The organism is Sphingobacterium tenebrionis (genome assembly GCF_037126265.1).
Taxonomy (GTDB): domain Bacteria; phylum Bacteroidota; class Bacteroidia; order Sphingobacteriales; family Sphingobacteriaceae; genus Sphingobacterium; species Sphingobacterium tenebrionis.
In genome coordinates this window covers 1-57,671 of sequence record NZ_JAYLLN010000023.1, presented here as the reverse complement: position 1 = coordinate 57,671, position 57,671 = coordinate 1, and the positions used below count along the sequence as shown (strand labels likewise).

47 protein-coding genes and 1 pseudogene (1 of these 48 running past the window's edge) are annotated in these 57,671 nt (G+C 40.8%); 18 read left to right on the top strand and 30 right to left on the bottom strand.

The window, feature by feature from the left end:
• Positions 1-442: the 5' portion of a HamA C-terminal domain-containing protein gene (locus VJ786_RS10390; protein WP_336557676.1), read on the bottom strand. The gene continues 383 nt to the left of window position 1, outside the view; only the first 442 of its 825 coding nucleotides appear in the window; its start codon is at positions 440-442; the stop codon falls past the left edge of the window.
• Between the two features lie 201 nt (positions 443-643).
• On the opposite strand from VJ786_RS10390, the gene VJ786_RS10385 reads away from it, so the two are divergent.
• From VJ786_RS10385 to VJ786_RS10370, 4 genes are all read left to right on the top strand, one after another.
• Complete coding sequence (locus VJ786_RS10385; RefSeq protein WP_336557675.1) at positions 644-1,081, top strand: DUF1896 domain-containing protein; 438 nt, start codon at positions 644-646, stop codon at positions 1,079-1,081.
• Complete coding sequence (locus VJ786_RS10380) at positions 1,068-6,506, top strand: helicase-like domain-containing protein (RefSeq protein WP_336557674.1); 5,439 nt, start codon at positions 1,068-1,070, stop codon at positions 6,504-6,506. The genes VJ786_RS10385 and VJ786_RS10380 overlap by 14 nt, the downstream gene beginning before the upstream one ends.
• Before the next feature lie 284 nt (positions 6,507-6,790).
• Positions 6,791-7,411, top strand: a complete 621-nt coding sequence (locus tag VJ786_RS10375; protein ID WP_227694333.1) for a DUF305 domain-containing protein — start codon at positions 6,791-6,793, stop codon at positions 7,409-7,411.
• A 28-nt stretch (positions 7,412-7,439) separates the two neighbouring features.
• The gene (locus VJ786_RS10370) at positions 7,440-7,775 is read left to right on the top strand and encodes a four-helix bundle copper-binding protein (RefSeq protein WP_002993225.1); all 336 of its coding nucleotides are present in this window, start codon (positions 7,440-7,442) and stop codon (positions 7,773-7,775) included.
• Between the two features lie 183 nt (positions 7,776-7,958).
• Here the strand turns inward: VJ786_RS10370 and VJ786_RS10365 are convergent, their stop codons facing one another.
• The 27 genes from VJ786_RS10365 to mobA form a co-directional block, all read right to left on the bottom strand.
• Entirely contained in the window at positions 7,959-9,185 is a 1,227-nt protein-coding gene (locus VJ786_RS10365; RefSeq protein WP_336557673.1) for an IS256 family transposase, read from the bottom strand.
• A 109-nt stretch (positions 9,186-9,294) separates the two neighbouring features.
• Positions 9,295-10,122: an RteC domain-containing protein gene (locus VJ786_RS10360; RefSeq protein WP_336557672.1), complete on the bottom strand. Its 828-nt coding sequence runs from the start codon at positions 10,120-10,122 to the stop codon at positions 9,295-9,297.
• A gap of 65 nt (positions 10,123-10,187) precedes the next feature.
• Complete coding sequence (locus tag VJ786_RS10355; protein ID WP_336557671.1) at positions 10,188-12,590, bottom strand: multicopper oxidase domain-containing protein; 2,403 nt, start codon at positions 12,588-12,590, stop codon at positions 10,188-10,190.
• Between the two features lie 129 nt (positions 12,591-12,719).
• Positions 12,720-14,873, bottom strand: coding sequence for a heavy metal translocating P-type ATPase (locus VJ786_RS10350; protein ID WP_336557670.1), 2,154 nt, complete (start codon positions 14,871-14,873; stop codon positions 12,720-12,722).
• A gap of 36 nt (positions 14,874-14,909) precedes the next feature.
• Complete coding sequence (locus tag VJ786_RS10345; RefSeq protein WP_091097024.1) at positions 14,910-15,764, bottom strand: restriction endonuclease; 855 nt, start codon at positions 15,762-15,764, stop codon at positions 14,910-14,912.
• 45 nt (positions 15,765-15,809) lie between these two features.
• Positions 15,810-16,865 carry a class I fructose-bisphosphate aldolase gene (locus VJ786_RS10340; protein ID WP_336557669.1) on the bottom strand — a complete coding sequence of 352 codons (1,056 nt, stop codon included), beginning with the start codon at positions 16,863-16,865 and terminating at the stop codon, positions 15,810-15,812.
• Between the two features lie 18 nt (positions 16,866-16,883).
• A complete protein-coding gene (locus VJ786_RS10335; RefSeq protein ID WP_091097028.1) occupies positions 16,884-17,897 on the bottom strand; it encodes a type II glyceraldehyde-3-phosphate dehydrogenase in 1,014 nt (337 codons plus the stop codon).
• A gap of 68 nt (positions 17,898-17,965) precedes the next feature.
• Positions 17,966-18,532, bottom strand: coding sequence for a DUF305 domain-containing protein (locus tag VJ786_RS10330; RefSeq protein ID WP_214649527.1), 567 nt, complete (start codon positions 18,530-18,532; stop codon positions 17,966-17,968).
• A gap of 2 nt (positions 18,533-18,534) precedes the next feature.
• On the bottom strand, positions 18,535-19,008 hold the full coding sequence (locus tag VJ786_RS10325) for a heme-binding domain-containing protein (RefSeq protein ID WP_185213540.1): 474 nt from the start codon (positions 19,006-19,008) through the stop codon (positions 18,535-18,537).
• A 23-nt stretch (positions 19,009-19,031) separates the two neighbouring features.
• Complete coding sequence (locus VJ786_RS10320; protein WP_336557668.1) at positions 19,032-20,615, bottom strand: efflux RND transporter periplasmic adaptor subunit; 1,584 nt, start codon at positions 20,613-20,615, stop codon at positions 19,032-19,034.
• A 25-nt stretch (positions 20,616-20,640) separates the two neighbouring features.
• The gene (locus VJ786_RS10315) at positions 20,641-22,107 is read right to left on the bottom strand and encodes a TolC family protein (protein ID WP_336557667.1); all 1,467 of its coding nucleotides are present in this window, start codon (positions 22,105-22,107) and stop codon (positions 20,641-20,643) included.
• The gene (locus VJ786_RS10310) at positions 22,094-25,945 is read right to left on the bottom strand and encodes an efflux RND transporter permease subunit (RefSeq protein ID WP_336557666.1); all 3,852 of its coding nucleotides are present in this window, start codon (positions 25,943-25,945) and stop codon (positions 22,094-22,096) included. The genes VJ786_RS10315 and VJ786_RS10310 overlap by 14 nt, the downstream gene beginning before the upstream one ends.
• Positions 25,946-26,038: 93 nt before the next feature.
• Positions 26,039-26,611, bottom strand: a complete 573-nt coding sequence (locus tag VJ786_RS10305) for a DUF3347 domain-containing protein (RefSeq protein WP_227694340.1) — start codon at positions 26,609-26,611, stop codon at positions 26,039-26,041.
• Between the two features lie 24 nt (positions 26,612-26,635).
• Positions 26,636-26,983: a hypothetical protein gene (locus VJ786_RS10300; RefSeq protein ID WP_227694341.1), complete on the bottom strand. Its 348-nt coding sequence runs from the start codon at positions 26,981-26,983 to the stop codon at positions 26,636-26,638.
• An 87-nt stretch (positions 26,984-27,070) separates the two neighbouring features.
• Entirely contained in the window at positions 27,071-27,637 is a 567-nt protein-coding gene (locus VJ786_RS10295) for a DUF3347 domain-containing protein (protein ID WP_227694342.1), read from the bottom strand.
• 876 nt (positions 27,638-28,513) lie between these two features.
• Positions 28,514-30,547 (bottom strand): heavy metal translocating P-type ATPase, encoded by a 2,034-nt coding sequence (locus VJ786_RS10290; RefSeq protein ID WP_227694343.1) that lies wholly within the window; start codon positions 30,545-30,547, stop codon positions 28,514-28,516.
• A gap of 5 nt (positions 30,548-30,552) precedes the next feature.
• On the bottom strand, positions 30,553-31,272 hold the full coding sequence (locus tag VJ786_RS10285) for a transglutaminase-like domain-containing protein (protein WP_227694344.1): 720 nt from the start codon (positions 31,270-31,272) through the stop codon (positions 30,553-30,555).
• 47 nt (positions 31,273-31,319) lie between these two features.
• On the bottom strand, positions 31,320-31,742 hold the full coding sequence (locus VJ786_RS10280) for a Fur family transcriptional regulator (protein ID WP_094258248.1): 423 nt from the start codon (positions 31,740-31,742) through the stop codon (positions 31,320-31,322).
• Positions 31,743-31,753: 11 nt separating this feature from the next.
• Positions 31,754-33,013: an efflux RND transporter periplasmic adaptor subunit gene (locus tag VJ786_RS10275; protein ID WP_227694345.1), complete on the bottom strand. Its 1,260-nt coding sequence runs from the start codon at positions 33,011-33,013 to the stop codon at positions 31,754-31,756.
• 8 nt (positions 33,014-33,021) lie between these two features.
• A complete protein-coding gene (locus VJ786_RS10270) occupies positions 33,022-37,326 on the bottom strand; it encodes a CusA/CzcA family heavy metal efflux RND transporter (RefSeq protein WP_237235625.1) in 4,305 nt (1,434 codons plus the stop codon).
• 183 nt (positions 37,327-37,509) lie between these two features.
• The gene (locus VJ786_RS10265) at positions 37,510-37,845 is read right to left on the bottom strand and encodes a DUF6660 family protein (RefSeq protein ID WP_336557665.1); all 336 of its coding nucleotides are present in this window, start codon (positions 37,843-37,845) and stop codon (positions 37,510-37,512) included.
• Between the two features lie 205 nt (positions 37,846-38,050).
• Positions 38,051-40,051, bottom strand: coding sequence for a conjugal transfer protein MobC (gene mobC / locus VJ786_RS10260; protein ID WP_262906051.1), 2,001 nt, complete (start codon positions 40,049-40,051; stop codon positions 38,051-38,053).
• A 201-nt stretch (positions 40,052-40,252) separates the two neighbouring features.
• On the bottom strand, positions 40,253-40,396 hold the full coding sequence (locus tag VJ786_RS10255) for a GDCCVxC domain-containing (seleno)protein (RefSeq protein WP_491630787.1): 144 nt from the start codon (positions 40,394-40,396) through the stop codon (positions 40,253-40,255).
• 64 nt (positions 40,397-40,460) lie between these two features.
• Positions 40,461-41,060 carry a mercuric transport protein MerTP gene (gene merTP, locus VJ786_RS10250; protein WP_055092307.1) on the bottom strand — a complete coding sequence of 200 codons (600 nt, stop codon included), beginning with the start codon at positions 41,058-41,060 and terminating at the stop codon, positions 40,461-40,463.
• Positions 41,057-41,431 carry an ArsR/SmtB family transcription factor gene (locus tag VJ786_RS10245; protein ID WP_227694346.1) on the bottom strand — a complete coding sequence of 125 codons (375 nt, stop codon included), beginning with the start codon at positions 41,429-41,431 and terminating at the stop codon, positions 41,057-41,059. The genes merTP and VJ786_RS10245 overlap by 4 nt, the downstream gene beginning before the upstream one ends.
• Before the next feature lie 96 nt (positions 41,432-41,527).
• On the bottom strand, positions 41,528-42,808 hold the full coding sequence (gene mobB, locus VJ786_RS10240) for a conjugal transfer protein MobB (RefSeq protein WP_336557664.1): 1,281 nt from the start codon (positions 42,806-42,808) through the stop codon (positions 41,528-41,530).
• Positions 42,809-42,816: 8 nt separating this feature from the next.
• Positions 42,817-43,248 carry a conjugal transfer protein MobA gene (gene mobA, locus VJ786_RS10235; protein ID WP_002993194.1) on the bottom strand — a complete coding sequence of 144 codons (432 nt, stop codon included), beginning with the start codon at positions 43,246-43,248 and terminating at the stop codon, positions 42,817-42,819.
• Between the two features lie 689 nt (positions 43,249-43,937).
• Here mobA and VJ786_RS10230 point away from each other — a divergent pair.
• The 3 genes from VJ786_RS10230 to VJ786_RS10220 are packed head-to-tail and all read left to right on the top strand — an operon-like array spanning position 43,938 to position 45,753.
• Positions 43,938-44,705, top strand: coding sequence for a ParA family protein (locus VJ786_RS10230; RefSeq protein WP_148917754.1), 768 nt, complete (start codon positions 43,938-43,940; stop codon positions 44,703-44,705).
• Between the two features lie 11 nt (positions 44,706-44,716).
• Positions 44,717-45,115, top strand: a complete 399-nt coding sequence (locus VJ786_RS10225; protein ID WP_002993187.1) for a DUF3408 domain-containing protein — start codon at positions 44,717-44,719, stop codon at positions 45,113-45,115.
• Positions 45,116-45,117: 2 nt separating this feature from the next.
• On the top strand, positions 45,118-45,753 hold the full coding sequence (locus VJ786_RS10220; RefSeq protein ID WP_002993186.1) for a hypothetical protein: 636 nt from the start codon (positions 45,118-45,120) through the stop codon (positions 45,751-45,753).
• A 60-nt stretch (positions 45,754-45,813) separates the two neighbouring features.
• On the opposite strand, the gene VJ786_RS10215 is transcribed toward VJ786_RS10220, so the two are convergent.
• Together VJ786_RS10215 and VJ786_RS10210 are read right to left on the bottom strand one after the other, a co-directional pair.
• Entirely contained in the window at positions 45,814-46,608 is a 795-nt protein-coding gene (locus VJ786_RS10215; protein ID WP_094280386.1) for a cation efflux transmembrane domain-containing protein, read from the bottom strand.
• A 5-nt stretch (positions 46,609-46,613) separates the two neighbouring features.
• Positions 46,614-48,755, bottom strand: coding sequence for a TonB-dependent receptor (locus tag VJ786_RS10210; protein WP_437129013.1), 2,142 nt, complete (start codon positions 48,753-48,755; stop codon positions 46,614-46,616).
• A 616-nt stretch (positions 48,756-49,371) separates the two neighbouring features.
• Here VJ786_RS10210 and VJ786_RS10205 point away from each other — a divergent pair.
• The 11 genes and pseudogenes from VJ786_RS10205 to traN all read left to right on the top strand — a co-directional run.
• Entirely contained in the window at positions 49,372-49,677 is a 306-nt protein-coding gene (locus VJ786_RS10205; RefSeq protein WP_115170698.1) for a DUF4134 domain-containing protein, read from the top strand.
• An 11-nt stretch (positions 49,678-49,688) separates the two neighbouring features.
• Positions 49,689-50,021, top strand: coding sequence for a DUF4133 domain-containing protein (locus VJ786_RS10200; protein WP_115170697.1), 333 nt, complete (start codon positions 49,689-49,691; stop codon positions 50,019-50,021).
• Entirely contained in the window at positions 50,018-52,522 is a 2,505-nt protein-coding gene (locus tag VJ786_RS10195; RefSeq protein ID WP_185213539.1) for a TraG family conjugative transposon ATPase, read from the top strand. Before VJ786_RS10200 ends, VJ786_RS10195 begins: the two co-directional genes overlap by 4 nt.
• 27 nt (positions 52,523-52,549) lie before the next feature.
• Positions 52,550-53,182 (top strand): DUF4141 domain-containing protein, encoded by a 633-nt coding sequence (locus tag VJ786_RS10190; RefSeq protein WP_336557663.1) that lies wholly within the window; start codon positions 52,550-52,552, stop codon positions 53,180-53,182.
• 3 nt (positions 53,183-53,185) lie between these two features.
• Positions 53,186-54,181 (top strand): conjugative transposon protein TraJ, encoded by a 996-nt coding sequence (gene traJ / locus VJ786_RS10185; protein WP_185213537.1) that lies wholly within the window; start codon positions 53,186-53,188, stop codon positions 54,179-54,181.
• Positions 54,182-54,207: 26 nt separating this feature from the next.
• Positions 54,208-54,831, top strand: coding sequence for a conjugative transposon protein TraK (gene traK / locus VJ786_RS10180; protein WP_091100950.1), 624 nt, complete (start codon positions 54,208-54,210; stop codon positions 54,829-54,831).
• Between the two features lie 10 nt (positions 54,832-54,841).
• On the top strand, positions 54,842-55,273 hold the full coding sequence (locus tag VJ786_RS10175; protein WP_185213536.1) for a hypothetical protein: 432 nt from the start codon (positions 54,842-54,844) through the stop codon (positions 55,271-55,273).
• Positions 55,274-55,293: 20 nt separating this feature from the next.
• On the top strand, positions 55,294-55,581 hold the full coding sequence (locus VJ786_RS10170; RefSeq protein WP_091100957.1) for a nitrogen regulatory IIA protein: 288 nt from the start codon (positions 55,294-55,296) through the stop codon (positions 55,579-55,581).
• Positions 55,568-55,909, top strand: a complete 342-nt coding sequence (locus VJ786_RS16645) for a hypothetical protein (RefSeq protein WP_437129012.1) — start codon at positions 55,568-55,570, stop codon at positions 55,907-55,909. Before VJ786_RS10170 ends, VJ786_RS16645 begins: the two co-directional genes overlap by 14 nt.
• Positions 55,910-55,933: 24 nt before the next feature.
• A complete protein-coding gene (traM, locus tag VJ786_RS10165) occupies positions 55,934-56,908 on the top strand; it encodes a conjugative transposon protein TraM (RefSeq protein WP_437129015.1) in 975 nt (324 codons plus the stop codon).
• A gap of 25 nt (positions 56,909-56,933) precedes the next feature.
• Positions 56,934-57,563: pseudogene (gene traN, locus VJ786_RS10160) on the top strand (conjugative transposon protein TraN); the annotation flags it as partial.
• Positions 57,564-57,671 lie beyond the last annotated feature (108 nt).

Sequence of the window (57,671 nt, the reverse complement as noted above, 5' to 3'; positions counted from 1 at the left end):
ACCATATAGAAAAATCATTACCATTTTCAATAATTATATGCACACTGTCAGCACCTTTAGCGTTGTCTTGGGCATTCTGTTTATAAAATATTTTAGGAACGACTGGCAATGCCTTGAAATGATGTTTCATTATAGCATAAAGAATAATTTCTGCAATCTCACTTCCTTTACTAATATCGCCTGATTTATCGGAAAGTCTCAAGTTTTTTGCAGCATAAGTCAATAAAGAATGGTGATTATTAACCAGACTTTCTCTCTCTTTATGAGATAAAGAAGTTTCGGCTATATTATCCCATATAAAATTCTGAAAATGATTGTATCTCCATTCTTTATCCTCAAAGTTATTTATCATACTAATCACACTCTTGTTCTCTACAGGAGTTAAACTCTTGTCGAAACAAAAGTCTGTAAAAGGGTTGTTTATTAATATTTCAAAATTCATCTTATCTGCCTATAGGTTAGGAATAATTATTACCCATTTCTATAGGTAAATTATGGTTACAAAAGTAAACAATAAATCCTTTACTATTAATTTAATACGCCAAATCCTGCCTCTCAACGCCAAACCGTGCCACATCTTCAAAGGAACTTATCTACCGCTATAATTTTAGGCTTTCAGTAAAATTCTAAACAAAATCATAGTATGAGTACACAGCAAAAAGATCTATCGTATTTCAGATTACGATTGCAGGAACACCTTAACGGTAGCTTTCCTGAAAAAGCTCACGACCAAAAATTTATCGACCAGCGTTCTTCGTGGGCTGCCAATGCTTACGAGGGTGCATTCCGTTCGGGAAACCCGATTGAGCAATGCAACGAGATAGCCAACTACATACTTTTTGAGGGCTTGCATTTCTCCAAGTTTGATACAGTTTTCCAAGTAGTATGCAATGAGTTTGATACCCTGATGGCAGACGAGGAACTACGACCGTTCGCCCTTAAAATGCTCCCTGTCTGTGAGCCTGTTTTTTCAAGATATACACTAACCGATGATTTCGCATATGGTTATGAGTTTGACCTGCTCTACACCGAACTAACCGGAGCAATCGCAATAAGGATAGAGGAAAATGGGCTTCAGTAAACGCCAACACCTCCAACAGAATATTGATGCCCTGCGGATTGCTTTTACATTGGAAAAGGAGAAACGACAAGCCACCGTAGGCGAAAGACTGTCATTGATGCGTTACAGCGGATTTGGCGGTCTTAAATTCGTTCTGAACCCCGTAGAAAACGAAACAGACATCAACCATTGGCGAAAAACCGAACACGATTTATTCCCCATTACGCAGGAACTCCACCGACTGCTCAAAGAAAACTCCGAAGACGATAAGCAATACCGCCGATACGTGGACAGTATGAAAAGCTCCGTACTGACGGCTTTTTATACACCACCACAGGTTATTGATGCGATTTCTGAAACTTTGCGTGAAAGCGGTGTAAATATTCAGAAATTTTTAGAGCCGTCCGCAGGGATTGGGTCTTTTATCCAATCCTTTTCGGAAAACCAACAAACCAAAGTTACCGCCTACGAAAAGGACTTGCTGACAGGCAAAATCCTAAAACACCTTTATCCCGAAAGCACTATCCGTGTAAGCGGTTTTGAGGAAATTCCCGAAAAGGAACAAAACAGCTATGATGTAGTTGCCAGCAATATTCCGTTTGGCGATACTTCCGTATTCGATTTATCCTTTTCCCGAAGCAAGGACAGTGCAAAAGTACAGGCAGCACGAAGCATTCATAATTATTTCTTCTTGAAAGGAAACGATATGCTCCGTGAGGGCGGTTTACAGGCTTTCATTACTTCGCAAGGCGTTTTAAACAGTCCGAAGAATGAACCGATACGCAGGGTGTTGATGGAAAACAATAATCTGGTTTCGGTTGTCCGGTTGCCCAACAACCTGTTTACGGAATATGCAGGTACGGAGGTCGGAAGCGATTTGATCATCCTACAAAAGAATACGGCAAAACAAAATCTGACCGAAACGGAAGAACTGTTTTGCCAAAGTAAACAGACCAAATACGGTACGCCAAGCAATGCTTTCTTTCAGAATGGTACGAGGGTCATACATACCGACTGTAAAATTGATACCGACCCCTACGGACAACCTGCAATCATTTATACACATAAGGACGGAGCTGAGGGCATTGCCAAAGATTTGAAGCAAATGCTTTCCGAAGATTTTGGAAACCGTTTGGACTTGAGCTTATACATAGGCGAACGGAACGATGAGCCATTGGTACAAATTCCTGTTACGCCAACACCAACGGTTACACCTCCGGTCGTAGATGTAACCCCTGTAAGCATTCCCCAAAAGCCACAACCCGAAATCCGTCTGGAAAGCCTACAGGAACCGAAGCAGCTGAGCATTTTTGACCTGTTTGAAAATGCGAACGAGCCTGTAATGGTGGTTGCTCCACCCAAAAGAACTACGCAAGCCAAAAGACAAACCGCTAAAAAAAGACGAGGTACAATAGGTCTTCAAACCGACCTGTTCGGCGGTGCGATGCAACAGCCTTATATACCGCCAAAACCTAACGGAACTACAAACGGCACAACTCAAATAAACGGCAAAAAACAGGAAGCTGTCGGCGATCTGTTTTCGGGTTTGGGTCGGAATGGCCACGTGGATAAGCAAATCGTTACCAATATTGCCATCAACACCATTCCAGAGCCTGCTCCGTACAGTGGCGAACTGCAACCGTTCCACCGAAACGACTGCCTTATCGTGGATAACGGTTGGGTCGGTCATCTGCAAGATGTGGATACGCAGGACGGTAAGGCTGTGTTCCACCCTTTACAACTGCCTTCCTTACAGAAAGCACGAGCCGAAGCGTATATCGGGGTACGTGATGTTTACCAACAGCTTTACATCAAAGAAGCGGAACTACAAACCGAGCATAAGGAAGAAAGGGAAACCCTTAACCGCTTATATGATGCCTTTGTCAAAAAGTACGGAAACCTCAACAGTGCGGACAATATCAAGCTCATCAAAACAGACAGTGTAGGCAAAGAAATGCCCTATTTGGAGCGTGTTGTCGGTGGCGTCGTACACAAGGCAGATATATTCAGTCGTCCTGTAAGTTTTTCTACCGTAACCATAGCAACGGACAATCCCGATGAAGCGTTAGCGGCTTCGCTGAACCAATACGGTAGCGTGGATTTGGACTATATGTCCAAAACCAGTGGTATGCCTGCCGATACCCTGAAAGAAGCCCTCCGAGGTCGTATTTATTACAATCCACTCCAAAGGGAATACGAAATAGCCGAACGCTGGATTGCGGGCAACGTGGTGGAGAAAGCCCAAGAGGTCAGAACCTACATCGAAAACAATTCCGCTGATACAGAAGCCAAAGAAAGCCTTGCCGTTTTGGAAGAAGCCCGACCAAGACGTATCGAATTTGAGGAACTCGATTTTAATCTGGGTGAACGCTGGATACCCGCAGGTATTTATGCCCGGTTTGCATCGCACCTGTTCGATGCAGATGTAAAAATCCACTATTCGGACAGTGCCGATGATTTTTCCGTTACCTGCAAACAGAAAAACGTCCATATATGGGATAAATATGCGGTCAAAGGCCAAAGCCGGACGTATGACGGGATTGCCCTGCTCAAACACGCCCTTGTCAATACCACGCCTGATGTTTCCAAAACGGTACAGGTTGACGGAAAGGATGTCAAGGTACGGGATATGGAAGCCATACAGATGGCGAATAGCAAGATTGACGAAATTCGAACCTCCTTTACCGATTGGCTCCACGCCCAAAGCGATGAGTTCAAGACAAGGCTGACTGACCAATACAACGACACGTTCAACTGTTTTGTCCGACCGAACTACGACGGCTCCCATCAGGAGTTTCCGGGATTGGACCGAAAAGCATTGGGTATTGAAGAACTGTATTCAAGCCAAAAGGATGCCGTTTGGATGATAAAGCTGAACAACGGTGCTATCTGCGACCACGAAGTAGGTGCAGGAAAGACGTTGATAATGTGTACAGGGGCACAGGAAATGAAGCGTTTGGGACTGGTCCACAAACCGATGATTATCGGGCTGAAAGCGAATATACCTGAAATTGCCGAAGCCTACCGCACCGCCTATCCTCACGCCAAAATACTTTATCCGGGCATTGATGATTTTACCCCCCAAAAGCGGTTACGGATTTTCGGTGATATTAAAAACAACGATTGGGATTGCGTAATACTCACACATGATCAATTCGGAATGATACCCCAATCGCCCGAAATACAAAAGGAAATTCTCCAAATCGAACTGGACAGTGTAGAACAAAACCTTGACTTCCTACGGAGCCAAGGCAATGAAATAACCAGGGGGATGCTTGCCGGAGCGGAAAAACAAAAAGAAAACCTCGAAGTAAAGCTTAAAACCCTCGCGCACGATATTGAAAACCGCAAAGATGACATAGTGGATTTCAAGATGATGGGTATTGACCACTTGTTTGTGGACGAAAGCCACCAATTCAAAAATCTGATGTTCAACACACGGCATTCGAGAGTTGCGGGATTGGGCAATCAACAGGGAAGCCAAAAGGCAATGAACCTGCTTTTTGCTATCCACACCATTCAAGAACGAACCAATGCGGATATGGGTGCAACTTTTCTTTCGGGTACCACCATTAGCAATTCATTGACGGAACTGTACCTGTTGTTCAAATACCTGCGACCTCGAGCATTGGAAAAACAAGGAATTAATTCCTTTGATGCGAGGGCGGCAATCTACGCAAAGAAAACAACCGATTATGAGTTTTCGGTCGCCAATAATATCGTGGCAAAAGAGCGTTTCCGCTACTTTATCAAAGTGCCGGAACTCGCTCAATTCTACTCCGAAATCACGGATTACCGTACCGCCGAAATGATTGGAATAGACCGTCCCGAAAAGAACAAGATATTTTACAACATACCTCCAACTCCAGACCAGGAGAAGTTTATTGAAAAGCTGATGGAGTTTGCCAAATCAGGCAAAGGGGAATTACTTGGCAGAGAACCGCTATCTAAAAAAGAAGAAAAAGCAAAAATGCTTATCGCTACGGACTACGCTCGAAAGATGTCTTTGGATATGCGAATGGTAAGCCCCCATTACCAAGACCACGCCGATAACAAAGCTTCCCATTGTGCAGATAATATTGCTAAATATTACAATAAATTCAATGCACAGAAAGGCACGCAGTTCATCTTCTCGGATTTGGGAACATACAAGCCAAATCAGTGGAATATCTACTCCGAAATCAAACGTAAGCTCGTGGAAGACCACGACATACCTGCACACGAAATCCGCTTTATACAGGAAGCGAAGAATGACAAGCAACGAAAAGAGCTAATCAAAGGAATGAACGAGGGCAAAATCCGTGTCCTTTTCGGTTCTACGAGTATGCTGGGTACAGGTGTTAACGCACAGAAAAGAGCCGTTGCCGTACATCATTTAGATACGCCGTGGCGACCGTCCGACCTTGCGCAAAGGGACGGTAGGGCTATCCGCAAAGGCAATGAGATTGCCAAGCATTTTAACGACAACAAAGTGGATGTAATCATCTATGCCGTTGAAAAATCGCTGGATAGTTATAAGTTCAACCTGCTGCACAACAAACAGCTGTTTATTGACCAATTAAAATCCAACAATCTTGGTAAACGGACGATTGACGAAGGTAGTATGGATGAAAAGTCGGGTATGAATTTCTCGGAATATGTAGCTATCCTTATGGGCAATGCCGACCTTTTGGACAAAGCTAAAATAGAGAAACAGATTGCCGGATTGGAAAGTGAAAGGCAATCGTTCAACCGTTCAAAATCAAGTGCCAAGTACAAACTGAAAGATTATGAGGCAGAACTTGAAAAAGCCCAATCCCGCTATGACCGTATGAGCCTTGATTGGAATAATTTGCAGGGATGTATCCAAAAAAACACTGACGGTTCCGTTACCAACCTTATTAAATTAGACGGTTTATCGCCCAATGCGGATATAAAACAAATCGGTGCAAAGCTCAATCAGCTTGCCGACAAATCCCGAACGGGCGGGGATTATGAAGAAATCGGTAATCTGTACGGCTTTCAACTTTTGGTAAAAACGGAAATGTCGCAAAAAGAGGGGGTGGATATTCGTGTAAACCGTTTTTTTATTCAAGGTGAGGGTACTATCAAATATACATTCAACAATGGTGTAATGGCAAAAGATCCCGAAACAGCTTCACTAAATTTTATTAAAGCATTGGAAAAGCTGCCTACCTATATCAGAAAAGAACAGGAGAATATGGCAGATTTCCAAAAAAACATTCCAATACTTAAGGAAGTAATCAATGGTACGTGGACAAAAGAAAACCGACTTAGCGAACTCAAAACGGAGTTGGCGGCAATTGAGCGGAAAATACAGTTATCTATCACTCCGGAACCAATAGAAAAGTCTACAGAACAAGTCGAAAAGCAGCAAGAAAATCCAAAGGCTATGGAAAGCGTAGTACCGACAAAAAGTATTTATATGTCACGGGGAGTATTGTAAAAACAATTACCCATTCATACATTTTCCTAATCACAACATCTCAGGTTCGTTCAATTTATTTCTGGACTGTGATTCATTTCAAAATTGATGAATAAATAGTAGCATAAACCACTACATTACAGAAATAATCTTACACCCACATATCTTATCTGTAGCTCGTTTTGAATCCAAAAAATTAAACAAATTGAATTGTATGTTGTTCTGTCTATATGTTCTATCAAAAAAAGTCTTTAACATTTCATTATTAAAAGAGAAAAGGAAATTGATAATAATAATATACATCTATGAAATTAGCGATAAAAATAATGGCAATGGCAGGAATACTGTTATTTATCCAAGCGTGCGATAAGGACGATATCCACAAAATCAAAATCCAGAATCACGATGACAATGAAATGATGACTATCATGCACAACATGATGGATGAGATGATGGCCATGCAAATGCCCCCCGACCCTGATAATGCTTTTGCTCTGATGATGCGAATCCATCATCAGGGAGCGATCGACATGGCAAATAAGGAACTGCAATCCGGCGATGATGCGCAAATGAGGGAGATGGCCCAGAAAATAATTAAAGACCAGAAGGCTGAGATTCAAGAATTAACCACATTTCTCAATGGTCACGTACCGCATCTAAATGTTCCCGAATTTGTTACAGAGCAGATGAAAAATATGGAACGCTCAGGCAGAGTGACAGATCTCCAAATCATTAATGGAGACACGGATCACGATTTTGCCATGTTGATGATTCAGCATCATCAAAATGCAATTGAAAACGCAAGATTGGAACTTATTTACGGACACGAAAGTGCTATGCAGACAATGGCAAAAAATATTATTGAAAAACAGGATCAGGAAATCTCGGAGATTCAAACCTGGTTATTAGCTAATAAGAATAGATAAATAATTTCTCATTTTAAACAATAAATTTATGTCACATCAACAATTTCAAAAATGTATTGACGAATGCTACGCCTGTGCTGTAGCTTGTAACCATTGTGCAGCTTCTTGCTTGCAAGAGGACAATGTAAAAATGATGGCTCGATGTATCCAGCTTGATCTGGAATGTGCAGCCATATGTAGAGCCGCAGCCGAACTCATGAGTTTGGGAAGCCAATATAGCCGTCACCTTTGCAAGCTATGTGCGGAGATTTGTAGAGCGTGTGGAGATGAATGTGCTAAGCATGATATGCAACATTGCAAAGAGTGTGCGGATGCTTGCTACAAATGCGCAGAAGCTTGTGAGCAAATGGCAACGGCGGTATAATCTCATTATTGGTAGAAGTCTAAAAACCTCCAATGAATTCAAACTGGGTAAAGAATTTCAGGACCGTTTCCATTTGTAAACGATAGTTAGGGAAAGAGGAAAATGGACTGGCTCGGGAGTGTAAAACAAACTGTGTCACTGGCTGAATTACCGCCCCGCGGGGCGGTAATTCAGCCACTTTGCTTATTGCAAATCTAACACCATTCTTCCCGGAAACCAAATAGCCAATTTCTGTGCCGTTGTTCCCCAATTGGCCAGAGGCATCGTCCATTTCTTCTTAATGTTTTTATGTGCTAAATATATCAGTTTCAATAACGCCATATCTGAAGTGAAGGCACCTTTAGTTTTGGTGACCTTACGGACCTGGCGATGGAATCCCTCAATCGTATTGGTCGTGTAGATCAACTTTCGGATGGATTTATCGTATCGGAAATAAGTAGTCAGACGATCCCAGTTACGCCGCCAGGAGTCGATGACCACCGGATACTTTTCACCCCATTTATCCTGAAGTTCGTCCATCCGGAGCCCGGCAAGATCCAATGTGTCTGCCCTGTAGACAGGCTTTAGATCGTTCATAAACTCCTTTTGGTCCTTACTGGCCACATACTTTAAGCTGTTACGGATCTGGTGTACTACACAGGTCTGTACTTCGGTGTCGGGAAAAACACTCTGTATCGCTTCTGAAAATCCTTTTAGATTATCGATGCAGGCAATTAAGATATCCTCCACGCCCCGGTTCTGTAAATCCGTCAGTACGCTCAGCCAAAAGTTAGCACCCTCATTTTCCGAAACATACATCCCTAACAAATGCTTATGTCCGTTTCGGTCAATGCCAAGGATATTGTATACAGCACGCGAAACAAAGCGATGGTCTTCTTTTACCTTGTAGTGCATGGCATCCATCCAGACGATCGTATAAAGAGCATCCAGACTTCTTGATTGCCATTCCTTGACCTCGGGAATGATCTTATCGGTAATAGAAGAAAGTGTGCTGTGGCTGATGTCCGTATCGTACATCTCCTTGATGTGGTTCGAAATATCCCGCAAGCTCATACCAAGGCCATACATGCCTAAAATCTTCTTTTCCAGACTCTCGGCTAAAATCGTCTCACGTTTCTTGACGAGTTGGGGTTCGAAGTTAGATCGACGATCACGGGGGGGGTCGATCTCGATCGTGCCATCGGAGATGCGAATCTGCTTGCTGGACTTGCCGTTACGCCGATTGCCAATGGAACGCTGGGCTTCGTCCATATGGCTCTCCATCTCAGCTTCTAACGCTGCTTCTAAAAACTTCTTCATTAAAGGAGCAAAAGCTCCGTTCTTACCATAAAGTGATTCACCGCTGCGTAACTGCTCCAGGGCTTTATCCTTCATGGACTCAAAATCAAAATCGCTTTCTTTAATACTCATAATTACTATGTCAAAAATAATACTTCTGTTTATTATCCTTGACACAGTCTATTTTACAGTCTCACTGGCTCCTTCGCCGAATAATGATCGACAAAATCGTCTTTTGATTTTATATTTCGTCCTGTTCTTCCATTTTTTTAATCAAAGCATCACGTAAGCTGTCAAGGAATTTCGTTCGGTTCAGCTTTCTTGCTTTGAGTTCCAAAAATGTATGGTAAAAATCGCCCAAATCAACATTAAAACTGTTTTCAAAAAATCTGACTATGGTTATAATATCTGTATTCCCATTATTGAAGACGGCTTGAGAATGCAGTCCGTAAATCAATTCCGTTAAAGCCGCTTTGCTTCCCGTCCAACTTAATGTTGGTAGGTCTATTGATTTATCTTTATAGATTATGTTGTGAAGTTGGTCTTCGAGATAAACTTGAATCAGGTCATTGGCAATTATTTTTGCCGCCTTATAATCGTGGGATGTAGAAAACCGGTGGTCGGTTTCAAAATAAACCGTGTCCAAACTTAACTTTATATCGTGTTTGCCCCGAACAAATAACTTTTCATCTACAAATGAACTGCCTGTTCGGTAATATTTATAGAATTCAAGGTTACTCTCAAAATACCGTTTGAGTTTCCTTAGCTCACCATTAATGTATTTCCTAATAGCTTTTATATCATTAGGTTTTTTTGTCTCTATTTTATAGATAGCGTTATAGTAAATGAGTTTTGCAACAATGACTGGTTTTTGATATTTGAAAAAGTGGATCTCTTCATTTATACTTTCAAAGCCATTTTTTAGTGTATATTCCTTTATTTCGGAAAGTCTCGATAATATCAACTCGATAATAACTTCATACAAAGCTATGGAACCATCCAGTTCAAGAGACACCTCTTTTATTTCATCTTCTAGTTTCTTTATTATTTCCTCGTAATAATTGCTCATTAAGTAACATTTTTAATTCATCAAAAGAGGTCGGATTCTAAATCCGACCTCATAGAAAGTCAAACTTAATAGGACAAATTCAATCCGAACCCCCAGCCCATATCGCTGTCATAATGGGTAGTAGCGGCAATGTTTCTGGTCAAAATGTATTTTAGACCACCCATATACTCTTTGTCTGTATTTACCATAAATGCCCCTCTCAATCTTGCAGTCAAAGGGATATCCTCCCTTGCTAATTGGAGGCGGACAATACCGTCTGAATATACCTCAGCTTGAAAATCGACCAGCATAGGTAAAGTGTAAACGAAACCTGCACTTAGTTTGGCTCTTTTATTTTTCGTGTTTTTCTGTCCGAACATATTCTTTTCGATCTCATGGCTGCCAAATTCCCGATATCTCCAATCGAAGCCTACGAAAGGCATAAACCACTGCATTTTTCCGATATATCGACCGAAGTGCGTTTCAGTTTCATATCCATGGCGATTATTATAACCTAATCTCCATTCGGTACTAAGTTTCCAGCGTGTATTTTGAAGCATTGCCTGCCCGTCGTTACCATTTGTAGCAAAGTCGTTCTCAGCCATAAAATGCCATCCATTGCTCTCTTTTTGCAGTTTTTTATATGCTTTTTCTTTGTTAGGCAGATTTGGGTTTTGATAATCACCTACTGCAAAAACCCGGTTCATACCTGCCATCATATGATACATAATATGACAATGGAAGAACCAGTCACCCTCGGTATTGGCGGCAAATTCAATGATATTCGTCTCCATAGGCATGATGTCAATGACATTCTTTAGCGGGGACTGTATTCCATTACTATTTAGGACACGGAAATCAAATCCGTGGAGATGCATTGGATGCCGCATCATGGAATTGTTGAACAGTTTAATCCTGAGAATTTCTCCTTTCTTGACAGGAATCTTATCCACTTCGGAAAGAACCTTGTTGTCCATGCTCCAGACATACCTATTCATGTTCCCTGTGAGCGTAAAGGTCACTTCTTTTACCGGTTGATCTTTTAACAGTTCGGTATTGTATGGTGATTTAAGCATGTCGTAATTTAATGTAACGATGTCAGAACTTGACATATCATGAGCTGAGTGATCCATTGAGGAGTCCATTTCCATTTTATCCATCGCTTTATTACCATTTTTATCACCTGTGATCTCGGGATACATTACCGAATTCATGTCCATCTTTTGGAGACTCATTTTCATCCCCATGTCCTTCATGTCCCCGTTCATTTTCATCATGTCATTCATCATCTTCATGCCCTCAAAGTATTTAAGTTTCGGAAGTGGGGGATGTGGTACTTTCGTTCCTTCTCCGATATAAATCGATGCAGATTCGGTGCGATCTTCAGGGGTAACCAATAGCTCATAGGAATTATTTAGCTCAGGAATGGTAACTATAATATCGTAAGTTTCCGAAACACCCACGATTAGCCTATCCACTTCAACCGGTTCGACATCATTCCCGTCACTGGCAACGACGGTAATCTTTCCACCTGCGTAATTGATCCAAAAATAGGATGAAGCACCACCATTAGCGATCCTCAACCGAACTTTGTCTCCCGCCTTAAATTGTGAGAGTTGCTGCCCATCTGCGCCGTTGATCAAAAATTTATCATAATAAACATCACTGACATCCATCGCAAGCATACGTTTCCACTCGTTTGTAACTTTCGTTTTAAAATGTCCTTCTTTTATAGCTTCCAGATAACTTTGGGTTGTCCCTTTCTTAATTGCAAACCAGTCATTGGCATTATGAAGCATCCGGTGGACGTTATCTGGATTTAAATTGGTCCACTCACTTAAAATCAAAGGAACTGTAGGTAGATCATCAATACCTTTCCTGAATGTGGGATCATCCTCACGTTTATTCATTATGAAAGAACCATACATACCTATCTGTTCCTGCATGCCGGAATGCGAATGGTACCAATGCGTACCATGTTGGATTATCGGAAAGTGATACGTATAGGTAGAATTTGGCTCAATGGGCTTTTGGGTCAACCAAGGAACACCATCTTCTTTGTTGGGCAGCATTACACCATGCCAATGCAGGGATGTGGCTTCGTCCATCAGGTTGTGCACCATAATCTCTGCCGTGTCCCCTTCAGTAAACGTCAATGTGGGCATCGGTATCTGTCCATTAACTGCAATAGCTCTTTTGGATTTTCCGCCATAGGTAACAATGGTGTCTTTTACATATAAGTGGTATTTTACAACCTTCCCGCCACCAATTATCTTCGATGGAAGCATTGGAACATTTTCATGAGCTTGCTTGTTCATATTCATCTCTCCGTGGCTTTCGTTACCCTCCATTTTTTTAGGGACAAGTTTCATCCCGCATTTGGGACAGTTTCCCGGTTTATCGGAGAGTATTTCTGGATGCATTGGACAGGTGTATACCTTTTGTTGTTCCTTTTCCTCCTCATTTACATTTACTTGTGGATTATCCATTTTATGCTTATGGGTTGAATGTGCTGACTGCGCGCTACTGCTTATCGTAATAAGCATAAGTAGCATTATTAAATTATATCTCATAACATATTGTTTTTGTTATATTCGACAAGAGATTGATTACCTCCATCATTTTAGCGGTTTTAATTTTAAGAGGCTTGCATTAATCGCAACCACAATTGTACTTACACTCATCAAAACCGCACCCATTGCAGGACTTAGAACGAAATCCGGATAAAGCACACCTGCTGCAAGCGGAATGGCTATCACATTGTAGCCAACTGCCCAAAGCAGATTTTGCACCATCTTTTTATATGTCCGTTTACCGAAGTCAATCATTTTTACTACATCTCTTGGGTCGCTGTTTACCAGAATAATATCGGCTGTTTCGGCTGCTACATCCGTACCCGAACCTACTGCTATACCTACATCTGCCTGTGCTAATGCAGGTGCATCATTCACGCCATCGCCGGTCATCGCAACCACTTCACCTTTGGCTTGATATTCCTTTACTTTTTCCTGTTTTTCGTGAGGCAATACATTGGCGATATAACCGTCCATTCCTAATTGTTCAGAAACCGCTTTTGCAATTTTCTCATTGTCGCCTGTAAGCAAAATGGATTTGATGTTCATCTTTTTTAACTGGTCAATGGCTTCTTGCGAACCCTCACGAATACTGTCTGCCAACGTGATAATACCGATGACTTCACCGTCAATAAAAACATAATTGACTGTTTCAATGCTTTGATTGATTTCTTTTGGAGTTTCGGGTTCTGTAAGGTTGTTCTGCTTGAAATAATTAGGTCCTGCCGCTACAACTTCTTTTCCGTTTACAACTGCTTTTACACCTATACCTGCCATATAGCTGAAGTTTTCCGACTTCCATAGTTCAAGGTTTCTTTCTTTCAACGTTTTTAAAATACCTTTTGCAATGTGGTGTTCGGAATATTGCTGAACGGCTGCTGCATATTGTATCATTTCATCGGCAGCATATTTATCGGTTAATGGGATAACTTTTTCCACTGCGTGAGAACCTTTGGTAAGCGTTCCTGTTTTGTCAAAAATAATGGTGGATAAGTTGCGTGTGGTCTCAAATGCGGTGCGGTTGCGAATAAGTAAACCATTGGTTGCCGAAAGCGTTGTAGAAATGGCAACCACCAGCGGAATAGCCACACCCAAGGCGTGGGGACAAGCCGTAACCATTACCGTAACCATTCTTTCCAATGCAAACGCAATATCTCCGCTACTGCCAAACCAATAAATAAAGGTGATAACCCCAACCGCAATAGCGATATAAGTGAGCCATTTGGCTACTTTATCGGCAAGGTTTTGCGTATTCGATTTTGCTGCTTGTGCATCCTGAACTAAATTGATTACCTTATTGAGGTAACTGTCTTTGCCCACTCCGGTTGCCGTAACCCGCAAAGCACCTTCACCATTGATAGAACCTGCAATTACTTTTCCGTCCTTTTCTTTCTTCACCGGAACACTTTCGCCTGTGAGCATACTTTCGTTCACATAAGAAACTCCATCGACAATGGTTCCATCGGCAGGAATTTTTTCACCGGGTTTGATGATAATGGTTTCACCGTTTTTTAGGTCTTCGAGTTTTATTTTCAAAGCTTCTCCGTGTCGTTCCACCGTAACATCGTTTGGTAATAGAGCGACCAAAGACTGTAAGGCTTTTGAAGCCGCCATTGTAGAACGCATTTCTAACCAATGCCCCAAAAGCATAATCACGATAAGGGTTGCCAATTCCCAAAAGAAATCCATACCGGGCAATCCAAAAACAACGGCAACTGAATAGATGTAAGCAACCGAAATAGCGACGGCTACCAAGGTCATCATACCGATGGCTTTGGCTTTGATTTCGCCTACCATTCCTTTCAGGAAAGGCATTCCGCCATAGATGTAAATGATAGTTCCCAATGTCAGCAGTACATATTTATCTCCCGGAAAAGCAATCGTAAAACCGAACCAATGCTGTATCATTTCCGATAAGAGTAAAACGGGAACGGTAATGATTAAACTTACCCAAAAACGTTTGAGGAAATCGTGGGTGTGATGTCCTTCGTGTTTGTCGTAGCCACTATCGGAATGATGATTATGGTTTTCACTATGATGCGAATGTTCTTTGTGGTCGTGATGTTGGTGGTGTCCGTGATGGCTGTGAGCTTCTTTTTTTGCTCCTCCCATCGGAACTAAATCCATTCCGCAAAGCGGACATTTCCCTGGTTCGTCCTTCATCACCTGCGGGTGCATGGGACATGTGTATCTTTTCATATTATATGATTTAGAGTTTAAAATAACAGTTGTACATTATATTAAAGTGTTAATGGCGCTACATAATTTTAGGGAATCATCTAAGATTTTCCTCTGCCTTGACTCATTTATCCCCAATTGCTCTAACAAGATTGGATTTTCGTATACTTCTTTGCAAAGTACGATTCCTTTGTCCAACAGCTGTCTTTTTTCAGTTTTAGTGAGAGTAGCCAATGCTGTTAGAGGATACAGACCAGCTTTATCAATTCTCGCCTTCAATGAATTTTGCGGGGGATAATCCCAGCTAACAAGCATTAAATCAACGCAGGTTCCATACTGAATTGCATCGGTGGTGAAACGGGTATTGGTATAAAGCCCTCCCCGGTGGAGTTTAGTGTCATGTCCAACTTGACTCTTCCATCGTTGCTTTACGTCCACGAACCTCGATTGAACATATAGCGGGGTCTTTACATTACAGAATCGTCCTTGACTATTGTGATATTTACATTCAATCATATAATGGTTGTTCTCCTTTTCTGCGATCACATCTATTTCGTGTGAAACACAGTCCCCCTGAACAATAACACCAACCTGAGTATTAAAACCTTCGAATTCCATCAGTTTACCTACCAATTTTTCAAAAGGAAAGCCCGTTGAACCTAATTCCATCAGGGACTTCTTCAGATTATATTTTGAAGCACTTATCCGGGATCTGCTTTTCAGCATATTAAAAGCCATCTGATAGATCTTTTTGGTGGTCATCCCTTCTTCAACTTGATCCACGATATTACGAGCCACATGCTGGACGAGATTCTCATCTGCTTGCGATCGCCGAAGAGAATTAATAAGCTTGTTCATATCGAAATCCTGCAATTCCCCTGAGTATTTTTTTATTTTTACTGTTTTCATCATTCCTGTTTAGGTTTTCTGGATGAAGATGAGCATTTGGGTCAAAACTTATGCAACCGTAATCTTATCTTCCAAATATACTTGCTGGACAGTTTGTAATAGTTCGACCCCCTGACTAAAAGGTCTTTGAAAAGCTTTTCTTCCCAATATCAATCCGGAACCTCCTGCACGTTTGTTAATTACTGCTGTCGTGACAGCGTCAACGATATCTGATGCTCCTTTTGAACCACCCCCGGAATTGACGAGTCCAATTTTTCCCATATAACAGTTGGCAACCTGAAATCTGCAAAGATCAATAGGGTGATCCGTTGTAAGAATATCGTACATCTCATCGTTATATTTGCCAAATTGCAGGTTCTTAAAACCATAATTAGCGTCCGGTAATTTTTGTTTTATGATATCTGCTTGTATTGTTACCCCTAAATGGTTGGCCTGCCCGGTCAGATCCGCTGAACTGTGATAATCATTTTCATCGGTTTCGAATGCTTCGTTGCGGGTATAACACCAAAGGATAGTTGCCATTCCTAAACCATGTGCTTCCGCAAAGGTTTCTGCTATTTCCTTTATTTGCCGATCACTTTCATGAGAGCCAAAATAAATTGTAGCGCCAATCGCCACGACACCCATATCCCACGCTTCCTTAACCGTTCCAAACAAGGTCTGATTATAAGTGTTCGGATAGGTCAAGAGCTCGTTATGATTGATCTTGACAATAAAAGGGATTTTATGTGCGTACTTTCTGGCGTAAAGACCAAGTCCACCGAAGGTTGATGCTACGGCATTGCATCCTGATTCAACGGCGAGCCTGATGATATTTTCAGGATCAAAATAATCGGGGTTTTTATGAAACGAAAAAGCTGCGCTATGTTCAATACCTTGATCAACAGGAAGGATACTCAGGTATCCAGTTCCGCCAAGATTTCCGTGGTTATAAAGTTGAGAGAGACTTCGTAATACCTGTAAGTTACGGTTACTATTCACAAATACCTTATCAATGGAACTATTATCAGGTAAATGCAATTTATCCTTCGTAATCTTTTTACTAATATGATCTAAATAATAAGAGGCGTTGTCGCCTAAATGACCAACAATATTTTTATACATGTCCATAATACCTGTTCTTTAATTAATTCCAAGGCTTTTGTTTGTCCTGATAATCGACTGTTCAGCACTGGGTTCAATCCCTGTCAGTGCTCTTATCGCATCAATGGTTTCAGGAATTACGATAGCCTGATTATCTACCACATAGGCATAAAAAAGTTCATCACCCTGCACCTTCAGCATATCTTCCCAGAGGGCGACCTCATACATATCGCCCCAAGGTCTTCCCATATCCAGGAACATCTCTTTTATCGTGTTGTTTGAAACCAATCCCTGATCGTATTGAATTAGTCTAATTCGAGATGATGTTCTAAAAGCTTCCAAAACCTCTTCTTTGCAAGCTGCTTTGGTCATTTTTATGTTCCAGTAGTGCAGATGGCTAAGGGTTTGCGGAACCTTTATAGCTGAGGTAATAACATTCAGGTCAGGATCTACACTTTGTGCATCCGGTCCCTGATGACTAGGAATTTCTCTTTCGGGTACCATAGTGTTCATGATACCGCCCAAATGACTTTCCCAAGGATCGGTGGCTCGTCTTAAGAGTGTTCCTCTGGCATAATCAAGTAAACCCGCTTTCTTTAAGGCGGTGAGTGTTCTTAAGATCGAGGTGGTATTACAGGAAACCACCCTCGTAGCATCTAAATTTAATGCCGATTGGTAATTATTTTCGGCACTGAAAGAATGTCGGGTTACTTCATGCTTTTCACCACCCTGAACGATAAACTTTATTCCTCTTTCCTTATAGGCCTGCACATTTTTGGCTGCCACCTTTTTAGGGGTGCAATCTACCACCAAATCTACTTTGGTGAGAAGTTCAGCAATTCTACCTTTTACTGAAATTCCGCAGGCGTTCATTTCTTTTTCGGCTTCTGGTGTCGATGCATAAATAGCATAGCCTTTGTTTACAGCATTTTGAATTCGCCAATCACTAACGACATCGCATACCCCTACTAAGGTCATATCATTTTGTTTTACTATAGCATCGGCTATCCTTTTGCCGATGACTCCATATCCTATTACTGCTATTTTCTTCATTTCTCTTCTCTTTTGAGTTAGTATTTTAAATTGCTGAAAATTTTTGATTATAATGGATATCGATTGCTTTATTTCAAAGCTCCATCTTTTTGATATTCGTTGTTTTCCAGCTGTTTAATTTTAGCTTTCATGAATTCAATCTCTCGATTTTGAGCAGAAATTATTTCTTCTGCCAGTTTTTTTACTTCCGGATCTTCCAGTTTGCTTTCTTCGACCATTAAAATAGCTCCAGCATGATGTGGGATCATTGATTTAAGAAACTGTATATCCCCCACAGCGGTTTGTTTTCTTATACTGACAAAGAATGCTAATGCGGTGCCGAATCCTACTAAAATTAGAATTGAATTAAGCTTCTTGTCAGGATACATCTTAGCCATCAAAACCAACTCCACAATAAGCATCGGAGAAGCCATTAGTCCTGCCATGTAAAATTGATTGATATTAAAAACCATGTTTGTCAACTGATCTATCATCGCGTACATAAGGAAAAACATGAGTACAAAAGAAATAAGCATCATCCATAAAAGTTTTTTATAGCTCCCTGAATGATGTGAATTCTTATGTTCTATTTTTGGAGTTGTTGATCCGTTGTTCATGCTCTCATGATTCTCCGGCTGGTGTGATGGCGTTTTCATAACTATTTTATATTTAATTGCTTATCAAAGTAATTAATCAACAGTTGTTGCTCCTCTTTGTTTAATCGTGCACCATTGTGCATCCACATATATGACCTCAACGGCATTTTACCTTTCTCGATCTGCTCAACAATCTGCGCGAACTTTGAGTTTATCCTTCTCGGGCTATAATTTGGCAAATCATCAAAGTTCAATTTCTCTTTTCCTTCGGTTATATGATCTGCCATGAACCAACCCAAAGGCTGAACATTGGTGTACCAAGGGTATTGGGTATTGTTGCTATGGCAGTCATAGCATGATACCGACAGGATTGCATTAACTTTTGCATCGACCTTAAATGAATCAACGAAAACCTGACCCGCAGGAACCGGCGATAGGTTCCTTTTGGGGGTTATAAATTGCATTAAAACAGACACACTTAACAGAACTGTTAAAATTACTTTGTATGCTTTCGTTCGTTTTCCGTTTTTTTTCATGATCTAATATTAATCAAGTACCATTATTTCCGGTCATAGAGACAACAACTCGGTAAGTCGTCATAAACTGCCTGGGGAGCCTTGTCCAGCTCTGTATCGTGCCCGACATTAGCAATAGCTTTGCTTATGGCACTTTTTGAGGTTACGCTTGAATCGAAATCCAAATGGATAACTTTGGCATCTACATCCCAGTTTGCGGAAATCACCCCCTTGACACTTTTCGCCGCTTTCTCGATCCGGCTTTTACACATTTCACAATTTCCGGATACGTTCAACATATCGTGGGTCTTATTGACATTGGTTTGAGCATCGCCATGCTGATGTCCGGCAGCCGATGTTGCACCATCGTTATTCATCATGCTGATTTTACCTTCAAGCTGGGCACTTGCATCAACGGTGAAAGCTCCCTTGGTCACGATTTCCTCGCCATTTTCCAGCCCCGACATAACAACATATTGGTCGCCCAATGTGGGACCCAATACGATCTCCCGAAGTTTAAAAGCAGCCGTGGATGTATTTGGCTGTTTTACGTAAACTATGGAGCGCTTCCCTGTCCATAAAACAGCCGACTTGGGAATGACCAACTCATCGTTGTATCCCTTTAAAGGAGCAGTGATTTGTGCTGTTGCATACATTTCAGGTTTGAGATTGCGATCGCGGTTATCGGCTTCGACCCGGATTTTTGCCGTTCTTGAATTAGCATCAAGGATCGGGTTAATAAAGGCAATCCGCCCTTTATAGACTTTTCCGGGCAAACTCCGTAATGTATATTCCAGCTGATCTCCCACCTTTAGAAATGGCAAATCTGTTTCATACGCATCAAAAACTGCCCATAACTTGGAAAGGTTTGAAATGGTGTACAGGACACTCCCTTGACCGATATAATCGCCCGGGTTTACATTTTTTGCGATGACAACACCACTTGTATTCGCATATATATTGACGTAGGGTGAAACTTCATTGGAGGCCAATATTTTGCTTATCTGGTCCTCTGACACCTTCCATAAACTCAGTTTCTCTTTTGCGGCTTCCAATAGGAGGGGCTGCATATCCTGCAATTTTGCAGCTTCGAGCAATTCTTGCTGCGCCGTCAATAAATCGGGCGAATAGATTTTGGCTATCAGCTGGCCTTCTCTTACCGACTCGCCGGTAAAGGTTACGTAAAGATTTTCAATACGTCCATTGACATGCGATGTTTGGGATTGTTGTAAACGTTCGTCCACCTGGATAGTCCCATACAGTTGGACTTCTTTAACAGCGTCTTGGTGGCCGACAACCGAAGTCTGGATATTCGCCAATGCTATGGCTTCTTCTGACATCTGGATGGCGTCATCGTCAATTATATCATCACCTCCCCCGGATGATTTCAAGGGAATTAGATCCATTGCACATATCGGGCATTTCCCCGGTTTATCCATTCTGATCTGGGGGTGCATGGAGCAAGTCCATACTGTTTCCCCGTCCTCGGTCACTTCCATTTCAAGGTCATGGCTGTGATCATGGGACGAATTTCCGCCAAATATCGCCCAGCCAAGCAGTAGTCCGGACAATAATATAACCCCGTAAGTTACCGCCTTATTTCTAAAAATATTTTTCAGTTTATTCATTGCTAATAATTTTAAAATAATTGCATTATTTATGGTCTGCTAATAATTTTTTTATTGACACAACCATCGTATTATAGTTTGCAAGGGCCTCAGCTTTCCTAAGCTGATAATCCAATAATTGCCGCTGCACCTGAATAACGTTGGTCAAGTCACTTTTGCCTGTAACGAACTCTTTTACGATCAGGTTATATGTCGTTTGGGCGAGCGTAGTTTGTTTTTCGTACAGCTCGATGGCACGCTGAGCATCATCCAGTTGGCTTGTGAGACTGTAAAACTCGCTTTTCAAAGTGTTGAAGGTGTTTTTAAAGTTCTCTTCGCTTGATTTTCGCCATAGCCTGCTTTCGTTTTGCTGGGCATTGTATTTTTTACGGAAGAGCGGCAGGCTCACTGAAACCATAGGCATGACCATATCCTTACCGTTCATCCCGTCCATGGCCAGCATTGAATTATTCGTCCTTCCCACAACCATGTATTCCACACCGATACCAATCATGGGATAACTCATTTTCCGATCCATTTCCGCTTTTGCCTTAAATGCCAAGCCTTCTTCGGCAATCATTTCAAGCATGGGATTGTTTGTCTCAATAACCCTTAGTGCCTCTTCCTCGCTATATAAAAAAATCAGCTTGTGGATCTCTTGTCCCAGCATGACCTTTTCAGTTGCTTCCCGATTCAACAATGCATTGAATTTTGCTTTTTCGGCTTTAATCTGAGCATGTAAACTTTCAATGTTATTTTCAATTTCGACAATTTCCAATTGGATACGAAGCACCTCTGACATACCCGATCCGGAGCCACCTTCCATTGCTCCCATGCCACCACCGGACGGCATACTCATATTCTGATTAGTAGCAGGAGCTGAATTGCCTCCTCCCATACTCATCCCTCCCATACCCGATGAAGCACTAGATCTGGTTGGTGAGGAAGGCGTATTACTGCTTACGACGGGTGCTACACTTGATTGTGAGGTGCTTGAGGGCGCAGAGAATTTCCGTATTGCCAATTGTTCCAATTGTTTTAGAAACACTTGGTTTTCCTGATTATTCTTGAGTTGCTCGTTCAATTTTTGCATCGTGTACCACTGTGTGCTGACCTGAAGGATCAGATTATTTATGGCTTCCCGATACTGTTGATCTTGCATATTGGCCATATGTGTAGCCTCTGTGCGAGCTGCTTTTCTCGTGCCAAACCATGGGAACATCTGCATCAAGCTTACATTTCCAATAGAACGCCCTCCTATAATTTCCATAGGCATCGTATATGCTTCCATGGACAATTCCGGGTCTTGGTATGCTCCGGCTTGCGGAATTTTTTCAAGGTATGCCTCATGCGCATACTTTTGTGATTTTACACCCGGATTATTTTCGATTGCGACTTGTATATAATAGGACAGCGAATCGGTGGGGTAGTCTTGGGCTAAAGCTTGCGAAAAAATGCTTAAGCTTGTTAATACAGCCACGGTTATATACCGATTTATCTTATTCGTTTTCATTCGCTATATTTTTATTATTTTTTCTATTTTCTTTTTTCGTGGCAGATTCCCTCCACCAGCACTGGAATACCGGGACTACAAACATGGTCATGGATTGGATCAGCATGCCGCCGAAAGTCGGGATGGCCATTGGTACCATGATTTCCGCACCTTTACCGGTAGAGGTCAGGACAGGCAGTAAGGCGATCAGTGCTGTAGCAGTGGTCATCGCTGCCGGTCTGACACGCTTTAAGCCTGCGTATATGACTGCTTCCCGTATTTCATCTTTTGTTCTGGGGTTCCGTGCTTCAAATGTATCGTGGATGTATGTTCCCATTAATACACCATCACTCGTCGCCAGTCCGAACAGGGCGATAAATCCTACCCAAACGGCAATGCTGAGATTGATGCTGTGCATCTGGAACAGATCCCTCATATTTGTCCCTCCGACAGAGAAGTCCATAAACCAGGGCTGCCCGTAAAGCCATAATAAAATAAAGCCACCTGCAAGTGCTACAAAAACACCGGAAAAATGAATTAACGATGCTGTAACCGTTCGGAACTGAAAGTAGAGAATTACTAAAATGGCTAACAAACTCAGTGGTATAATAAGCATTAGCCTTTTTGCGGCACGTTCTTGCTGTTCATAATTTCCGGCAAACTTATACGTCACCCCGTTGGGTAAATCGAGTTCTCCAGACGCTATTTTTTCCTTTAGGAGTTGATCCGCTTCGTATACTACGTCGACTTCCGCTATGCCACTTTTTTTATCAAAGATTACATAACCCAACAAAAAGGTATTTTCACTTTGGATCATCTGAGCGCCCTTGGCATATTCAACATCCACCACATCCCCCAATGGAATCTGAGCTCCTGTAGCTGTCGGAATGATTATTTTTCGCAACGCATCCGGGTCATCCCGTAATTCTCGTGGGTAGCGCAGGCGAACGGGAAACCGTTCCCGGCCTTCGACTGTAGTGGTCAACGTCATACCGCCGACTGCCGCACTGATTACTTCTTGAAGCTCGGCAACGGTAATACCGTATCTGGCCATTCTATCCCGGTTCAGATGGATTTCGATATAGGGTGCACCAACAGCCCTGTCGTAGAAAACGGTCGATGGCATAACAGATGGAACATCCTTTAAGGCTGCTTCCAAGGCCTTGCCACCGATTTCAATCGACTCCAGATCCGGACCCGAAACCTTTAGCCCCATCGGAGCCCTCATTCCCGTAGAAAGCATTACCATTCTCGCTTCTATCGGTTGCAACTTAGGAGCGGAAGTCAATCCGGGCAGATGGGAAACATTGACGACCTCTTGCCATATATCGTCGGCCTTTTTAATTTCAGGACGCCATCTGCGGAAAAATTTTCCGCTTTTATCTTCAATCAGACTGTCCCGTGGTATGGAACGGAAACCATCGGAAACAGCATAGGTCTTGTCACCTTTCAACACGAATTCTCCGGAACTGTTTACCTTGAACCTTTCACGATGCCCGTCTTCATCCAGATAAAATTCCGGGATATAATTGATCGTATTTTCAAACATCTGTGTAGGAGCCGGATCAAGTGCAGAATTCACACGGCCCCATTTTCCTACGATAAGTTCGACTTCCGGTATGTTTTGAATACGTTTATCAAGTGTTCTGATCAATTGCAGGTTTTGTTCAATCCCAGTATGCGGCATACTGGTGGGCATCAAAAGGAAAGAACCTTCATTGAGGCTTGGCATAAATTCCTCCCCGATACCGGGAAATGTTTCGGTGGATTTTTGCCAGAAGGCAGTCTCCCGAAATGATTTCCAACCTGTCTTTTCGAAGCCATTTGCAACAAAACCAAAACTCTTCTCTACGCCCATCCATGCTAACATTCCGAATAATAAAGTAATGATAGGGATGGCCATGAATTTCCACCGGTTGGAAAGTGACCAACGCAGGATCTGTTCGTAATAGATCACCAATGCCCATAACATTCCCAGGATGGAACCAATGGCAAAGAATACGAACACAAAGTTAAGTGTGGTGCTTGCCTGCGTGCCGAGCGGCAGCCACTCAACCGTCAGGTAATACATCGCTACAAAAAGTGTGATAGCTACATTAACGTAGTTGGCAATTTTTTCTCCTTTCCATCTTGGTGTAAACAGGTTGTTGACTCCGATCAAAGTCAATGCGAACGCGACAAAAACACCTGTATAGATCCAAAGAGCGATACCGGCAACCACCAAAACGTAGTTGGCTATCCGGCGAACTTTACTCCCATTGATACGGATTGAAAATATATAATAAGCCAGTGTTGGCAAGATAAAAATGCCTAACACAAAGGCTGAAACCAAAGCAAAGGTTTTGGTGTATGCCAAGGGACCGAACAACTTACCTTCTTGTGCTTCCATCATAAAAACAGGTAAAAAGCTGATGATCGTGGTGAGCATCGCCGTTGACAAAGCACCCGACACTTCCGCAACAGCGGTGGAAATCAAGTTTACAAAGGCTTTCCCCCGACTCTCAACACCCTTGGCTTTTTCTTCATCCATATGGCGTAGTATGCTTTCGATAAAGACAATCCCAACATCAACCATAACACCAATGGCAATGGCGATACCCGAAAGAGCAACGATGTTCGCTTCTACATCCATCTGTTTCATAATAATGAAAGTCGCCAACACACCGATGGGCAAGATACTGGATATAAGAATCGATGCTCGCAGGTTGATCACCAGCACGATCACAACGATAATACAGATCAGGATTTCGTGTGCTAAAGCATTTTCCAGCGTCCCGATGGTTTCCTGGATTAAACCCGAGCGGTCATAAAACGGAACGACGGTGACTTTTGAAATAGTCCCATCCTCTAATGTTTTTTGAGGGAAACCTGCCTCCATTTCTTTGATCTTCGCCTTGACATTATTGATGACTTCCATGGGGTTGGTTCCATGCCGGGCAACTACTACACCGCCAACTGCTTCCACGCCTTCCTTATCCAATCCACCGCGTCGTGTGGAGGGTCCCAAATTGACAAACCCAACGTCTTTTATCTTTACGGGAACATTATTGCGCACAGCCACTACGGCATCTTCCAGATCCTGGACACTTTTAAGGTAGCCCAATCCACGCACCAGATATTCCGCTTTGTTTATTTCGATCGTCTCTGCACCGATATCCAGGTTGCTGTTTTGGATAGCCGACATGATATCCATTACGGATACATTGTATGCGCGCATCGCATCTGGATTGATATCGACTTGGTATTCTTTTACGAAACCTCCGATGGAAGCCACTTCGGAAACCCCCTCTGATGCTGCCAAATTATATTTGGCATAGAAATCCTGAATCGTGCGCAGCTCATCGGGGTCCCAGCCTCCTGTAGGTTTTCCGGTTTCGGGATTGCGTCCCTCCAGTGTATACCAAAAGACCTGCCCCAAAGCAGTGGCATCCGGCCCGAGCGTGGGCGTTACATCGGATGGTAATGTGCCGGCAGGCAATGAATTCAGTTTTTCCAGAATACGGGAACGGCTCCAATAAAACTCAACATCCTCTTCAAAAATGACATAGAGGAAGGACATGCCGAACATCGAACTGCTCCGGATTGTTTTTACGCCGGGGATGCCCAGTAAGGAGGTCGTGAGTGGATAGGTAATCTGTTCCTGTATATCTTTGGGAGACCTCCCCATCCATTCGGTCGCCACAATTTGCTGGTTCTCCCCAATGTTCGGAATCGCATCGACCGGCACAGGATCGCTCGGCAACGCATTTTGATGCCAATTAAAGGGCGCTGTAATCAGCCCCCATATAAGGACAACCACAAGTAATAACAGTGTTATTACTCGGTTCTCCAAAAAATATTTGATAATTTTTTTAAGCATAACATATACATTGTTTACATTTTAATATCAGATACCAGCCTACAGAAATCGACCGGTACCTGATATTTGAATTTCAAATCTTAATCAGCGTTTTTACTTCAGTTCTTCCTGAACTTCACCACATGTTAGCATATCTTCACCATAGTAAGGGTTTTTGACCTCTTTGCTATCGCTTAACCAATATGCTCCTTTGTTGTCATCGTACATCGAGCAAAAAATCTTGTACATGGGCTTTTCGGTGCCGAATTCTTTTGTTATATCATAAAAATCCTTGCTCAAGATCACTAAATGTTCTCTTTGATGAGCGATATTGCCTATGTTATCACCTATGTGCTCCGAATGTTCCTGAATATCAGCAGCGATGTCATCGAAGGTGCTTTTCTGTTCTGCACTAAAGCCCTCGGTATTAATCTTGGGGAGTGCTTCCAGCATGCCTTTAGCTGCATTTGCGGCTTCTTTATCATTATCGGAAGACAAAGCAAAAGTCAGGTGCTGGTAATGGGAAAAAAGTTCCGAAAAAGTTCCCTGGTCGCTTGCAGCGTTGCTTTCGTTGGATACCGTTGTTTCAGTATGGACGTCGCTTTCTGATTTTTTTTCAGAAGCGCCATTGCATGCTGCCAAGGTCAATACGGATGAGGCTAGTAAGCCTACAAATAAATGTTTCATTGTCATGATTTCTGTTTTTAATAATTAAAATTGATTTATGTAATTTGTATATGTAGTATTATTTTCAAAATATGATACTTCCCCGTTGTTGCCCGTAATTGCTATTATAGCAGTCGCTTTATCTATCTGCTTTTTGGAAAATGGATCTATGGCAACGCGTGTAGAAGGATCTTTTGGAATACGTTCTTTACACATCTGGCAACATCCGTAATATATTTTTCCTTCAAAATTTACCTCAAATTGTTTTTTGCCCATGTATGCATTGTTGACCATGCATACCTCTTCCGACGGAACTACATCGCCCATTTCAAAGGCATTGTGGTCACGGGTATTTGTATTTGAGCTTTTTGAAGTATATGTATTGTCTTGCACCTTTAGTGTAGGGTTGTTGTTGCATGAACTAAATATGACTACAATAGAAGTAACGATCCCAATCAATAGACATCTCATAATGGCTGACTAATTTAATTTTTCAATAGTACTACCGCAGGTCAGCATTTTTGAACCGTAATACGGGTTTTTGATATCCGTACTTTTACTTAACCAAGTTGCACCTTTGCCATCGTTGTACATCGGGCAGTTTTGGTAGTACATAGTTGTTTTTTGCTTTGATGCGTTTGCCAATTCATAGACATTCTTAGAAAGTAGGGCAAATGCCCTCCGTTGCTTTACGACGTCTTTCGATTTCGAGATGTTTTCTGTGTTTAAAGACAGTTCCTTCATGACCTTCATCCATACGGTATGCTCTTTGGGAGAAAGTTCACCCATATCCACTGTTTTAATAACTGTGGCTAATTCAGTAGCATTTGAAGATGCTATATTTACATCTGCGTTTATCAAAGCATCTTTTATGGAAAAATACTTGTCAAATACGGCATGTAATTGTGATAAATTTTGTGACGGAATATTCTTTGCTTGAGCTGTTCCACCATGGTTGTGATGTTGCTCGTTCTGGTTTTGCGCAAAGCTGTTTGCTGCGGATAGTAATACGGTGATTACCATCAATATTTTTGATATTGATTTCATTTGGAACCTTATTAAGTATTAAAAATGGTAAATAATCAAAAGCCAGATCTGGCTTTTAATAAAACATGTATTGCGGATAGGTGCAAAATCAACCGATTTCGCACACCTATGGCTATACAGTACTAATTTAACTTATTTTAGGCGGTTGCCAAATGGAAGATTCCCCTGTAGAATAAAAGGGTTCTTTGTATAAAGGGTATGATTTTTTACTTTTAGAAAAAACAGGATTTTGAACGTTCCTAAAAAATGGGGGTGTTGCAGAAAAACTATTAGAAGAGCTGTGGCAGGACGTAGGTCCACAATTTCCAGAGCATTCATTGCTCGTGTCATCCTTAGACTTACAGCAGTCTTTCTCACATTGATCTTCTGAATGATGCTGCTTGTTGGCACTGCAACATGACTTCTCCTTGATAACAATTTCTTTGGAATGCGATTTACACGCATAGGATTGCATTGGGATTATAAAAAAGCCCAATAAGCATATAATCATTAATATGTTTATCCTTTTTAACATGTAAAAAACAAAAAAACTATTGCAAAGATAATGATATTTTTCAAACCGGTTCGTTTTTTTGAAATAAATGGCAGATAAGTTTCTCTTATCCGCCATTTATTTTTATTCCATGAGCATTATAGTGTCAGTTACATTTCCTGCTAGTGTTCTTTTAAATCTTTCACTCAATAATATCGAATACACCCATACGCCCGGTTACGGGGTTTTCAGAAGCATGCTTCAACCTATATAAATGGTTCTTACATCAACAAGGTTGTCGTCACTGATGTCCAAAGACATTAAGTCGCTTCGGTTGAATACCTTTATATATTTCTTTTTGCGTATTTTCTGTTTTCTTTTCAATACTTATAAATTGACGTCCTTTAAAATTTCATCCGCTGTATTCGTACCGCATTAAGAATAGCCAATAACGCCACGCCCACATCAGCAAAAACGGCTTCCCACATTGTAGCCAATCCACCTGCACCAAGCACCAATACAATTCCTTTTACCACAAATGCCAATGTGATATTTTGCCAAACGATTTTCTTTGTCTTTTTTCCAATATTGATTGCCATTGGGATTTTGCTCGGCTTATCGTCTTGTATGACCACATCTGCCGTTTCAATAGTGGCATCGCTTCCCAAACCGCCCATTGCGATACCTACGTCGCTCAACGCCACAACGGGAGCATCGTTCACGCCGTCGCCGACGAAAGCAACGCTTTCGTCTTTGGCTTTAATTTCTTTAACCCTGTTTACTTTATCTTCGGGCAATAAATCCCCAAAAGCATTATCTATCCCCAACTGCTCCGCTACATACTTTACCACTGTACTTTTATCTCCGCTAAGCATAGTTGCTTTCACATTGAGTTTATGCAATAAACGGATGGTTTTCTCTGCATCTTCTTTGATACTGTCGGCAATCGTAATGTAACCGACAAATTTGTTATCGTAAGCAACGGCAATGGTCGTATAAACGATGCTGTTCGGATCTAAGTCGTATTGTATTCCAAACTTGTTCATCAGCTTGAAATTTCCAACCAACAAGTCTTTACCATTTACGGTTGATTTCAGCCCGTGTCCAGCAATTTCCTCTGTATTTTCTAAGCGGATTGTATTATCCAGTTCCCCCACGTATTCGTGAATAGCTGTCGCTACGGGGTGCGTACTGTGGCTTTCCAATACATTGACCAATTGCAAAATTTCATCTTGAATGAACGCTTTGTCAAATACCACTTCTTGAACCTTGAAAACACCCTCTGTCATTGTACCCGTTTTATCCATTACCACATTTTGGATATTGGAAAGGCTATCTAAAAAGTTACTTCCTTTGAACAGTATTCCGTTTTTGCTCGCTGCTCCAATGCCACCGAAATAACCCAATGGAATACTGATTACTAAGGCACAAGGACAAGAAATAACTAAGAATACCAAAGCCCTGTACAACCAATCCCTAAACTCATAATCAGCTACGAAAAAGTAAGGCAGCACACAGATAGCGACCGCTAACAGTACCACTATAGGGGTATATATTTTCGCAAACTTGCGGATAAATAATTCCGTTGGTGCTTTTTGTGAAGTAGCATTTTGTACCAATTCCAAAATTTTACTCAACTTACTATCCATATATGCGGTTGTGACCTGCACTTGTGCAACGGTATTAAGGTTTATCATACCTGCCAAAACCGTTTCGCCTTTGGCTTTGGTGTCGGGTTTGCTTTCGCCTGTGAGTGCTGAGGTGTTGAACGATGCCGTTTCAGACAATAATTCTCCGTCCAAACCTAATTTTTCTCCCGGTTTCAATTGTATTATTTCGCCGATATTCACGGTTTCCGCCTTTACAGTTAGGGGTTGGTCGTTTCTTAAAACCGTTACCTCATCAGGTCTTTGGTCGAGCAATGATTTGATATTTGCTTTGGCTCTGGAAACCGCCATTGTCTGAAAAACTTCTCCAACAGCATAAAACAACATCACGGCAACGCCCTCGGGATATTCGCCAATGGCAAATGCCCCGATGGTGGCAATGCCCATTAAAAAGAACTCTGAAAAGATTTCCCCTTTTCTGATGCTTTTCACGGCATCTGTCAATACAGGAAACCCAACGGGAGCATACGCAACCACATACCAAATAATCCTTACCCAACCCGTAAACCATTGCTGTGGAAGCCAATGATCAAATGCTATGGCAGCAAGCAACAATACCAATGATATTATACTCGGCAAAAACATTTTAATTGGACTACTCTCACTATGACTGTGGTCGTGTCCTTCATCATCGCCGTGGTCGTGTTGATGCTTTTCATTTACCAGCTCTTTTGCACCTGCTTCGGTGTAAATTTTTTCTTCCAGCGTGCAACAAGTCATTTTGCCTTGTGCATCATACGTATGCTTATGATTTTTGTCTGTATTTGTCATAGCCTTTAATTTTTTAGGTTCGTTACACTTTTATTTCTTATTATTTCTACGTTATTATTCATTATATACCTCACGATATACTGAAAAACAAATCGCTTTAACGCATTTAGCTTTTGCTGATGCTTAGAATAAAATTCATCGGGTGTATCAAAAACGCCAAAGTCCTGATTGATGCCCTTACCCTGAATAAACGTATTGTTGAGGTTCCATTCAATCGGTGGGTTCTCAAAATTATCGGTATAAACCCCGAAACCACAAAATGTGGTTTTGCAATCGCTGTTCTGCTCCTGCAATTTGGTGAGATAGGGTTTATCCAAAATCACACCTTCTAAAAAATACCACTGTTCATTTACCCATACTTCTACCCAGCTATGTAAGATGTTTTGAGGCGAAAGTTTGTACCAAATACCCGTAATAGCTCCTTTTTGCAAGGCTTTGTCAATGGTAAAACCGTGAATGCGGTTAGGTATTCCCGTTGCTCTTAATAACGTCATTAGCAAAGTCGCTTTGGTATTGCACTGTCCATAGCCATCCTGCAATATTTCTGATGCAGGTATATCGTCCGAAACATTGTAGCCAAATTTTATTTCATCCCTGACAAAATTGTAAATGGCTTTAACTCTTGAAACATTGCCCAAATCTTTCCACCCTCTTTGTTCCAATAGCTCTTGTATAGAAACGTTTGAGTAGTCAAGGATTTTTGTTTCTTTAAGATAGTTATCCATAACACATTTATATTTATGACAAAGATACACAGGAAGAGCCTGCAATGCTATTGCAAACTCTCCTTTAAACAGTTCTCGCAAATACCTTTACCAAATAGTTTTATTTCGTCAATACGGTAATTTTGGTTTCCATTCTGCGGTATTATAAAATCCTCCTTACAGGTTGTCTGTTTACAGATTTTACAATAGAAATGTAAGTGCCAATCTTTGTGTGTTTCTTCATCACACCCATCGTGACACAAAATATACTTAACGGTAGTGTTCTCCTGAATACTGTGTACAATGCCTTTTTCCTCGAAAGTTTTCAAAGTCCTGTAAATCGTAACCCTGTCTGCTTTATAGAAATGACTTTCGATTTCAGATAAGGACATCGCTGTCTGCTGTTGCTCCAAGAAATCATATACCAATATCCGCATACTGGTCGGATTGGTGTTCTTTGACAACAGCTTTTGTTCAATGCTTTTTTTCATTATATACCATTTTAGTGAGCGTGACCGTGTTCTCCGGTATCATTCATTTTTGCATTCACAAAAAACGCACCTTTTATCACGATATGTGTACCGTGTGGAATTTCATTTACAGGCGTTATCGCCGTGTAACCCAATTGAGAAGCACCTTTAACGACCTCCATTCTTGTAAATTGAGTTCCATTTTCCGAACCGTGGTCGTGAGCCTCATCTTCTTTATGGTCGTGCGGTTCTTCTTCCTGCTCCTTGACCAAAAAGATGTAATATTTCCCGTCTGCATTGACAACCGCTTCGTTGGGTACAGCCGTACTTAATACATCATCTAAACTTACATTTCCGGTTATGCTCATTCCGTCAATCAATCCTGTTTTATCTCCGGTAATTCTGCTGTGAACGGCAATGGTTTTGCTCTCTCCGCTAAAAGATGAACCTATACTATAAACTTCGGCAGAATGGGTCTTATTGGGGTTGTTGGTTACGACAAAATCTATTTTCTGACCTATTTTGATTAGGGGAATATCTTTTTCATAAACCTGTAAGTCCAAGTGCAATGCTGTGTTCTCTATTATTTCGGCAATAGGCGAAGACACATCTACATAGCTTCCGATTTTGGCAAAAACGTTACTTACCGTACCGCCTATCGGACTTGTAACGACCAACGAGGATTTAAGGCTGGAATTTGACAGGGAAGCCGGATTAATGCCCATCATTTGGATTTGTTGTTGTAACGATGCTTTTCGTGTTCTCAACGTGTTCAATTCAGATGTGGCACTTTGCAGGTTTTTCTTTGCACCTGCATTTCCCTCGTTCAGCTCTCTTTGTCTTGCAACTTCCTGCTCTGCAAATTCTATCCTGCTATTGATGCTTAGGTATTCTTCCTGTAATTGTATGAATTCCGGATTGGAAATAGTGGCGATGACCTGACCTTTTTTTACGAAATCGCCTATCTCCACATTGAGGGATTTGATAACGCCGCCAAACATTGAAGTTGCATTTGCCTTGTTGCTGTTGGGTACTCTCAATCCACCGTTGGCTTTCAATGTTGCGGACAATTGTTTCTGTTCAATCATCCCGATTTCGATACCTACAGCTTTTATCTGTTCATCGGTCAGTACCGCAACGTTTTCTTCTTCGTGTTCGTCCGTTGTTGCTGCTGCTTCGCTACCGTGATTATGTCCGTCGTCCTCCGTATGTTTATTTGTACAGGCGTTCAAAGCAAAGATTGCTACGAGGAGAAAAACGCTGAAAACTATATTATTGATGATACGTTTCATATTTTGTATTATTTGCTGATTAATGAATGAATAAGCGTTACAGCCTCATTGATTTGCTGTATGCTCTTTAGATAATTAAGCTGAATATCGGTTGTTGTCTGCAAGGCAAAGAGGTACTCCACATAAGAAATATCTCCGGTACTGTACCCTAACTTTGCCGCATTGATGATTTCATCAGCATTCGGAAGTGCCTGCTCCTTGAAATAGGTAAACTGTGAAACATTCTGTTCATATTGTTTCAGGGCATTTGCCAACTCCGTTTTTAGCTGCTGTTGTTGCCATTGGGCATTCAGTTCCAATGATTGTTTTTGATAATCAAGGGAACGGATTTTCGCTCTGGTCGTAGTAAAGAGTGGAATGGTTATGCCTACATCAACAAAACTGAACCGCTGTCCTCTGCCGTAAAATTGTTCCACGCCGTTTCTACTATGCATTCCTATCAGCGATATATTATTATAACCGAACGTAAAATCAGGCAGGCTGTTTGCCCGTTCCAACTTCTTGTTCTGTTCAGCGATTTTAGCCTCCTGATACAATAGCTGGATGCTTGGGTGGTTTTCAATAGCTGAACTGTCTATGAAAGAAGTCAAAAGTAATGGTTCATAGTCTGATTTGGGTTCAATGGCAAAATCTTCCTTTGTCTGCATCAGGTTTTTAAGATTCTGATAGGCATTTTGCCTGAAGACCTCATTTTGCTGGAGCAATATATTGATTTCCCCCTTTTTGGTAACAGCCGTACTGACTTCTATCCGCCCTATATCTCCTGTTTTATAACGCAGCTCCGCCACACGGATAAAGTCTGCATAAATACTATCCAAATACTTCAATACCGAAGCATTATGTTCCAGATACGCTAACTGATAATAATATGTTCTTACCTGCTTTCTTAGCTCATTTTCTGTCAGAGCCTTTGACCATTCCTGCCCTTTGACTTGCTCTTTGACAAGGTTTTTCTTTACCCCAAAAAGTGTTGGAAAGGGTATAGTCTGCGAAATTTGGAAACCGTCATTGTACTCAAATCCATCTGTATTCCCATATTGGAAATTTAAATCGGTTTTCGGTAGCTCATATGCTGTCTTACTCAAACTTTGGGTAGATTGAATCTCCAATTTTTTGGAACGGAGCTGAGGGTTATTTTCCATAGCTATTTCGATAGCTCTATCTACGTTTACAGGATTTTGTGCATTACTGGTTTGAGAAAAGCCTAAGAACGTAAACAGTAACAATATAGGTGTTATGGCTTTCATTTTATTATTTTTTGTAGGCTTATGATTTCTCATAAATACGAGGTATAGTAAAGGCAGTACGAATAACGTCAATGCCGTTGCTGACATCAATCCGCCGATAACGACCGTTGCCAACGGTTTTTGTACTTCTGCACCCGCACTTGTACTCAATGCCATCGGTAAGAAACCTAAACTTGCTACCGACGCTGTCATTAATACGGGTCTTAGTCTTGTTTTAGCCCCCTCGATAATTCTCGGGATAATCTCGTTCCAACCCTCTTTTTCCAATCTGTTGAATGTGGAAATCAGTACAATCCCGTTCAGAACAGCAACACCAAACAAAGCGATAAACCCTACACCTGCTGATATGCTGAATGGCATATCCCTCAACAATAGGGCAAACACACCTCCAATGGCACTCATCGGGATAGCTGTATAGACCAAAACGGCTTCCTTGAACGAATGAAACGTGAAGTACAATAAGATAAAAATCAAAAGCAGGGCGATAGGTACTGCAATCAGTAATCTGTCAGTAGCTTTTTGGAGGTTCTCAAACTGACCGCCATAGGTAAAATAATATCCTGTCGGTAGCTTAACCTGTTCAGCCAACTTATCCTGAATTTCTTCTACAACACTTGCTACATCCCGCCCTTGTACATTAAATCCGACATATATCCTTCGTTTTCCTCCTTCACGGCTGATTTGTGCAGGACCTAATTTATAGTCAATGTTGGCAACCTGCGAAAGTGGAACCTGCTCTCCGTTTGGAAGTGGAATAAACAGATTGCTCACATCCTCAATAGAACTGCGGTGTTCTTCATCAAGCCGTACCACCAAATCAAATCTACGCTCATTTTCATAAACCACGCCTGCTGATTTACCTGCAAACGCAGTACTGACAATATCGTTTATCTCCTGTACATTCAAGCCATAGTTGGCTATTCGGGTACGGTCGTATTCGATATTAATCTGTGGAAGACCTGCTATCCGTTCTACCTGCGGAGCGGTTGCACCCTCTACCGTTTGAATAATGGCATTGGCTTTATTGGCATAAATCAACAAACTGTCGAGGTTCTCTCCGAATATTTTCACAGCTACATCTTGCCTGATACCCGTCATCAGTTCATTAAACCTCATCTGTATCGGCTGGTTGGCTTCAAAGAATACACCGGGAATAACTTCGAGTTTCTCCATCATTTCATTGGAAAGTTCGTCATACGATTTCTTTGTTTTCCATTCGTCCTGTGGTTTAAGAATAATCATCAGGTCGGTCGCTTCGGGCGGCATCGGGTCTGTCGGTACTTCGGCAGCCCCCGTTTTTCCTACAACCATTTTTACTTCGTCAAACTCCTTGATTATCTTAGATGCCTGCATTGAGGTTTCCAGACTTTGGCTTAAGGATGTTCCTTGCGGCAAAATACAATGGAAAGCAAAATCGCCCTCGCCCAATGTTGGCAGGAACTCTCCGCCCATCCGTGAAAAAAGGAATATACTAATGGTAAAAAGTCCGACGGCAACCGCAATAATCACATATTTTATCCGAATGGCTTTTTCTAACAAAGGCTTATAAACCCCTTGAAGATAGTCCATCATTTTGTCTGAAAAATTCCTTTTGGTAATCGGTTTTTTAGACAGACACAAGGCACTCATCATCGGGATATAGGTAAAGGACAAAATCAAAGCTCCCAAAATGGCGAAACTTACGGTCTGCGCCATTGGCGTAAACATTTTTCCTTCTATGCCGACCAAAGTAAGGATAGGAATATAAACAATGAGGATAATGATTTCTCCAAATGCTGCACTCGTACGGATTTTTCTTGCAGATTCATACACCTCCTCGTCCATTTCTGCCTGCGTAAGTTTTTGAGTGGATTTCCGTAAGCCCAAATGGTGCATTGTGGCTTCAACAACGATCAGCGAACCGTCCACTATCAATCCGAAATCAATAGCTCCCAAACTCATCAGGTTGGCACTTACGCCAAATAACCTCATCATTCCCAATGCAAAAAGCATTGATAACGGTATAGCTGATGCGACGATTAAACCTGCCCTGAAATTCCCTAAGAAGATAATCAATACAAATATTACGATTAATGCACCTTCAATTAGGTTTTTTTCGACAGTACTTATCGCTCTATCTACCAGGTTCATTCTATCCAAATAAGGTTCTATGACCACATCATCGGGTAGAGATTGTTGGATAACCGGTATTTTTTCTTTGATGTTTTTTACGACCGTAGCAGTGTTTTCTCCCTTGAGCATCATTACAATACCTCCCACAGCATCTACTTCGCCGTTATAGGTCATTGCTCCGTATCGGGTAGCGTGACCAAATTGTACTTTTGCTACATCTTTGATGAATACCGGAACACTTTCCGTATTTTTAACAACAATATTACCTACATCTTCCAGTGAAGTGACTAAACCAATTCCCCGAATGAAGTATGCATTGGGTTTCTTATCAATATAAGCGCCTCCGGTATTTTGGTTGTTGTTTTCGAGTGCAGTAAAAATATCGGAGATACTGACGTCCATCGCTTTGATGCGGTTAGGGTCAACGGATACCTCGTATTGTTTGAGCAGACCGCCGAAACTATTAACTTCTGCAATTCCCGGAGTACCGTAAAGTTGTCTGGCGACAATCCAATCCTGCATTGTCCGTAAATCCATTGCAGAATATTTATCTTCGCTTCCTTGTTTGGGATGGAGAATGTATTGGTACACTTCGCCAAGACCTGTACTGACAGGAGCAAGTTCAGGCGTTCCAACTCCATCAGGTATCTGGTCTTGTGCTTCTTTCAGCTGTTGGCTTACCAACTGTCTTGCAAAATAAATATCGACATTGTCTTGAAACACTACGGTTACAACAGATAGTCCAAACCTCGAAACACTTCTTATTTCTTCTACTTTGGGAAGATTGACGATACTTTGCTCTACAGGAAATGTAACCAGTTGCTCCACCTCCTGTCCTGCTAATGTTGGTGACAGGGTAATAATCTGAACCTGATTGTTTGTAATGTCAGGTTGGGCATCAATGGGGATTTTCGTGGCACTCCATACCCCCCAAATGATGAGTAATAAGGTCATTAATCCTATAATGAACTTATTCTTTATAGAGAATTTTATAATGTTATTTAACACTTTTTGTGATGATTAATGATGGATAAATAATGATAAAATCATAATGATTATGTTTTTAGGGAATATAAATACCCTAAAAACCAAGCTAACGCTGTTAGCATTAAGCTGTAATCATTAAAACATTAAAAATTATGCATTAATCTTTGGCGGTTGCCAAATTTCTCCCAGATAGGGGGATATAAAGATAGATTTATAGTAAACTTTGGCCTTAGACAAGTCAAAGGTCTTCTTAACTAAGTTATATACATTCCATTGAAGCACTATGCCCGACACCATTCCACAACAACCGCATAAACAAAACGGACTGCACATATCAGGTTTTTCCTGATGGTCGTGGCTTGCTTTATGGGCTAATTCTTCTGAATGGTTATGGTTTTGAAAACTCTCCTTTTCATACATATCGGTACAAGGCATTAAAAATACCGCCATCATATAAATTGCCAATATGGAAAAAAAGACTTTCATATTCTTTTGCAAAGTTAGTAAAAAAGTAATGCAATGGCATTGCATTGTTTTGAATAATTACTATTTTATATAATATCCTTTTTCATTCTGAATATTTGTTTTACATACTGTTCAAAACAATATTGGCGACACTCCATACTAAATTTAAGAAGAAGTATCGCCAATATTTTTTAGTCTATACTAAAAATTTCCACTTGTACCTTTATTACTCTTGCTGTATCAAATGCTGTAAGTTCGGGTCATTCTTAATCCGTTCCATTTCACTTTCGACGATATGCAGAATATCTGATTTTATCTGACGGTAATTGCTTTCAATTTCCTGCTTCATTTTATCCTCGCCTTGCTCATCTACAAAGGATAGGATTTGCGGTATCTTTTGATAGGCTTTTGTTTCGGCGGCTACCTTTTCATTATCGACCACGATTTCTGCGTGAAATATCTTTTGTTCGATACGCTCGTCAAAATTATCCGATACAGAACCGACAAACATACCCTGCGTTAAGGTTGAAATTTTGGAAGCCGGAATAAGGCTGTCTAATTGTGTAGAAATAGAAGTTGATTTATCATTACGGTTTATCGTCATACTTTGACGTTTCTGTAATACTTTTCCAAAACGTTCCGAAAGGCTTTTTGCCGTTTCTCCTACAACCTGTCCACTGAATACATTACCTACGGTGTTTTGAATAACTTTAGCTTCTTTATCGCCGTAATCACGTATCAACTGCGAAAAGTCCTGAAAGCCCAAGCACACAGCCACCTTATTACTTCTCGCCGTTGCGATAAGATTGTCCAACCCTCTAAAATAAATCGTGGGCAACTCATCTATAATAACCGAACTCTTTAATTGTCCTTTCTTATTGATGAGCTTGACAATTCGGGAGTTGTACAAGCCCAAAGCTGCGGAGTAGATATTTTGACGGTCGGGATTGTTACCCACGCACAAAATCTTCGGCTCGTTCGGGTTGTTGATGTCCAATGAAAAATCATCGCCTGTCATAACCCAATACAACTGCGGTGATATCATTCGTGACAAAGGGATTTTAGCCGATGCAATTTGTCCCTGCAACTGGTCTTGTGCTCCGCCTTGCCAAGCATCCATAAATGGTGAAAGATAGTTTTCCAAATCAGGATACGAAGTTAAAATGGTAAATACATCCGAATACTTTTTATTCAGCAATTCAATGGCGTGTGGAAAGGTGCAATACTTACCATTCTCGTAAATTTTTAAAAACCAGATGATAGCCGCTAAAAGAATAATTGGAGATTCGACAAAGAAATCTCCTTGTTTTTGTATCCAGCTTCTGTTGAGGTTCAACATAATCGTGTAAGCGGCTTCGTAAGCATCGGATATGTCAGTCATAAAATCTGGATTGAGCGGATTGCAACGATGGCTCTTGCGTGGATCGTCAAAGTTGATGACGTAGAACTTTGGTTTTATTTCGTACTTATTCTGATGTTTCAATAAATGATTATAAGCAATAGTAGAAAGGTCGTCAAACTTGAAATCGTAGATATACATCGAAAAACCTTTTTCAATTTGTTGCTTGATATAATTGTTAACGACGGCATACGATTTACCAGAACCCGGAGTCCCCAAAACAATCGTTGCTCTGAAAGGATTTACGATATTGATCCAGCCCTTGTGTTCCTTTTTATTGTACCAAAATTTAGTAGGCAGGTTTACGGAATATTCATTTTCCATCAATTTGGTTTCCTGCATAAAACTTTCGTTCTCCATATTGAAAACATCATCCATCAGGTTGTTTTTCAATAACCTGCTTATCCAAACCCCAGCCATCAGCAAAGCAATATAACCTAGTCCGATAGTCAGTATATAAAAGAATGTGCCAATGATGGGCGACAACTTTAACAGTGGTGTATTCAGAAAGAACAGCAAAAAACCAATTCCCAAAGCCACGTAAATCTTTGACCAGGTTATCTTCTCGTTCTTCACGCCTTTGGTTCCCAAACAGCTTAAAGCCAATAACACGATTGCAAATACTTTGGTATATAAAGTATGCGAAAACAAACCGGCTGTTCGGTCAAAATTCCCTAATATTTTATTGATTACTTCTAGTGTCCAGCCACGTTCCATAAAGAAACCATAACAAAACCAATAAAGATGCATCAGTACTAATAGAATACTAACTGCTCTCATAAAAGCCATTATTTTGGCTAAACCTCTTAAATCGTCTTCTCCTTGCATTATTTTTAATTTTAATGTTCGGGCGTGAATTTAAAGACTATAAAGATTGGCTTTGGAAAAGTGGTAGTGGATGGCGGTGAGTGGCAGGGTTCGGCTGGGTCATAAGAGGTATAGCTTCTATACCCCTTTTATATAGTAATATTTATAGGTAGTAAAATAAAAATACTTTAGTTATATCGACCTTCTTTTGTTTTATACCCGTCAGCAACATTTTTTGTCCTGCTGAATTGGTGGACAAGCAACACTTCCGTAGCTACAATAAACACAGCAGTCGCCTTGTTTTGGTTTTAGAACTTGTTTGCATTTTTCACATTCGTAAAAATATTGGCAAGCGTCTGTCGGCATTGTTTCTTCTTTCTTATGTCCGCAGTTGGGGCAAGTTATTGTTGATTGTAATTTGATTTCCATTTTAATTTTCTTTTTTGTCGGTTACAGAATATCCTGTTGAGTTTATTGCTTTTTCGATTTCAGAAATATTTGTTTTTGAGTTGTCAAATTCTATGATTGCATTTCCATTTTCATATGAAGCGTTTGAACTTATTATTCCTGTCAATTTATTTACTTCGTGATTTACGTGTTCTTCGCAACTCGCACAAGTCATTCCGCTAATCGTAAATTTTACTTTTTGAATATTGGATTTGTCCACTACTATGATTTGCTTTTCTTTCTTTGGGTAGAAAATGCTTGAATAGTATGGAAAGGCAAGCATAACGATTGCAAATGCTGTTACAATTCCTAAAAACATTTTTGACTGAATGAATTTTGGTTTTTCTTCTGTCTCACAGTTGCAGTCAATTTGCTTTTTAGGTTTCAACTTTTGATACCAAGCAAAACCAAGAACCAAAATTGTCAAACCGATAAAATACGGTCTGAAAGGTTCGAGCCAAGAAAAAGTAGAAGCAAGTCCGCTTGTTCCTGCTACTAAAGCCAAGACTGGAGTAATACAACACAATGAAGCTGCAATTGCTGTTAAAAGTCCTGCTCCGATTAGTTTTTTGTCAGTTTTCATAATGTTTCTAAAATTTTGTTTTCGTCAAGTATTTTAAAAAACGGTTTCAGCATTTTTTCATATTCCTTGGTCAATGAATAAAAAATAGTTTGGGCCTCCCTGTCTGTTTCTACTAGATTACGGTCTTTAAGTTTTCGTAAATGTTGTGAAACTGCCGAGATTGTCATTCCAAGAACGTCGCTCATATCACAAACACAGAGTCGTTTTTCTTCGTAAAGTAGGAAGAGAATTTTAAGTCTTACGGTATTTCCTGCCAATTCAAGCCCATTCGATAAATAATCAAACGAATCGTTAAGCTCTAAAACCCGGTCTTTACAGCGGTTTATTTGTTCAATGTCTGCTTGTTGACGTATACAAGAATTATTACCCATAGTGCAAATATAGTTAATTCGTTTATTTAAGCAAATGCTAAAATACAATTTAACAAATCGTTTTAAAAGCAGATTTTAATTCCAAAAGATGACTTACTATAGTCTTCTTTTCTTTTTCTTCATCCTATTAGCAAAATCCTGTTCCTCGTAATCTTCCCCCTGTGCTTCAGGTATGAGCAAACCTCCAAAGGCTTCTATCAAACCGTCTTCGTGTTTTTCAGTATTTAAGAAGTCGAACAAATGATGTGGTTCTTCCGCAGGTAAATCCTCCGTATCAGTTGGTTTGGACAATTTTGGCAGGGGTGCAACTGGCTCTTTAATCTCCGCTTTGATATTATTGTTCCAATAATCATTAAAGGTATTGGCAGAAAGTTCTTTTGCCAATCGTGAACCGTTCCAAACACTTTTAGAGTTGTGGTCAATGAACGACATACCGTAAATTCGTCCGGTATCGTTTCTGCGTATCACTACATTGATACCTTGCTCGCCTAACTGTTTTTTAAAGCTCAATTCGTCAACCGTTGATTGCAGGGCAATGGTAACGGCTGATTTTAAAGTCTGTTTGGTTGCGGTATCTTTCAGGGTTGTTTTGCATTTCGCAAAATGCAATTCCAAAGCCGGAAGCCCTGCGTTCTTTCCGAAAAACGAAGCCTTGAACGGATGTCCTGCTTTTTCGCCTTTCTCATTCAATGGAATGTACAATAAACCCTGCTGTGCCTTTCCGTGTAATTCTCCCTCCACTTTCTCGGTGGTAATATTGAACAGGGAAAGCAAAGCATTGTATTCTCCCAAAGTTTGGTATTGATAATAGTTCGGCAAGTGGCGAATGACCGAAGCAATCTGACTTTTTATATCACTTGCCCGATAATCCACCGGACGAAAAACCTTATCATTGTGATTACGTTCTTTGTCCGTTGCGGGTATCAGACCGTGTTTTCTTTCCAGTTCACGGCATACACTCATAGACCGCATTTTCTCAAAACTATCCGAAATTTTCACGCCCTGTTCGTCCACGCAGACCGATACGATATGGATATGACTACGGTCAATATCGGTATGTTTGAAGACCACAAAAGGCTGTTCGCCGTAACCCATTTCACGCATATATTCTTCCGCCATTTCCCTAAACTTATCATCATCTACATTATCCTTGGGATCAGGATTGAGCGAAATATGCAACGTATGTTTCTCGGTATTTCGGTTGGCGATGAGATAAGGAGCAAAAGATTGGGCTAATTGTGCTACGGAATAATGTCCGTTAGCAGTTTCAATTATCTTATTGGCGAACAAAATTTGTCCATTTTCGTTCTCCACTTTGAGCTGATTATATGCCAAGGCTCCGTATAAATTTGCGCATCTACCAATTTTCGCAATCATTTCTGCTGTTATTTTTTCAGATATTTTACATCAAATTCTTCCGTTATCTGGACAATTTCTTTAAACAAGGCGGTCATTTCAGCCGTATGTTTTTCCAATTTATAGAGATATGCTGCTGCCTTTTTCTCCGAAAAGTTCTTATACAATAGCTTTACGACCTGATTATAATTCACGCCAATAGATCGAAATTGACTGTGAAACGAAGTCAATCGCATATAAAAATCAATTGTTCCTTTGTCTATTTTAACAGATTTTATCGTCTTATCGAAGATGCAAGAGGTTATAAAATGTGCCTTAACCTGCATACCGGACTTTTCAAATAAGTCAAGAAAACGGGCATGCTCTTCCTCATTAAAGGAAATCGTGTACCGGATTTTAGCGGGATCGTTTTTTAGAGGACGCCCGCCCTTTTTTAACTGCTTTCTGCTGTTTTCATTCATCACTAATCCATTTTTAATTCATACAAAACGCCGACTTCGGAGGACGTTTTCTGCCCCCGGCAGGGCAAGTTGTTTTGAGCATCGGAAATCTTTTCGAGATGCTCAAAACACAACTTGCCGTGTTCCGGTGAACACAAAAATCCGCCCTCCGGGACGGATTGGATTTAACAGGGAAAAACGGCTTGATGCCGTAGCTGTTAAAGTCCATTTTGTCAATTTGATTTTGCATAAATCCGTTAATAAAAATCTACTTACAAAGTAAAGCGCTCTTTACGAAAGGATTGCACTACAACAGAGTGCCAAACACTGCCTTTGAACGCCAAATACTGCCATACATCATTTACCGGATAAATCAATCGCTTTATTTGCATCAAAGTTTTAGGGCAGGTTGTAAAAAATGTAATGAGGATAAAAAATAAATTGGGTTTTAGTACAGAAATTTTGGAATAAAAGCATAGGGTTTTAAAAACATAAAACTGTAAAAGCATAAAAGCGGTAAAGCAATTTACAAGTTGTAAGGTTTTCCAGTTGCTAAAAATGATTACCCACCAAGCGGTAATAAAAGCAAATAACAATCAAGAAAATTTCCAAAAGGGGAATACAGGCATATAGGAAATAGGTACTATTTAAATAAACCAATATTCAAACCTGCCAAACAAATAAAATGTGTAACAATAAATCTTTAAATAATGGAAACAAAAAAGAAAACTTTAAAAATTAGTTTTTCAACGCCTAAAGGCGGTGTTGGAAAATCTACTATGACCGCATTACTTTCAAGTGTATTGCATTATCGTTTAGGTTTTAATGTCCTTGTAATGGATTGTGATTTCCCACAACACAGCTTAGCCAATATGAGGGAAAGGGATTTGAAAACTATTATGCAGAATGATTACCACAAAAGAGCTGCAATGAAGTTGTATCAAAGTATCAATAAAAAAGCATATCCGATTATCAGTTGTAAACCGGAGGATGCCTTGTCAAAGGCTTTAGAATACGTAAATCAATCTGCAATAGAGCCTGATATAACTTTTTTTGATCTTCCCGGAACAGCTAATACAAAAGGTGTGCTCACGACCTTAAGAACAATGGATTTTATTTTTTCTCCAATTAGTGCTGACCGTCTAGTTATGGAAAGTACACTGAGCTTTACTAAAGCATTCCTTGGCTTGCCCGAAACGGAGGAGAGTAATGAAGATCAGAAAATGTGGATGTTTTGGAATCAGGTAGATGGTCGAGAGAAAACAGGAATATACGAGGCTTATCAAAGCGTTATTAACGAACTCGATTTATCTGTGATGAATTCTCGGATAATGGATAGTAAACGTTTCAGAAAAGAGACGGACGATACACCGAACAGTGTATTTCGGTCAAGTCTGTTACCTGCCGAACCTCAACTAATGAAAGTAACGAGACTGGATTTATTTATTGAAGAATTTTTAAAAATTGTTAATCTCTAAAATAGTTAAGTATGTCAACAGATAAGAGAAGAAAAGATTTTGATAAGCCCGATGTTGATGAAGAATTAATCATGAATATCATGAGTGGTAATCAATCTGTTACTATACCCGAAGTTATTCAACAACAGAAAATACAGAAGGAAACAAAACCAAAAGCCCGCAATAGCTCCCTAAAGAAGGTGGATTATGAGGAGACATTTCTGGTCAATCGTTTTCCTTCAGGTCGAAACGGAAAGGTCGTTTACATTCGTCCAGAATATCACGAAAGGTTGTTACGTATAGTACAATTAACAAGAGAAGAAAAGACTACACTCTATTCTTATATCGACAACATTCTTGAACACCATTTTAGAGAGTACGGGGACGATATTACAGATTATTTCAACGAACGTTTTAAACCAATTTTATAGTTATGGAAATTGTAATAGTAATATGCCTGCTGATCGTCATTGTCCTGCTTTTGCAGGATAAGATTATCATTAAGAAAAGGTCAAAACAAAAACCTCCGCAAAAGAAAGTCAATCCGGATCTGCCCGATATTATGGGACAGCCCAAACCCGTAGAACGCCTTTCAGTGCCAAACACTGCCAATGAACGCCAGATTGAGGAACCAGAGGTAAATCCCGATAATTTAGACATTGAATACGACGAAAATGAAAACAGGAGTATTCAGATTCCGCAGGAAGAGCTGGATGAAGTTTTTAGCAATCAACCTGATTTTGAAGAAGAGGAAGAAGAATGGAACAGGTACGGAATATCTGGTGGCGATAATGGTTTTGCCCAAGGGGTTACCTTTGAAGAACTAAGCTCCGTGGGGATGTTGCTTCAGCAAGAAAAACTGGAGTCATCTCAAAAGGAAACAGCGATAGCAATCGTTCAGAAAATACAGGGAACCGAATTATTTAGTCTGCTGGAAAATTCTATAGCGGGTGCATCCAGTAAAATTGCCAAGCTATTGGATAGCTCACTCTCATCTGAAACGGAAATCAGTTCTTCCACTTTGCGGAACAATGATTTAGATGATTTTGATATTGGGGAGTTTGTCTGAAACGGAATTATTTTAATTGAGCCTGAAAAACTAAATTTCAGGCTCAACTTATTTTTACATTTACTTTGCCAACTTCAATATTCTGTAAGCCCCTCTTGCTACAATTACAAATACAATAGCTCCAATAATCAAATCTGGATAACTTGAATTGAGCCAATTAACTAAAAGACCAGCAACAATAACTCCCGAATTGATAATGACATCATTTGATGTGAATATCATCGAAGCCTGCATATGCGCTTCTTTACTTTTGTTCTTTTGTAAAAGATAAAGGCAAAATACGTTTGCAATCAATGCTAAAACTGAAACGACAATCATTGTCTTGAAATCGGGCATAGCTTCAATTCCCATACAACGTCTGATTACTTCAACGAAACCTATAATAGCCAGTAAGACTTGGAAGTATCCTGCAAATCTGGCGATGTTGTTTTTTAAAGCGATTGTTCCACCCACGGCGATTAATGCCAATGCGTAAACGACACTGTCGGCAAGCATATCCAAACTATCGGCTACCAACCCCATTGAGCCTGAAAAAACACCGAATAACATTTCCAATCCAAAGAACAGGAAGTTGATAATCAATACGATCCAAAGTAATTTCCGTTGCTTGTTGCTTGTATCTGTTTCAACAACGAAATTACTTTTTTCGGTTGAAACCAATGTCGTATTTAGATTCAGTGTTCCCAGAGCCAAAAAAATTGGCTCTGGGTTTCCATCGTGATAAACGTCTAATTTTCTATTGGCTATATCGAATTCCAATCCTTTTACCGTATCAAAGTCTTGCAGTTTCATACGGATTAATTGCTCCTCGCTTGGGCAATCCATTTTAGTTATATTGAATATGGTTTTTTCCATTTATTTTAAAGCTTAAATTTTATTCCTCCGTTAATCACAAATCCGTCCAAAGGTGCATAAATGTCTTTAAAAACTGGATTGGTTATTGTTCCTGTATAAATGCTGTCAAAGCGTGTTTGTCGGGTGTCGAGGAAGTTTTCAAAGTTGATGTACAGAGAAAATCTTTCCCAAATCTTTTCAGCCATAAATCCAGTAATAAAGTAATCTTTGCCCGTAGTTCCATTATTCAGTTTTTGGCGACTGAAATAATAGGCTTCCAGACCAATTTTCCATTTGTCTTCTATTTCATACATCAGGATGGAATTAATGCGGTGTTTTGGTGTTAAAGGGCTTTCTACAGTCGTTCCATTATGGTGTAATCGGGCATCTGTATAGGTATAACCCAAAAACAATTTCAGGTCATCATAACCAATTTTAATATTGGTTTCTGTTCCTTTGGTATGGATGTAGCCAGGAGAATTAACAAACTGATACAGATTTGCCGAGGAGTTTTCAAGTAACAAGGGATTATCCAAATAGGTGTAAAAGAACAATTGATTTATGCTAAATGACCAATCTTCCCCAATGTAGGTGCGGTAATTGATGTCTGCATTTGCTCCATAACTTTTTTCCAATTTATTGGTCTTGTCGTCAATGGGCATTACATTTTGATATTGTAGGCGTTCGCTTTCTTCCGTAAAAATGGTAGGTGTTTTATAGCCAAATCCACCACCAACTCGTGAAGTTAAGCCCTCGGCAATGTGGAATAGAGCCGAAACTCTCGGTAAGAATACCACCCCATAATCCACAACATAATCCGTTCTAAAACCTGTTTCCAATTGAAACCAATCCGTAGCATTAAAAGAATTTTGTACAAAAGCACCGAATGTAGTCTGATTATAATCTCTCAACGGAGATGCCATAATCTGCTTTTCTTTGAAATTATCCGTCCAAATATTAATACCTGTGACCCATTCCGATTTTTCAGTACTGTTGGTGTAGTTGGCTTCGGTAAAACTTGCTGTTTGTGTTCCCTCAAACTGATAGTTTGGAATGGTAGTATTTCGGTTAAAATAACTTACACTATTTTTGACTTGAACAGTACTGTTTTCATTGATGATATGGTCGAAAACAAATTGTGTGGAATAGCGTTGTGTTTTATTTTCCTCAAAATATTGGTTTGTATTATCTCCATTTCCTTTGATGTAAAGCATATCACCTCCCAAACGGCTCTCGATCGTTGTGTTGATACCGAAGTTCAGTTTCGTCTTTTCATTGAAATAAACGAAGAGCTTCGGATTCAGTACATAGCGTTCGAATTGTGGAATAGCGGATAGTCCGTTCTTAGCAGGATCATAAGCTGCGTTACGGTTATGGGAAGCAAATATAGTTGTTCCAATTTTATTAAACCTTTGTCCATAAAAGCCGTTTATATCCAAACCCCTGCCGGATGTTCCATTGAGGTGAAAACCTAAATCTCTCTCATAGGTCGGCGTTTTGGAAATCAGATTGACCAGTCCAGCTATTGCTCCGCCTCCATATAGTGTAGATGTAGAGCCTTTGATGACTTCTACTTGTTTGAGGTCAAGTGGTGGTATCTGTAACAAACCCAATCCACTTGAAGCACCTGAATAAATGGGGAAACCGTCTTTCAGGATTTGTGTATATCTTCCATCAAGTCCCTGAATACGAATACTTGCATTGGCACTGGTAGGCGAAGTGGTTTGTACGTGAATACCTGTGCTTTCCGCTAAAAGCATACGAATATCTCCCGGTTTCATGTTCCCTTTTTCGCCCAGTTCTTCACTTCCAATAAATTCAATACGGGTAGGGATATTTTGTATACTCCTTGTGCTTCTTGTGGATGAAATGACAACTTCCTCTAACTCCTCTGAACTTTCTTTGAGTAAGATTTCAATAGGACTGTTGTCAGCTAATGGAAATTCCAATGTATCTATATAGTCGTTAAAACCGATATAGCTAAAATGTATTTCCTGTATCCCATCAGGAATATTTTCTATTATGATGAGACCGTTTTCGTTTGATGTAGCGGCAAGCGAGGTTCCTTTTATAGATGCTGTCACTCCAATCAAAAGATTTTTGTTTTCACTGTTTCTAATAACAGCATTTAAAGTGTTTTGTGCAAATACACAGAGATTTAGTGTCATAAAAAATGACACAAAGACTATTTTTTTCATTGTATAAAAAAACATTAATGTTTGAAAAATGAGAATTGACGGTTTGTAGCACCGTAATCTGTTATTGTGCCGAAGACACTAAAAACATTAATTAATCTTAGGGGGTTGCCAAATGGAAGAGAGGAAGTCTGAAACAGCTGACGCTGTTATTACACCTAATTTCTTTTTAGGTTGTTGGACATAATTGGATGTTAAAGCATAAAAGGAAGTAATTACAAATCCAGTACAGGTATTGCATTTAGAAAAAGGCGAGCAACATTCCATACCGCAATCGTCGCTATCTTGTTCTTGACTATTTGTTGTTTGATTCACTAGGTCAAAACATTTATCTTCCATAAAGCTTGGCAAGGTCGATAAGACCAAAACCATTAATGCTAATATGTACGACAAGGATTTCATTTTACGAAGATAGTAAAAACCTCTCTCTTCCTGTCAACACCTCTCTATTTTCTTTATCAATTCAGCCACCCACAGCCAAACAATTCCTCTCACTGCCACTTTGTTAGAACGCTTTGATTTCTGAAACACCTTTGTCACGAAGCTCGCAAGAAGCGGGAAGACAATAACAATTTAATGTGTTTCAATTATGAAAAAACAAAGAAAAAAAGTTTTGATGGCAGTCGTTGCAATGCTATCAGGAATGGGTGCATTCGCACAAGGAAACGGTACAGCAGGTATCACCGAAGCTACCCAAATGGTCACCTCTTATTTCGACCCTGCAACTCAATTAATTTATGCCATCGGTGCCGTTGTTGGGCTAATTGGAGGTGTTAAGGTGTACAACAAATTTAGTTCGGGCGACCCAGACACAAGTAAAACGGCAGCATCGTGGTTTGGAGCTTGTATCTTTTTAATCGTTGCGGCTACCATCCTTCGTTCATTCTTCCTGTAATCCTTTGTCCTATGAGTATTTATAACATCAATAAAGGGATTGGAAGAACAGTAGAGTTTAAAGGACTGAAAGCACAATACCTCTTCATTTTCGCAGGTGGATTGCTAGGTACGCTCATCTTCGTGATGATACTGTATATGGCTGGGGTCAATTCCTACATCTGCTTGTTTCTGGGAGCAGGCGGTGCATCACTGATTGTGTGGCAAACCTTTTCATTGAACAGGAAATACGGCGAACACGGATTAATGAAAGTGGGAGCAAGAAAAAGGCATCCTCGCTACATCATCTGTCGCAAGCCTGTACACCGCTATTTAAAATTCACTCCTAAATCGAATGCCGTATGAGAAATGTATCAAAAACGACCACATTGGAAAATAAATTTCCTTTGCTGGCTGTAGAAAACAATTGCATTCTTTCCAAAGATGCAGACATTACCGCCTGTTTTGAAGTGCGTTTACCCGAACTGTTCACGGTCGCATCTGCGGAATATGAAGCCATTCATTCTGCTTGGCATAAAGCGATCAAGACCTTGCCAGATTTTACGGTTATCCACAAACAGGATTGGTACATCAAAGAGAACTACGCACCTGATTTAGCAAAGGAAGATCAAAGTTTTTTAGCTAAATCCTATCAACGCCATTTCAACGAGCGACCGTTTCTAAACCATTACTGCTACCTCTTCCTAACCAAAACCACCAAAGATCGGATGCGGATGCAGAGTAACTTTAGTTCGCTTTGCAAAGGCACGTTGATCCCGAAAGAAATCAGGGATAAGGAAGCGATCCACCATTTTATGGAAACCGTGGCGCAGTTTGAGCGTATCGTGAACGATAGTGGTTTTGTAAGCCTAAAACGCCTCACCGAAGATGACATTATCGGCACGGATGAAAAGCAAGGATTGCTGGAACAATACCTTACCCTTTCTAGAGAAGTCGGTACACCGATGCAAGACATTGCTTTAGGTGCTGAAGAAGTCCGAGTAGGAAACAAAAGGCTGTCCTTGCACACATTGTCCGACACGGACGATCTGCCTGCAACCATTTCGGCAGATACTCGATTTGAAAAGCTATCCACAGACCGGAGTGACTGCCGTCTTTCCTTTGCTGCTCCCGTAGGATTGCTATTGAGCTGCAACCACATTTACAATCAGTACATCTTCTTGGACAACAGCGAGGATAACCTACGACGGTTTGAGAAGTCTGCCCGCAATATGCATTCTTTGGCTCGGTACAGTCGGGCAAACCAGATTAACAAAGAATGGATCGAAAAATATTTGAACGAAGCACATTCATTCGGGCTTTCTTCCATACGCTCACACTTCAACATTATGGCGTGGTCGGAAGACCCTGCTGAACTCAAACAGTTGAAAAACGATTGTGGCAGCGCATTGGCTTTAATGGAGTGTAAGCCCCGACACAATACGACGGACGTTGCAACGCTTTATTGGGCAGGAATGCCGGGCAATGCCGGGGATTTTCCGAGCGAAGAAAGTTTTTACACATTCATAGAGCCTGCTCTATGCTTCTTTACCGAAGAAACCAATTACCACAATTCGCCATCCCCATTCGGGATAAAAATGGCGGATAGATTGACGGGAAAACCTATCCATTTGGATATTTCGGATTTACCTATGAAACGTGGGTTTATTACTAACCGGAACAAGTTTATACTTGGTCCGTCAGGTTCGGGAAAATCATTCTTTACCAATCATATGGTACGCCAATACTACGAGCAAGGTGCACACGTACTGCTCGTAGATACAGGTAATTCCTATCAGGGATTGAGTGAACTTATTAAAGGAAAAACCAAAGGCGAAGACGGAGTTTACTTTACCTATACCGAAGATAATCCAATAGCGTTCAACCCTTTTTATACCGATGATGGCATTTTCGACATTGAAAAGCGTGAAAGTATCAAAACGTTGATACTTACGCTTTGGAAACGTGATGATGAACCGCCGACCCGTTCGGAAGAAGTGGCACTTTCCAATGCCGTGTCCGGTTATATCGAACGTATCAAAAACGAGGATGTTTTTCCGTCATTTAATGGTTTTTATGAATATGTAAAAGGCGATTACCGTACGGTATTGGAAGAAAAACAGGTTCGTGAAAAAGACTTTGATATTGCCAATTTTCTTAATGTATTGGAACCGTACTACAAAGGCGGAGAATACGACTATCTGCTGAATTCGGACAAGCAATTAGACCTATTGTCAAAACGGTTTATTGTATTCGAGATAGATGCCATAAAAGACCACAAAATCCTGTTTCCGATAGTCACAATCATCATTATGGAGGTGTTCATCAACAAGATGCGGAGGCTGAAAGGTATCCGCAAGCTGATACTGATTGAGGAGGCTTGGAAAGCGATTGCAAAAGAAGGAATGGCAGAATACATCAAGTATTTATTTAAAACCGTCAGGAAGTTTTTCGGAGAAGCCATAGTCGTAACCCAAGAGGTCGATGATATTATCCAATCCCCGATTGTGAAAGAAAGTATCATCAACAATTCTGATTGTAAAATCCTCTTAGACCAACGCAAGTATATGAACAAGTTCGATGATATACAGGCGATGCTTGGATTGACTGAAAAGGAAAAGGCACAGGTGCTTTCCATCAATATGAACAACGATGCCGGTCGCTTGTACAAAGAGGTTTGGATAGGATTGGGCGGAACACATTCGGCAGTGTACGCAACGGAAGTGAGCCTTGAAGAATATTTGGCTTACACGACAGAAGAAACCGAAAAAATGGAAGTGATGCAACTCGCTTCCGAATTGGACGGTAACGTAGAACTCGCCATTAAGCATATCGCAATGCAACGGCGTGACAATGTAAATCAATAGTAATTAACAATCAAAAATTTCAAGACAATGAAAAAAATCCTTTTTATGGTGTGTACGGCACTAATGCTTACCGTAGCACCGTCCGCAAAAGCTCAATTTGTAGTCACTGACCCTGCAAATTTAGCATCAGGTATTCTCAATTCTGCGGATGAAATCGTACAGACTTCTTCCACTGTAAGCAATGTGGTCAAGAACTTCAATGAGGTTAAGAAAGTGTACGAACAAGGCAAGGAATATTACGACAAGCTAAAAGCCGTAAACAACCTTGTGAAAGATGCGAGAAAAGTACAACAGACTGTTTTGCTGGTCGGCGATGTGTCGGAAATGTACGTTCAAAACTTTGGGAAAATGATGAACGACCCGAACTTCTCCGCACAGGAATTGACCGCAATCGCAAACGGCTATTCGGCTTTGCTGAATGAAAGTATCGAACTGCTCAAAGAGCTGAAACAGATTGTATCTTCTACAAGCCTGTCATTAAATGACAAAGAGCGTATGGATATTATCGACCGAGTATATAAAGAGGTCAAAGAGTACCACAGCTTGGTAAGGTACTACACGAATAAAAATATCTCTGTCAGTATCCTGCGAGCAAAGAAACAGAACAACACCAAACGAGTACTTGACTTGTATGGAACTCCTAACCAAAAATATTGGTAAGCTATGGAATTTCAAAATCTGCACGAAGTCCTACGCTCATTGTACGATGAGATGCTCCCACTGTCCGCCGATATGGCGGCAGTGGCTAAGGGAGTAGCCGGATTGGGGGCTTTGTTCTATGTCGCCATAAAAGTATGGCAGGCATTGAGTAGAGCCGAGCCTATTGATATGTACCCATTGCTCCGTCCGTTCGCATTAGGTATCTGTATTATGTTCTTTCCGACTATCGTATTGGGAACAATCAATGCGGTGCTAAGTCCGGTGGTACAAGGTACACACGCCATACTTGAAAATCAAGTGCTTGACCTCAATGATTTGCAGGCTAAAAAAGACCTCTTGGAACGTGAAGCAATGCTACGAAACCCCGAAACCGCCTACTTGGTATCAAATGAAGAATTTGACAACAAGCTCGATGAATTGGGTTGGTCGCCCTCGGATTTGATAACAATGTCGGGTATGTATATGGATAGGTTTGCTTACCAAACCGAGCAAGCCATTAAGAATTGGTTTCGTAACCTCCTTGAAGTGCTGTTCCAAGCTGCTGCATTGGTCGTGGATACGATACGAACATTTTTCCTAATCGTGTTGAGCATATTGGGGCCGATAGCCTTTGCGATTTCAGTGTGGGACGGTTTTCAGTCCACACTTACGCAATGGCTGACCCGATATGTGAGCGTTTACCTGTGGTTGCCCGTCGCCGACCTGTTCAGCTCAATGCTTGCCAAAATCCAATCCCTGATTATCGAAAAGGATATACAGATGCTTGCTGACCCGACCTATATACCCGATACGGGTAATACGGTGTACATCATCTTTATGATTATCGGTATCGTGGGATACTTTACTGTACCAACCGTTACAGGCTGGGTAATTCAGGCTGGTGGTGCTGGAAACTTTACCCGAAACGTGAACCAAGCCGCTATGAAAGCCGGAAACGTGGCAAGTGCCGGAGCTGGTTCTGCTGCCGGAAATATCGGAGGTCAGCTACTCAAAAAATAATGTAAAACGAATAATCATTTAAAAAAATGGAATTTAAAACTTTAAGAAATATAGAGAATAGCTTCCGGCAGATACGTCTGTACGCAATAGTGTTTGCCGTTCTCTGTATTGGTGTAGTAGGATTTGCCGTATGGAAATCGTACAGCTTTGCCAATGAGCAACGCCAAAAAATCTATGTCCTTGACAATGGCAAATCTTTGATGCTTGCTTTGTCACAAGATGCGAGCATCAACCGACCTGTGGAAGCAAGGGAACACGTCAGACGTTTTCACGAGCTTTTCTTTACGCTTGCACCCGATAAAAATGCTATCGAGAGCAATATGGCAAGGGCATTCAACCTTGCCGACAAATCAGCTTTTGACTATTACAAAGACTTGTCGGAGAAAGGGTATTACTCCCGTATCATATCAGGGAACGTACAGCAACGCATTGAAGTCGATAGTGTCGTGTGCAATTTCGACAATTATCCCTATTCGGTGAGGACGTATGCCAAACAGTTTATCATACGGTCAAGCAACGTAACACGCCGTAACCTGATTACTTCCTGCTATTTAGTGAACTCTGTAAGGTCGGATAATAACCCACAAGGGTTTAATATCGAAAAGTTCGCAGTAGTTGAAAATCGGGATATAGAAGTCATTAACCGATAAAATTAAGGCTATGAAACAGTTACTTGATTTGGATACATTTGCAAAAACGCTGACCGATAAAGGTTATGACGGTTATTTTCATACACAGGCTGATTATCCCGACAAAATCAAAAACAGCATCAGTAGGTTTTTGGAGGCTTGTGAGAACGGTACGGACAAACTATATAACCCTGATAGATTTTTACTGAACACTTACCTCGAATGGAATGGAGAAGATAAACCTTACACCCAATGTCATATGTACTTGAAGTACGAAGACAACAAATTCGATGTGCGGAAAATGGAGATTGAAAGGAAAGACCGTTACGGGCATTTAATGAAAAAAACGGAATTAATAAACCTTACAACAGGAACAGTTCCGACCCGAAAAGAAGCTATCGCTTTGGTGTCCGACACGCCTAAACAAAAAATTCCCTCCCCAAAAAGAGGGTTTAGAATGTGATAACCCATAATCATTAAAGTATGAAAAAATTAAGGGAGAAAATGGATAGGTATTTTGACAGGCTGGACGACCGTTGGCGGTCTTTGCCCGTAGGCAAACAGCACCTTTATACGCTTTACTTCTTTGTCGGTTATCTGCTCCTGACCGTAGGGGTGGTCGCCAAAGTATGGTACGATACCAAACAGTCAAAAAACGATATGCACATAGAGCATATCGAAAACCCCGTCCTCAAAAAGAACGAAAGCCCTGCAAGATTGCAGGACACATTATCAACAATTTTAAAAAATAGGATTTATGAAAGAAAATGAAAACAAAAAGTCGGTTGTTCGGGTAACTGAGGGAAACCCGAACGAAACCGCTGATGTACTGCAAAACGGTACAGAGAACAAAACGGAAAAACTCAAAAAGCCATTGATTTTTGGTTTAATGGCTATTGTTTTCGTGGGTTGTATGTATTTGATTTTTAAACCGTCGGAAGACAAAAACGAAATCGAGAACATTGGTCTGAACGATGCCGTTCCACAAGCTACCGAAGCCGGACTGCCCGACAATAAGGGCAAGGCTTATGAGCTTGAAATGCTCGAACAGAAAGACCAAGAGAAACGTAATGCTTTGGCTACGCTTTCAGATTATTGAAACACAGACAACAGCGATGAACCGATTGACGAATTTGCCGACGAAGAAGAAAGCTACGGCTATGGTAGTGGCAGAAATTCGGGGAGAAACGGCAATCCTGCACTGAACAGCTACCGCAATATGCAAAGTACATTGGGGTCATTCTATAATGACGACAATTCGGAAACAATGGAACTTCGCAGACAGTTGGACGAACTCAAAGAGCAATTAGCGGAGCAAAATCTACCCAAGCCTGTAACCGTAGATGACCAGCTTGCTTTAATGGAGAAGTCCTACGAAATGGCGGCAAAGTATCTTCCTGCCAATACGAACACAAGCACCGCAGAAAATGCACCTGCAAGCGGTACGGCAACAGGAACAACGGGAGCTAACCAAAAAGAGCATTTTGTAGCGTTTACTCCTACAAGAAAAAACACCGTATCTGCTTTGTATCGTGAGCCATCAGACAGCGAGTTTTTGGAAAATTGGAGCGAAACCCGAAATCGAGGCTTCTATACTGCTGGTGCTACCGAGCAAATTGTACAACCAAAAAACAGTATCAAAGCCTGTGTACACGATGCACAAACGGTTGTCGGCGAAACGGGTGTAAGATTACGATTATTAGAGCCTGCCAAAACCCCAATCCGTACAATCCCACAAGGAACGATTGTAACTGCCAATGCCAAGTTTCAGGGAGGACGTTTACAGCTCAAAATTACCTCTATCGAATTAGAGGGAAATATTATCCCTGTGGATATTACCATTTACGATTTGGACGGACAGCAAGGTCTTTATGTTCCTTACTCTCCTGAAATGAACGCCCTAACCGAAATGGCTGGCAATATGAGCCAAACAGGAGGAACGAGTGTGATGCTCACACAAAATGCCGGACAACAAGTTGCTGCCGATTTAAGTCGTGGCGTAGTACAAGGAATTTCGGGCTATTTCGCCAAGAAAGTACGCACACCAAAAGTCACGCTAAAGGCAGGACATCAGGTCTTTCTGGTATCAAAACAATAATTGTATAACTCAAATATTTAAACAAATGAAAAATCTTTTTAAAACCTTTTGGGCGGTTGCCCTGACCATCGGCTTTGCTGTAACTTCTTTTGCACAAGATAGTGCGAAAATCAAAGCTCCACTTGCATTAGGCAAGATTGAGCCATACAAAATGGACGTTACCTACGACAAAACTTCGCATTTGATTTTTCCAAGTGGTATAAGATATGTGGATTTGGGCAGTGAGTACCTGATTGCCGGAAAAGCGGAAGATGCAGAGAACGTCCTGCGTGTAAAGGCAGCCGTTAGGGATTTTGAACCTGAAACAAACTTTTCCGTTATCACAAATGACGGACGTTATTACTCCTTTGACGTGTATTACAGTCGGTATCCCGATGCGTTGAGCTATGACCTGCTGACAATGCAAAAGGCAGTAGATAAAACCAACGGAAATGATGTGCTGTTTGAGGAATTGGGCAACAATTCTCCGTCTTTGGCAGGCTTGTTATTGGAAACCATTTATAAGAAAGACAAGCGTATCGTGAAGCATATCGGGGCTAAGAGCTTCGGAATACAGTTCATTCTGAAAGGTATCTACATTCACAACGGCAAATATTATTTCCATACGGAATTAAGAAACAAAAGCAATGTGCCGTTTGATATAGACTTTATCAATGAACTCATTTAAACTTTTAGCAAGATAAGTGCAAAAGCCAAATAATGCCAATTCAACCAGGAATTGTCCAAAGTGTCGAATCTGATTAGAAGCGTTCTGAAGCTGTCC

What these genes read in the sequence shown, in the direction of transcription:
- VJ786_RS10385 (WP_336557675.1), top strand. Translation starts at nt 644, where the DNA reads ATGAGTACACAGCAAAAAGATCTATCGTATTTCAGATTACGATTGCAG.
- VJ786_RS10380 (WP_336557674.1), top strand. Translation starts at nt 1,068, where the DNA reads ATGGGCTTCAGTAAACGCCAACACCTCCAACAGAATATTGATGCCCTG.
- VJ786_RS10375 (WP_227694333.1), top strand. Translation starts at nt 6,791, where the DNA reads ATGAAATTAGCGATAAAAATAATGGCAATGGCAGGAATACTGTTATTT.
- VJ786_RS10370 (WP_002993225.1), top strand. Translation starts at nt 7,440, where the DNA reads ATGTCACATCAACAATTTCAAAAATGTATTGACGAATGCTACGCCTGT.
- VJ786_RS10365 (WP_336557673.1), bottom strand. Translation starts at nt 9,185, where the DNA reads ATGAGTATTAAAGAAAGCGATTTTGATTTTGAGTCCATGAAGGATAAA.
- VJ786_RS10360 (WP_336557672.1), bottom strand. Translation starts at nt 10,122, where the DNA reads ATGAGCAATTATTACGAGGAAATAATAAAGAAACTAGAAGATGAAATA.
- VJ786_RS10355 (WP_336557671.1), bottom strand. Translation starts at nt 12,590, where the DNA reads ATGGATAATCCACAAGTAAATGTAAATGAGGAGGAAAAGGAACAACAA.
- VJ786_RS10350 (WP_336557670.1), bottom strand. Translation starts at nt 14,873, where the DNA reads ATGAAAAGATACACATGTCCCATGCACCCGCAGGTGATGAAGGACGAA.
- VJ786_RS10345 (WP_091097024.1), bottom strand. Translation starts at nt 15,764, where the DNA reads ATGATGAAAACAGTAAAAATAAAAAAATACTCAGGGGAATTGCAGGAT.
- VJ786_RS10340 (WP_336557669.1), bottom strand. Translation starts at nt 16,865, where the DNA reads ATGTATAAAAATATTGTTGGTCATTTAGGCGACAACGCCTCTTATTAT.
- VJ786_RS10335 (WP_091097028.1), bottom strand. Translation starts at nt 17,897, where the DNA reads ATGAAGAAAATAGCAGTAATAGGATATGGAGTCATCGGCAAAAGGATA.
- VJ786_RS10330 (WP_214649527.1), bottom strand. Translation starts at nt 18,532, where the DNA reads ATGAAAACGCCATCACACCAGCCGGAGAATCATGAGAGCATGAACAAC.
- VJ786_RS10325 (WP_185213540.1), bottom strand. Translation starts at nt 19,008, where the DNA reads ATGAAAAAAAACGGAAAACGAACGAAAGCATACAAAGTAATTTTAACA.
- VJ786_RS10320 (WP_336557668.1), bottom strand. Translation starts at nt 20,615, where the DNA reads ATGAATAAACTGAAAAATATTTTTAGAAATAAGGCGGTAACTTACGGG.
- VJ786_RS10315 (WP_336557667.1), bottom strand. Translation starts at nt 22,107, where the DNA reads ATGAAAACGAATAAGATAAATCGGTATATAACCGTGGCTGTATTAACA.
- VJ786_RS10310 (WP_336557666.1), bottom strand. Translation starts at nt 25,945, where the DNA reads ATGCTTAAAAAAATTATCAAATATTTTTTGGAGAACCGAGTAATAACA.
- VJ786_RS10305 (WP_227694340.1), bottom strand. Translation starts at nt 26,611, where the DNA reads ATGAAACATTTATTTGTAGGCTTACTAGCCTCATCCGTATTGACCTTG.
- VJ786_RS10295 (WP_227694342.1), bottom strand. Translation starts at nt 27,637, where the DNA reads ATGAAATCAATATCAAAAATATTGATGGTAATCACCGTATTACTATCC.
- VJ786_RS10290 (WP_227694343.1), bottom strand. Translation starts at nt 30,547, where the DNA reads ATGACAAATACAGACAAAAATCATAAGCATACGTATGATGCACAAGGC.
- VJ786_RS10285 (WP_227694344.1), bottom strand. Translation starts at nt 31,272, where the DNA reads ATGGATAACTATCTTAAAGAAACAAAAATCCTTGACTACTCAAACGTT.
- VJ786_RS10280 (WP_094258248.1), bottom strand. Translation starts at nt 31,742, where the DNA reads ATGAAAAAAAGCATTGAACAAAAGCTGTTGTCAAAGAACACCAATCCG.
- VJ786_RS10275 (WP_227694345.1), bottom strand. Translation starts at nt 33,013, where the DNA reads ATGAAACGTATCATCAATAATATAGTTTTCAGCGTTTTTCTCCTCGTA.
- VJ786_RS10270 (WP_237235625.1), bottom strand. Translation starts at nt 37,326, where the DNA reads ATGACCTTATTACTCATCATTTGGGGGGTATGGAGTGCCACGAAAATC.
- VJ786_RS10265 (WP_336557665.1), bottom strand. Translation starts at nt 37,845, where the DNA reads ATGAAAGTCTTTTTTTCCATATTGGCAATTTATATGATGGCGGTATTT.
- mobC (WP_262906051.1), bottom strand. Translation starts at nt 40,051, where the DNA reads ATGCAAGGAGAAGACGATTTAAGAGGTTTAGCCAAAATAATGGCTTTT.
- VJ786_RS10255 (WP_491630787.1), bottom strand. Translation starts at nt 40,396, where the DNA reads ATGCCGACAGACGCTTGCCAATATTTTTACGAATGTGAAAAATGCAAA.
- merTP (WP_055092307.1), bottom strand. Translation starts at nt 41,060, where the DNA reads ATGAAAACTGACAAAAAACTAATCGGAGCAGGACTTTTAACAGCAATT.
- VJ786_RS10245 (WP_227694346.1), bottom strand. Translation starts at nt 41,431, where the DNA reads ATGGGTAATAATTCTTGTATACGTCAACAAGCAGACATTGAACAAATA.
- mobB (WP_336557664.1), bottom strand. Translation starts at nt 42,808, where the DNA reads ATGATTGCGAAAATTGGTAGATGCGCAAATTTATACGGAGCCTTGGCA.
- mobA (WP_002993194.1), bottom strand. Translation starts at nt 43,248, where the DNA reads ATGAATGAAAACAGCAGAAAGCAGTTAAAAAAGGGCGGGCGTCCTCTA.
- VJ786_RS10230 (WP_148917754.1), top strand. Translation starts at nt 43,938, where the DNA reads ATGGAAACAAAAAAGAAAACTTTAAAAATTAGTTTTTCAACGCCTAAA.
- VJ786_RS10225 (WP_002993187.1), top strand. Translation starts at nt 44,717, where the DNA reads ATGTCAACAGATAAGAGAAGAAAAGATTTTGATAAGCCCGATGTTGAT.
- VJ786_RS10220 (WP_002993186.1), top strand. Translation starts at nt 45,118, where the DNA reads ATGGAAATTGTAATAGTAATATGCCTGCTGATCGTCATTGTCCTGCTT.
- VJ786_RS10215 (WP_094280386.1), bottom strand. Translation starts at nt 46,608, where the DNA reads ATGGAAAAAACCATATTCAATATAACTAAAATGGATTGCCCAAGCGAG.
- VJ786_RS10210 (WP_437129013.1), bottom strand. Translation starts at nt 48,755, where the DNA reads ATGACACTAAATCTCTGTGTATTTGCACAAAACACTTTAAATGCTGTT.
- VJ786_RS10205 (WP_115170698.1), top strand. Translation starts at nt 49,372, where the DNA reads ATGAAAAAACAAAGAAAAAAAGTTTTGATGGCAGTCGTTGCAATGCTA.
- VJ786_RS10200 (WP_115170697.1), top strand. Translation starts at nt 49,689, where the DNA reads ATGAGTATTTATAACATCAATAAAGGGATTGGAAGAACAGTAGAGTTT.
- VJ786_RS10195 (WP_185213539.1), top strand. Translation starts at nt 50,018, where the DNA reads ATGAGAAATGTATCAAAAACGACCACATTGGAAAATAAATTTCCTTTG.
- VJ786_RS10190 (WP_336557663.1), top strand. Translation starts at nt 52,550, where the DNA reads ATGAAAAAAATCCTTTTTATGGTGTGTACGGCACTAATGCTTACCGTA.
- traJ (WP_185213537.1), top strand. Translation starts at nt 53,186, where the DNA reads ATGGAATTTCAAAATCTGCACGAAGTCCTACGCTCATTGTACGATGAG.
- traK (WP_091100950.1), top strand. Translation starts at nt 54,208, where the DNA reads ATGGAATTTAAAACTTTAAGAAATATAGAGAATAGCTTCCGGCAGATA.
- VJ786_RS10175 (WP_185213536.1), top strand. Translation starts at nt 54,842, where the DNA reads ATGAAACAGTTACTTGATTTGGATACATTTGCAAAAACGCTGACCGAT.
- VJ786_RS10170 (WP_091100957.1), top strand. Translation starts at nt 55,294, where the DNA reads ATGAAAAAATTAAGGGAGAAAATGGATAGGTATTTTGACAGGCTGGAC.
- VJ786_RS16645 (WP_437129012.1), top strand. Translation starts at nt 55,568, where the DNA reads ATGAAAGAAAATGAAAACAAAAAGTCGGTTGTTCGGGTAACTGAGGGA.